66 protein-coding genes (1 of these 66 cut by a window edge) are annotated in these 54,558 nt (G+C 59.7%); 5 read left to right on the plus strand and 61 right to left on the minus strand.

The annotated features are described in order from the left end of the window. The 44 genes from recA to M5B44_RS02690 all read right to left on the minus strand — a co-directional run. A protein-coding gene (gene recA / locus M5B44_RS02475; protein WP_085712898.1) for a recombinase RecA crosses the window boundary here: on the minus strand, positions 1–406 show its 5' portion. Its footprint begins 653 nt before the window's first position; 406 of the gene's 1,059 nt are visible here — the first part of the coding sequence; the start codon lies at positions 404–406; the stop codon falls past the left edge of the window. Positions 407–489: 83 nt separating this feature from the next. Next, complete coding sequence (locus tag M5B44_RS02480) at positions 490–990, minus strand: CinA family protein (RefSeq protein ID WP_085712897.1); 501 nt, start codon at positions 988–990, stop codon at positions 490–492. A gap of 68 nt (positions 991–1,058) precedes the next feature. After that, positions 1,059–1,577, minus strand: a complete 519-nt coding sequence (locus tag M5B44_RS02485; protein WP_248738135.1) for a lysis system i-spanin subunit Rz — start codon at positions 1,575–1,577, stop codon at positions 1,059–1,061. Next, the gene (locus tag M5B44_RS02490; RefSeq protein WP_248738136.1) at positions 1,556–2,122 is read right to left on the minus strand and encodes a glycoside hydrolase family 19 protein; all 567 of its coding nucleotides are present in this window, start codon (positions 2,120–2,122) and stop codon (positions 1,556–1,558) included. The genes M5B44_RS02485 and M5B44_RS02490 overlap by 22 nt, the downstream gene beginning before the upstream one ends. A gap of 34 nt (positions 2,123–2,156) precedes the next feature. After that, positions 2,157–2,411: a hypothetical protein gene (locus M5B44_RS02495; protein ID WP_085729862.1), complete on the minus strand. Its 255-nt coding sequence runs from the start codon at positions 2,409–2,411 to the stop codon at positions 2,157–2,159. Next, positions 2,411–3,568: a hypothetical protein gene (locus M5B44_RS02500; protein WP_134825687.1), complete on the minus strand. Its 1,158-nt coding sequence runs from the start codon at positions 3,566–3,568 to the stop codon at positions 2,411–2,413. The genes M5B44_RS02495 and M5B44_RS02500 overlap by 1 nt, the downstream gene beginning before the upstream one ends. 18 nt (positions 3,569–3,586) lie before the next feature. Continuing rightward, a complete protein-coding gene (locus M5B44_RS02505) occupies positions 3,587–4,033 on the minus strand; it encodes a phage tail assembly chaperone (protein ID WP_248738137.1) in 447 nt (148 codons plus the stop codon). Next, positions 4,034–4,921, minus strand: coding sequence for a phage tail protein (locus tag M5B44_RS02510; protein WP_134825685.1), 888 nt, complete (start codon positions 4,919–4,921; stop codon positions 4,034–4,036). 41 nt (positions 4,922–4,962) lie between these two features. Then, positions 4,963–5,430, minus strand: a complete 468-nt coding sequence (locus M5B44_RS02515) for a phage tail assembly chaperone (RefSeq protein ID WP_248738138.1) — start codon at positions 5,428–5,430, stop codon at positions 4,963–4,965. After that, a complete protein-coding gene (locus tag M5B44_RS02520; RefSeq protein ID WP_248738139.1) occupies positions 5,430–6,353 on the minus strand; it encodes a hypothetical protein in 924 nt (307 codons plus the stop codon). The genes M5B44_RS02515 and M5B44_RS02520 overlap by 1 nt, the downstream gene beginning before the upstream one ends. Before the next feature lie 81 nt (positions 6,354–6,434). Continuing rightward, complete coding sequence (locus M5B44_RS02525) at positions 6,435–7,016, minus strand: tail fiber assembly protein (protein ID WP_248738140.1); 582 nt, start codon at positions 7,014–7,016, stop codon at positions 6,435–6,437. A 7-nt stretch (positions 7,017–7,023) separates the two neighbouring features. Next, positions 7,024–8,064 (minus strand): phage tail protein, encoded by a 1,041-nt coding sequence (locus tag M5B44_RS02530; protein WP_248738141.1) that lies wholly within the window; start codon positions 8,062–8,064, stop codon positions 7,024–7,026. A 127-nt stretch (positions 8,065–8,191) separates the two neighbouring features. Then, positions 8,192–8,707, minus strand: coding sequence for a phage tail protein (locus M5B44_RS02535; RefSeq protein WP_248738142.1), 516 nt, complete (start codon positions 8,705–8,707; stop codon positions 8,192–8,194). Next, complete coding sequence (locus tag M5B44_RS02540; RefSeq protein ID WP_248738143.1) at positions 8,704–9,855, minus strand: phage tail protein; 1,152 nt, start codon at positions 9,853–9,855, stop codon at positions 8,704–8,706. Before M5B44_RS02540 ends, M5B44_RS02535 begins: the two co-directional genes overlap by 4 nt. A gap of 11 nt (positions 9,856–9,866) precedes the next feature. After that, entirely contained in the window at positions 9,867–10,466 is a 600-nt protein-coding gene (locus M5B44_RS02545; protein WP_248738144.1) for a YmfQ family protein, read from the minus strand. After that, positions 10,454–11,497: a baseplate J/gp47 family protein gene (locus M5B44_RS02550; RefSeq protein ID WP_248738145.1), complete on the minus strand. Its 1,044-nt coding sequence runs from the start codon at positions 11,495–11,497 to the stop codon at positions 10,454–10,456. Before M5B44_RS02550 ends, M5B44_RS02545 begins: the two co-directional genes overlap by 13 nt. Further along, positions 11,487–11,885, minus strand: a complete 399-nt coding sequence (locus tag M5B44_RS02555) for a phage GP46 family protein (RefSeq protein WP_096819584.1) — start codon at positions 11,883–11,885, stop codon at positions 11,487–11,489. The genes M5B44_RS02550 and M5B44_RS02555 overlap by 11 nt, the downstream gene beginning before the upstream one ends. Beyond that, positions 11,885–12,394 (minus strand): phage baseplate assembly protein V, encoded by a 510-nt coding sequence (locus M5B44_RS02560; protein ID WP_248738146.1) that lies wholly within the window; start codon positions 12,392–12,394, stop codon positions 11,885–11,887. The genes M5B44_RS02555 and M5B44_RS02560 overlap by 1 nt, the downstream gene beginning before the upstream one ends. A gap of 29 nt (positions 12,395–12,423) precedes the next feature. Then, positions 12,424–13,467: a phage baseplate assembly protein gene (locus M5B44_RS02565; protein ID WP_134825675.1), complete on the minus strand. Its 1,044-nt coding sequence runs from the start codon at positions 13,465–13,467 to the stop codon at positions 12,424–12,426. A gap of 3 nt (positions 13,468–13,470) precedes the next feature. After that, the gene (locus M5B44_RS02570; RefSeq protein WP_248738147.1) at positions 13,471–14,706 is read right to left on the minus strand and encodes a DNA circularization protein; all 1,236 of its coding nucleotides are present in this window, start codon (positions 14,704–14,706) and stop codon (positions 13,471–13,473) included. Continuing rightward, entirely contained in the window at positions 14,693–16,381 is a 1,689-nt protein-coding gene (locus tag M5B44_RS02575) for a phage tail protein (protein WP_248738148.1), read from the minus strand. The genes M5B44_RS02570 and M5B44_RS02575 overlap by 14 nt, the downstream gene beginning before the upstream one ends. A 130-nt stretch (positions 16,382–16,511) precedes the next feature. After that, positions 16,512–16,808, minus strand: a complete 297-nt coding sequence (locus tag M5B44_RS02580) for a phage tail assembly protein (RefSeq protein WP_248738149.1) — start codon at positions 16,806–16,808, stop codon at positions 16,512–16,514. Beyond that, positions 16,805–17,152, minus strand: a complete 348-nt coding sequence (locus tag M5B44_RS02585; protein ID WP_007908779.1) for a phage tail tube protein — start codon at positions 17,150–17,152, stop codon at positions 16,805–16,807. Before M5B44_RS02585 ends, M5B44_RS02580 begins: the two co-directional genes overlap by 4 nt. 67 nt (positions 17,153–17,219) lie before the next feature. Beyond that, a complete protein-coding gene (locus M5B44_RS02590) occupies positions 17,220–18,716 on the minus strand; it encodes a phage tail sheath subtilisin-like domain-containing protein (protein WP_248738150.1) in 1,497 nt (498 codons plus the stop codon). Beyond that, the gene (locus M5B44_RS02595; protein ID WP_007954893.1) at positions 18,716–18,895 is read right to left on the minus strand and encodes a DUF2635 domain-containing protein; all 180 of its coding nucleotides are present in this window, start codon (positions 18,893–18,895) and stop codon (positions 18,716–18,718) included. Before M5B44_RS02595 ends, M5B44_RS02590 begins: the two co-directional genes overlap by 1 nt. After that, positions 18,892–19,476, minus strand: coding sequence for a hypothetical protein (locus tag M5B44_RS02600; protein WP_248738151.1), 585 nt, complete (start codon positions 19,474–19,476; stop codon positions 18,892–18,894). The genes M5B44_RS02595 and M5B44_RS02600 overlap by 4 nt, the downstream gene beginning before the upstream one ends. Before the next feature lie 62 nt (positions 19,477–19,538). Then, entirely contained in the window at positions 19,539–20,567 is a 1,029-nt protein-coding gene (locus M5B44_RS02605; protein WP_248738152.1) for a phage late control D family protein, read from the minus strand. Positions 20,568–20,576: 9 nt separating this feature from the next. After that, complete coding sequence (locus M5B44_RS02610; protein ID WP_085712874.1) at positions 20,577–20,789, minus strand: tail protein X; 213 nt, start codon at positions 20,787–20,789, stop codon at positions 20,577–20,579. Further along, positions 20,782–21,165: a phage tail protein gene (locus M5B44_RS02615; RefSeq protein WP_248738153.1), complete on the minus strand. Its 384-nt coding sequence runs from the start codon at positions 21,163–21,165 to the stop codon at positions 20,782–20,784. Before M5B44_RS02615 ends, M5B44_RS02610 begins: the two co-directional genes overlap by 8 nt. After that, complete coding sequence (locus M5B44_RS02620; RefSeq protein WP_248738154.1) at positions 21,162–23,351, minus strand: phage tail tape measure protein; 2,190 nt, start codon at positions 23,349–23,351, stop codon at positions 21,162–21,164. The genes M5B44_RS02615 and M5B44_RS02620 overlap by 4 nt, the downstream gene beginning before the upstream one ends. Before the next feature lie 128 nt (positions 23,352–23,479). Then, on the minus strand, positions 23,480–24,061 hold the full coding sequence (locus tag M5B44_RS02625; RefSeq protein WP_248738155.1) for a phage tail assembly protein: 582 nt from the start codon (positions 24,059–24,061) through the stop codon (positions 23,480–23,482). A gap of 153 nt (positions 24,062–24,214) precedes the next feature. Then, a complete protein-coding gene (locus tag M5B44_RS02630) occupies positions 24,215–24,721 on the minus strand; it encodes a phage major tail tube protein (RefSeq protein ID WP_248738156.1) in 507 nt (168 codons plus the stop codon). Then, a complete protein-coding gene (locus M5B44_RS02635) occupies positions 24,721–25,887 on the minus strand; it encodes a phage tail protein (RefSeq protein ID WP_248738157.1) in 1,167 nt (388 codons plus the stop codon). Before M5B44_RS02635 ends, M5B44_RS02630 begins: the two co-directional genes overlap by 1 nt. Before the next feature lie 2 nt (positions 25,888–25,889). Then, positions 25,890–26,075: a hypothetical protein gene (locus M5B44_RS02640; RefSeq protein WP_039771239.1), complete on the minus strand. Its 186-nt coding sequence runs from the start codon at positions 26,073–26,075 to the stop codon at positions 25,890–25,892. Positions 26,076–26,175: 100 nt separating this feature from the next. Beyond that, the gene (locus M5B44_RS02645; RefSeq protein WP_248738158.1) at positions 26,176–26,619 is read right to left on the minus strand and encodes a phage tail assembly chaperone; all 444 of its coding nucleotides are present in this window, start codon (positions 26,617–26,619) and stop codon (positions 26,176–26,178) included. A 2-nt stretch (positions 26,620–26,621) separates the two neighbouring features. Beyond that, the gene (locus tag M5B44_RS02650) at positions 26,622–28,160 is read right to left on the minus strand and encodes a phage tail protein (protein ID WP_248738159.1); all 1,539 of its coding nucleotides are present in this window, start codon (positions 28,158–28,160) and stop codon (positions 26,622–26,624) included. Continuing rightward, entirely contained in the window at positions 28,161–28,796 is a 636-nt protein-coding gene (locus M5B44_RS02655) for a phage tail protein I (RefSeq protein WP_248738160.1), read from the minus strand. Further along, entirely contained in the window at positions 28,793–29,788 is a 996-nt protein-coding gene (locus M5B44_RS02660; protein WP_248738161.1) for a baseplate J/gp47 family protein, read from the minus strand. The genes M5B44_RS02655 and M5B44_RS02660 overlap by 4 nt, the downstream gene beginning before the upstream one ends. Further along, complete coding sequence (locus tag M5B44_RS02665; protein WP_085712866.1) at positions 29,785–30,117, minus strand: phage baseplate protein; 333 nt, start codon at positions 30,115–30,117, stop codon at positions 29,785–29,787. The genes M5B44_RS02660 and M5B44_RS02665 overlap by 4 nt, the downstream gene beginning before the upstream one ends. 14 nt (positions 30,118–30,131) lie before the next feature. Then, positions 30,132–30,740 (minus strand): phage baseplate assembly protein V, encoded by a 609-nt coding sequence (locus tag M5B44_RS02670; RefSeq protein WP_248738162.1) that lies wholly within the window; start codon positions 30,738–30,740, stop codon positions 30,132–30,134. 3 nt (positions 30,741–30,743) lie between these two features. Further along, entirely contained in the window at positions 30,744–31,265 is a 522-nt protein-coding gene (locus M5B44_RS02675; RefSeq protein WP_248738163.1) for a hypothetical protein, read from the minus strand. Between the two features lie 72 nt (positions 31,266–31,337). Continuing rightward, positions 31,338–31,676 (minus strand): phage holin family protein, encoded by a 339-nt coding sequence (locus M5B44_RS02680; RefSeq protein WP_248738164.1) that lies wholly within the window; start codon positions 31,674–31,676, stop codon positions 31,338–31,340. A 94-nt stretch (positions 31,677–31,770) separates the two neighbouring features. Beyond that, complete coding sequence (locus M5B44_RS02685; protein WP_248738165.1) at positions 31,771–32,352, minus strand: DUF642 domain-containing protein; 582 nt, start codon at positions 32,350–32,352, stop codon at positions 31,771–31,773. After that, positions 32,349–32,495, minus strand: a complete 147-nt coding sequence (locus tag M5B44_RS02690) for a Com family DNA-binding transcriptional regulator (RefSeq protein ID WP_248738405.1) — start codon at positions 32,493–32,495, stop codon at positions 32,349–32,351. Before M5B44_RS02690 ends, M5B44_RS02685 begins: the two co-directional genes overlap by 4 nt. Here M5B44_RS02690 and M5B44_RS02695 point away from each other — a divergent pair. Beyond that, a complete protein-coding gene (locus tag M5B44_RS02695) occupies positions 32,439–32,642 on the plus strand; it encodes a hypothetical protein (RefSeq protein ID WP_248738415.1) in 204 nt (67 codons plus the stop codon). The genes M5B44_RS02690 and M5B44_RS02695 overlap by 57 nt on opposite strands. A 46-nt stretch (positions 32,643–32,688) precedes the next feature. On the opposite strand, the gene M5B44_RS02700 is transcribed toward M5B44_RS02695, so the two are convergent. From M5B44_RS02700 to M5B44_RS02715, 4 genes are all read right to left on the minus strand, one after another. Then, positions 32,689–33,117 (minus strand): tail fiber assembly protein, encoded by a 429-nt coding sequence (locus M5B44_RS02700; protein WP_248738166.1) that lies wholly within the window; start codon positions 33,115–33,117, stop codon positions 32,689–32,691. Between the two features lie 126 nt (positions 33,118–33,243). Further along, positions 33,244–33,660 carry a tail fiber assembly protein gene (locus M5B44_RS02705; protein WP_134825655.1) on the minus strand — a complete coding sequence of 139 codons (417 nt, stop codon included), beginning with the start codon at positions 33,658–33,660 and terminating at the stop codon, positions 33,244–33,246. 178 nt (positions 33,661–33,838) lie between these two features. Continuing rightward, positions 33,839–34,027, minus strand: coding sequence for a hypothetical protein (locus tag M5B44_RS02710; protein WP_134825654.1), 189 nt, complete (start codon positions 34,025–34,027; stop codon positions 33,839–33,841). A 148-nt stretch (positions 34,028–34,175) separates the two neighbouring features. Next, complete coding sequence (locus M5B44_RS02715; RefSeq protein WP_085712860.1) at positions 34,176–34,910, minus strand: helix-turn-helix transcriptional regulator; 735 nt, start codon at positions 34,908–34,910, stop codon at positions 34,176–34,178. 1,558 nt (positions 34,911–36,468) lie between these two features. Here M5B44_RS02715 and M5B44_RS02720 point away from each other — a divergent pair. The 3 genes from M5B44_RS02720 to fdxA all read left to right on the plus strand — a co-directional run bounded on the left by M5B44_RS02720 (position 36,469) and on the right by fdxA (position 40,706). After that, the gene (locus tag M5B44_RS02720; RefSeq protein WP_248738167.1) at positions 36,469–37,461 is read left to right on the plus strand and encodes a hypothetical protein; all 993 of its coding nucleotides are present in this window, start codon (positions 36,469–36,471) and stop codon (positions 37,459–37,461) included. Positions 37,462–37,648: 187 nt separating this feature from the next. Next, positions 37,649–40,219 carry a DNA mismatch repair protein MutS gene (gene mutS / locus M5B44_RS02725; RefSeq protein ID WP_248738406.1) on the plus strand — a complete coding sequence of 857 codons (2,571 nt, stop codon included), beginning with the start codon at positions 37,649–37,651 and terminating at the stop codon, positions 40,217–40,219. Positions 40,220–40,382: 163 nt separating this feature from the next. Next, positions 40,383–40,706 (plus strand): ferredoxin FdxA, encoded by a 324-nt coding sequence (gene fdxA / locus M5B44_RS02730; protein WP_007908827.1) that lies wholly within the window; start codon positions 40,383–40,385, stop codon positions 40,704–40,706. Positions 40,707–41,217: 511 nt separating this feature from the next. On the opposite strand, the gene rpoS is transcribed toward fdxA, so the two are convergent. The 8 genes from rpoS to M5B44_RS02770 all read right to left on the minus strand — a co-directional run bounded on the left by rpoS (position 41,218) and on the right by M5B44_RS02770 (position 48,424). Beyond that, positions 41,218–42,225, minus strand: coding sequence for an RNA polymerase sigma factor RpoS (gene rpoS, locus M5B44_RS02735; RefSeq protein ID WP_007954831.1), 1,008 nt, complete (start codon positions 42,223–42,225; stop codon positions 41,218–41,220). 106 nt (positions 42,226–42,331) lie between these two features. Further along, complete coding sequence (locus M5B44_RS02740) at positions 42,332–43,213, minus strand: peptidoglycan DD-metalloendopeptidase family protein (protein ID WP_248738168.1); 882 nt, start codon at positions 43,211–43,213, stop codon at positions 42,332–42,334. A gap of 211 nt (positions 43,214–43,424) precedes the next feature. Continuing rightward, positions 43,425–44,060 carry a protein-L-isoaspartate(D-aspartate) O-methyltransferase gene (locus M5B44_RS02745; RefSeq protein ID WP_169432601.1) on the minus strand — a complete coding sequence of 212 codons (636 nt, stop codon included), beginning with the start codon at positions 44,058–44,060 and terminating at the stop codon, positions 43,425–43,427. Between the two features lie 41 nt (positions 44,061–44,101). Then, on the minus strand, positions 44,102–44,851 hold the full coding sequence (gene surE / locus M5B44_RS02750; RefSeq protein ID WP_085712856.1) for a 5'/3'-nucleotidase SurE: 750 nt from the start codon (positions 44,849–44,851) through the stop codon (positions 44,102–44,104). Continuing rightward, positions 44,839–45,897 carry a tRNA pseudouridine(13) synthase TruD gene (gene truD / locus M5B44_RS02755; protein ID WP_248738169.1) on the minus strand — a complete coding sequence of 353 codons (1,059 nt, stop codon included), beginning with the start codon at positions 45,895–45,897 and terminating at the stop codon, positions 44,839–44,841. Before truD ends, surE begins: the two co-directional genes overlap by 13 nt. Beyond that, positions 45,894–46,367, minus strand: coding sequence for a 2-C-methyl-D-erythritol 2,4-cyclodiphosphate synthase (ispF, locus tag M5B44_RS02760; protein ID WP_042606995.1), 474 nt, complete (start codon positions 46,365–46,367; stop codon positions 45,894–45,896). Before ispF ends, truD begins: the two co-directional genes overlap by 4 nt. Positions 46,368–46,410: 43 nt before the next feature. Continuing rightward, a complete protein-coding gene (gene fghA, locus M5B44_RS02765) occupies positions 46,411–47,256 on the minus strand; it encodes an S-formylglutathione hydrolase (protein ID WP_248738170.1) in 846 nt (281 codons plus the stop codon). Between the two features lie 55 nt (positions 47,257–47,311). Then, positions 47,312–48,424 (minus strand): S-(hydroxymethyl)glutathione dehydrogenase/class III alcohol dehydrogenase, encoded by a 1,113-nt coding sequence (locus tag M5B44_RS02770; RefSeq protein ID WP_007954819.1) that lies wholly within the window; start codon positions 48,422–48,424, stop codon positions 47,312–47,314. A 116-nt stretch (positions 48,425–48,540) separates the two neighbouring features. Between M5B44_RS02770 and M5B44_RS02775 the strand changes: the two genes are divergently transcribed. Continuing rightward, a complete protein-coding gene (locus M5B44_RS02775; protein WP_085712852.1) occupies positions 48,541–49,437 on the plus strand; it encodes a LysR substrate-binding domain-containing protein in 897 nt (298 codons plus the stop codon). Here the strand turns inward: M5B44_RS02775 and ispD are convergent. From ispD to M5B44_RS02800, 5 genes are all read right to left on the minus strand, one after another. After that, positions 49,434–50,141 carry a 2-C-methyl-D-erythritol 4-phosphate cytidylyltransferase gene (ispD, locus tag M5B44_RS02780; RefSeq protein ID WP_248738171.1) on the minus strand — a complete coding sequence of 236 codons (708 nt, stop codon included), beginning with the start codon at positions 50,139–50,141 and terminating at the stop codon, positions 49,434–49,436. The two genes, M5B44_RS02775 and ispD, sit on opposite strands and share 4 nt — an antisense overlap. Further along, the gene (gene ftsB, locus M5B44_RS02785) at positions 50,138–50,416 is read right to left on the minus strand and encodes a cell division protein FtsB (protein ID WP_003222158.1); all 279 of its coding nucleotides are present in this window, start codon (positions 50,414–50,416) and stop codon (positions 50,138–50,140) included. Before ftsB ends, ispD begins: the two co-directional genes overlap by 4 nt. 171 nt (positions 50,417–50,587) lie before the next feature. Then, on the minus strand, positions 50,588–51,877 hold the full coding sequence (gene eno, locus M5B44_RS02790; RefSeq protein ID WP_007954808.1) for a phosphopyruvate hydratase: 1,290 nt from the start codon (positions 51,875–51,877) through the stop codon (positions 50,588–50,590). A 156-nt stretch (positions 51,878–52,033) separates the two neighbouring features. After that, complete coding sequence (gene kdsA, locus M5B44_RS02795; protein ID WP_007954807.1) at positions 52,034–52,879, minus strand: 3-deoxy-8-phosphooctulonate synthase; 846 nt, start codon at positions 52,877–52,879, stop codon at positions 52,034–52,036. A gap of 4 nt (positions 52,880–52,883) precedes the next feature. Further along, complete coding sequence (locus M5B44_RS02800; protein ID WP_011332696.1) at positions 52,884–54,515, minus strand: CTP synthase; 1,632 nt, start codon at positions 54,513–54,515, stop codon at positions 52,884–52,886. Between the last annotated feature and the right edge of the window lie 43 nt (positions 54,516–54,558).

A 54,558-nucleotide genomic window follows, 5' to 3' on the forward strand; every position in this document is an offset into this window, starting at 1 on the left:
CGTTGGAGCGCACCAGCATGTCGGTGATTTCCAGGGCCTGCTCGCCGGTGTCCGGCTGGGAAACCAGCAGGTCGTCGACGTTGACGCCCAGTTTGCCGGCGTACTCAGGGTCGAGGGCGTGTTCGGCGTCGACGAATGCGCAGGTCGCGCCGGCCTTCTGGGCCTGGGCGATCACGGACAGCGTCAGTGTGGTTTTACCGGAAGATTCAGGACCGTAGATTTCAACAATACGGCCTTTTGGCAGGCCGCCGATGCCGAGCGCGATGTCCAGACCCAGAGAGCCGGTGGAAATGGCCGGGATCGCCTGACGGTCCTGATCGCCCATACGCATCACGGCACCCTTGCCGAATTGACGTTCGATCTGACCCAGGGCCGCAGCCAAGGCTTTCTTCTTGTTGTCGTCCATTAAAGTCCTCACGTAATCAATAAGGCCTGACGGCCAACACCTGTATAAGTAGCCAGTATTATTCCACAGCGTTCGCGGATCGCCTACCCCTGATTTTCGATTTCTCGTGCCGCTAGTCGCAGGAGCCCCTCTAGCGCGGCCTTCACCGTTTGTCGGCGGACTTCGTCGCGGTTGCCGGGGAAGTGCTGCACCTCGCTGGAAACCGCGTCGCCGACACCCCAGGCCAGCCACACCGTGCCCACCGGCTTGTTCGGCGAGCCGCCGTCCGGCCCGGCGATACCGCTGACCGCCACGGCGAACCGCGCACGGCTGTGTTTCTGCGCACCGCGCACCATCGCCTCGACCACCTCGCGACTGACTGCGCCCACCGTCCCGAACAGTTCGGCGGGCACGTTCAGTTGCTGGGTTTTCTGGCGGTTGGAGTAGGTCACATAACCGGCCTCGAACCAGGCGGAGCTCCCCGGGATCCGGGTAATCGCTTCAGCGATGCCGCCACCGGTGCAGGACTCGGCAGTGGTGACGTGGGCATTGAGCAACTGCAGGCGTCGGCCAAGTTCGGCCGCCAGTTGGGTGAGGTCTTTCACGGCACTCTCCGGATCGGATGGAATGCCTACCACCGTACACGAGCCGGTTGCGCTTTCAATACACAGACTCATTCAAAATGTGCGGGCGCCAGCGCTCTGATATAGGCCTGACACGCCTGCAGGGCAATCAGTCCGCGATCGCCTTCACCGGTGATGGCGATAATTCGTTGAGCATGCGCCGGGTCAAGTCGGGCGCGTACGGTTGCATGATCCACGCCGCCGGTGCCGGAGGCGGCTGGCACACCGCAGCCTTGGGCAGCGTCGCCTGCGTCGATGAGGACTGACAGGCGCAGATCAGCAGTGGCAAGGCGATCGCGCAGGCGATCCTGATCACGTTGGGCATCACTGAGTGCTCGATAGTGGGTTTGTTCACTGGCCGCGAGCCGTTGCTCCAGGGCCAGACGCTTGTCCTGCTCGGCCTGCTGCGCCGAGGCAGCAGCCTGAGTCAGTTGGTTGAGGGTTTCGGCATGCTGTCGGGCCTGCTCGGCCAGTTGGCGACCGTAGCGCCAGTCCTGGAATTGCCATGCCAGCGCGGCAGCCCCCAGAACCAGCAATACAACACCGGTTACACGCCAGGAGATGGACATAGCACCGCCCTCGCCCGAGCCCAGAGATCCAGGCGATCCTGCAAGCCGTTCAACCCGCCGTTGATTCGACGGGTGATGGTGTTGAACTGATCGCGGTCCGCCAGTTCGTTCAAACCGTTCTGTTCCCAGAACCACGCGGCGGACTCCGCCGCCCACTGCGGTTGCTCGAGCAATTCAGGCAACGACAGCAGACGCTCATCGCCAAACAGCCCAAGACTGCACTGGCGATAGTTGGTGCAGCCGGTGATTTGAATAAGTCCGCGACCGCGATACTTCTGCCCGTCGCCATCGGCTTCCGGCGTGTTGCCCAGGCGCAGGGCCAGCGTCCCCGTGTCGTACTTGCTCAGATACTGGTTGTCGCCCAGTTCGCGCACGTAGCGCAACTGCCCGGATTCATGGCCGACCTGGGCGAGAAACGCAGCAACGCGCTTGGGCGTATCGATGCGATGACGCGCCATGGCGTCGTTGAGCGGTGAAACAAAAACGCCCGCTTGGGAGCGGGCGTTGGGCATGATGTTGCTGAGGTTGTTTTCAGTGATTTGCATAATGCTTGATCCTCCCTGGATTGCGCCGATTGAATCACGGCTGGCGACCGAATCCGGTCAGCCATTTCTTTGCCAGGGTTTTCAGGGCGCCATCAGGGGCACTGTCTTCTTGCGACGAAAACACCCAGCCGAGGGTGCCGAAGTTCGCCGACCAGTCGATTTGTGGTGCTGGAGTGATCTCGGTGATATCGACCCAGAGCAGATCCGGGTGAAACATCTCGACCATGTTTCCGTCGGTCGAGAACAGTTCGACCACCGTGTCGTTGACGATGCGTGCGTAGGTTTTCATCAGGCGTACTCGTAAATGATCACGACGCCGGGCGCGCCGGCTGAACCGGATCGTCCCGGCTGGTTCGGGGCATTGGCAACTCCGCCGCCGCCAGCACCGTAACCGGTTCCGACGCTTGTCGGGCCGCCGAAACTGTTGCCCGTTCCTCCTGCGCCCAGCGGCGAACTGGCACCATGTCCAGCGAGCGTAGGGCCTGCAACCGAGATGCCCGGCGCACCAGACGTGCCGGCACAGTTGACGATGTTCCCTCCGGAAGCGACGGCGCCTGGTGTACCGCCGAAATACAGGCCATTACCCCCCGGTGAAACCAGATCGATCCAGGGCGACGCACCACCTCCCGGAGCACTGACCAGCGAGCCGAAGGAACTTGTCCCGCCGCTTGCTCCACTGCTCGCAATGGCACCTGCCGCTCCAGAGATCCCTACGGTGATCACTTGGCTGATGCCGATCGTTTTCGCATCCAGCCATGCCTCGGCATAACTTCCAGAAGCGCCGCCACCGGAAACACCATACTGAGTGGAAGTCGCCGGACTGACGCCCGCGCTTCCACCGCCACCGCCAACGACCTTGACCAGCACATTTTTCATTCCCGCCGTCGGTACATAGACACCGGATGCAGTGAAGGTTTTTACATTCAACAAGCGGCCACTGGTTGCGTTGCCACCGCTGGCATATACCAGCAACCAGCTGTCCCGCGCTGCGCTGTACATCACCGAACACATGCTGCCACCAACAATCTCCGCAGGTCGCAACGCACTCAACGCCAGACTCAATAGCGGTTTGGGCAGAAGACCATTCGGCGCAAAAGTGCTCGCTCCGGTATTGGCATTGCCTGCCGTGAAGCGCAGCGTCAGCCCGTCCTTCAACGCACTGATGGCCGGCACATAATTGGCCATGTAAAGGTTGGCAGCGCCAATATCCGCTGCGTGTTTATCTTCACCGCTCTGGCTGATTTTCCTGATCGCCAGCAACAACTGCGTCGCATCGTTTTCGCTGGGTTCGAGTCCGGCAGACTTGACGACATTCAGCAGCTCATCGGTGATGCCATTGCCCCAGGTCGCGGGGATCAGCGATCCCGGCAACCCGCCGACCACGTCTTCATTGACGAACTTGCCGTTCACCAGCCCGATGCCGGGAACGCTTTTCGGATAGTCCATTTCAGTTTCCCTGATCCATTAGAGTGCCGTTGCCAACCAGCGCGGCGCCACCGGACGATGCTCGCTGAACGGGAAAAACGAAGCCTGTGGCCAGTCCCGCAGCGCGCGCCGAAATGTTTGCAGTTCGGCATATTGCTCGGTGGTCAGTGTGGTGCCGCCGCCATCCTCCAGCTCATCGCGGTCGCGGGCCACCAGACCATCGGTGGCTGCCAGTTGTGCGGTGCGCCAGCGGCGTTCGATGTCAGCGGCTTCGTCTGCCGTCGGCGGTGGTGGATCAACCAGGATCGGAAAACCGTTATCGGCCCGCACGCCAATCACCTTCGCAGTGACCGCCAACTCTTGCAGGAGCGAAGTCCAGTAGGCCTGAGGAATTTCGATGACATCGTCGGGAATGTCCGACGAGTTGATACCCGGTACATAGGCGCCCCGGGTACTGGCGCTGAACAACACGTTGAAGGGGTTCATTCAATAGCCCTTTGCAAAATAGCTCACGGAACAATTGGCGGCGAGGCTGCCGGCCGCATCACGGATTCTCAGCGTGCAGCCCTGTTGGTTGACTGCAATCAACGCGAGCATCGCTGCATCACCTCCGGCGTGAGTGGCCACGAGCGAAAAGAATCCCCTGGGAAACGAGATCGGAAACGTCACCACGACATTCCCGCTGGCATTCGACATACCTGAGCCCCACTGATCGATATTCCCACTGAGGTGCTTTTGATAACCGGGATTGGCCACCAGGCCGGAAAACAGTGGGGCATATTTCAGACTGGCCGTACCGTGTACCGTCCAGATACCGTTCTCTTTGACAACGTTGGCACTCTCGCCACTGTTCATCACAATCGAACTCAGATAAGCGCCTTGCGGGCTTATCTGCGTACTGCCCATGCAGGCAATGGTGATCGCTGCGTTGCTGCGACAGTGAAAGCCGATCGTCGCGCCGTTGGGCACACTGAGGATGTCCGGCAAGGTCACGGTGTATGACGAATTGCCACCCAGGCCGATTGAACATCCGACATCCGCAGCCGTCAGTTGCGTGGCCGCAGACACACCGCGCGCGCTGGCATAGTTGCCAAGTGCTCGCTGAACAAACTCGGACGTCGCCGCCGAACGACTGACATCGAATGGCGCAGCGGTCTGGAACAGTTGAGAACCGCGAAGAGCACCCAACAATTGAGTATTTGACGCCTCACTCGGCGTCAGGCCGCCCGCACGCACAACACCAAGAATTTCCTGCGTGACACCATTGCCCCAGCTCGCCGGGATCAATGAACCCGGCGAGCCTTTGAGCGGGTCTTCATCGACAAACTGTCCGTTCACCAGACCTGCGCTGGGAACACTCTTGGGATAGTCCAAGGCTTATCTCCTTATCTGAAAACATGGGTAGCGTGACGGCTTCAGCCAATTGGGTTGGCCAGCCACTGCGGCGCTGATGGCCGAGAAACGGATGACGGGAATGCGCCGGAATCGGGCCAGTCGCGCAATGCCTGGCGGTACTCGAGCAGCTCCAGGTATTGCTGGGCCTTGAGCGTTGTCCCACGCCCCAGCTCCTGCTCATCGCGATGGCGGGTGACCCGCCATTCGGTGGCCGCAAGTGCGGATTGGCGCCAGGCGCGCGCAGCCGTCAAAGACTCGTTGTCCTCGACCGTTGCAGCCTGAGCGATTTCAGGACCTGGCGGTTCGCGCAGAGGCTCGACAGCGGGCATCAACTCAGACATCGGCGCGTCGATTTCAACATCAGCACCTTCGGGCACCTGCACCATCGCCGCGACGAACGCCGGCGCAAACAGTTGCTCGATCGCGTAGTCACCGGTGTCGATCACTTCGACCGCGACACCGTTTTCAATACGTGCATAACGGGCCATCACTCGTACTCCCAGATTTCACAGAAGGCATTGCCGCCGGCGCCGCTTACGATTGACGCAGTAGCGTGAATCGAGCAGGAGCCACTGCCGCCCGAGCCTCGAACACCTGCATTGCCAACGGTGTTTGACCCGCTGAAAGAGCCGCCGCCGTCGAACGGACTCGGAGCTCCGCAACCCGACAGCACCCCCCAATTGGCGTTGCTCATTCCAAAACCTCCGGTGATACCGCGAGCGCTGCAGAGATTGCCGCCAGTCAGCAACCCACCTACCCCGCCCTGAATGAATCCTGACGAAGTGCCTGTGACCACGATCCCCAGTTTCTGCCCGCCACCGCCTCCCGAAACACTCATGTAGCTACCAAAGGAGGCTCCGCCGCCCGCAAGGCCCGTGGTGTTGCTGACGGCGCCTCCGGCGCCCAGCGAAACCGGTACGCCGGCGAGCATTTGTGCGGTGACGTCATACAGGCTTTCCGCATACGCACCAGACCCGCCGCCACCGCCGAGGATCTGGGTACCCGCCGGAACAGGTTCGCAGCCGCCACCCGAACCACCCGCCCCGACCAACCGCACGCGTATCCGCTTGGCCCTCGGGTTCGGCTTGTAAACCGTGATCCCGACCGTCTCGATCTGCCGGACCGCCAGCAGTCGCCCGACCGCATCGGTGATGCCGTAACCGGCCAGGGTGGTCGGGGTGTTCTTCAGTTTGGTGAAGTCGACCAGCGCACCGATGGCCGTGGCCAGTTGATTGGTTTTGCTCTCGTCCGGCGTCAGCCCGGCCGCCTTGATGGCGTTGAGAATTTCTTGCGTGACACTGTTGCCCCAGGCGGCGGGGATCAACGACCCGGGCGTGCCGGCAACGGGGTTTTCATCGATAAAACCACCGTCGACCAGGCCGACGCCGGGGATGCTTTTTGGATAGTCCACGTCAGCACTTCCGAGGTTCTACAGGCAGCCGGATGCCGGCAGCAATCGTCCGCCTGTGAGATTGATAAGGGATAGGTTCAATCAGGCAGCAGGCGAAACAGTCGCTTTGGCCGGTGCTACAGGCCAGTCGATGGTCAACGGATAATCCGTTTGCAACTCAATCTGCGCCAGCTTCACGGTGTAGCGTTTCCACGCCTGCAGAGCGGTCAACTGTTCGTTGGAAGCCTCGCCCAACTCATAGGCGTATTGCAGCGGTGCGACACGAATGACCACTTCACGCAGGCGATTGTCACGCTCGACGTCAGCCTCGGCGACTTTACCCGCGCGCTCCGCCGCGACATCCAGGACCCAGTCATCGGTGCCCCAGACATAAAACTCGCTCGGGCGCGGTTTGAGCGTCAGGTACTCGGGCAACGGGCCCAGTTCGTTCCAGTAGAAAAAGTTGCCGTTGTCTTTGCGATAGACCGGTCGGTTGCGCAAATCGATCAGTTGCAACGCCGCTCCGTCACGCCACACCCAGACATGACCCGACTCGGCCGGTGGCAGCACCTCGGGCAATTCGATAGCGTTGCCCGGAAGAACGACACCCATGCCCGGGATGACCGGCAACTCGACCGGGCCGTTCAACTCCTGCGTTCTTTCATTCACATAGTAATAAGCCATATGCACCTCAAATAAGTTTCAATCGACCGGGGTACGCAACGTTTCTGGGACGGGTCATCCCCCAATAGCCACTCACCAGATTTTCCGCCGTCGTAGCACCGGTCCAATAAACCAGACCCGCGAACGTTGTCGGATCGGTTCCGACCGTCGAAAGGTCGCCGATCCCGTGAACGGCCGGCGCGTATCCGTTATCACCGGTTATGTTGGTGCCGTTTTGCCAGGAGCCGGCCACTCGCCCGGTATCAATGTTGCGTTGTTCATCAAGCACCCGGATGAATTCGCCCCGAACCTCCGGCCCGCGGAATGTCTTGATGCCGTCACCACTGCTCCAGCCGCCAGCACGACTGGCTTCGGCACGCAGCATTCCGGATTGAACAGCGTGATCCCACAACCAGGGCCATTCGGCGCGCAGGAATTCCCGACCGTTCAACGCGCCATAACCGCCGGGGTTCAAGGTGGTCGAACTTTCGAACACAATCCGCCCCAAAGGCGTCGTATCGAAGCGCCCGACCGGCCACCAGTTGCCCGAACCGTCGCTGCGCAGATGCCACCAGTCACCCGCCCCCACCAGCACCAGAAACGGATAACCGCTGGCGGACAAATGCGTGTGAAACCTTATGCGGTCGTTGCCGGCGGCCTGAACCACCAATCGGTTGGCACTGTTGTCGGTACGACGGACGATCACATCCCGTACTCCCGCCAGCGCACTCACTGCCGGCAAGGTAATGGTGGTATCAGCCGCATTGGCGCTGATCAGTACGAGCCCAAGCTCATCAGCGATCAACGCTTTCGAGGCAGACACCTCCGTCACCCGCGAGGTCATGGGACTGGCCAGGCTCAGAAGCTTCTTGAAAGCCGAGAGCAACTGATCGTTGATGCCTTCGGCCGGCGTCATGCCGGCCGCTTTGATCACACCCAGCAACTCTTCGGTGACACTGTTGCCCCACACCGCCGGAATCAGCGAGCCCGGCGTTCCCGCCACCGGGTTTTCATCGACGAAGCGGCCATCGACCAGGCCGATGCTGGGGACACTTTTTGGGTAATCCATGGGTACTCGTTCCTCTGTAATGACAAATGAAACGTGGCGGCGCGAAGACTTTCGCAACGGCGCAAACATTTCAGTTTCTGAAAATAAAAAGCCCACATGAAGTGGGCTTGGGTAAGGCGGACTGCGATTACGGGGCTGGAGGCGCCACTAGTTCACGAATGGCTTGCAGCGCCTCATCGGCGGCAGCGCGAGCCTGATCCATCTGGCTTTTGCTAGCGTACGCACGTATCTGGGTCTTGGCTTTCAGGCGCACGGTTCGCAGGGTCAGCAGGTTTTCGCTCAGCTGGGCAGCCTTGTCGAGGATCTGCTCGGCCGCCTGCTTCGCCGACCGGCCTTTGGCGACCCAGGCAGCAACGGACAGCGGTACTTCCTTTTTCGGGTAGCCGGCATCCTGATAGACCTGAGCGTCAATAGCTGCCTGGGCGTACTCCAATGCCTTGAGCGGATCACCTGCCAACACGCTGCGCGCACTGTCGGCGACAGCATCGACTCGGGAACAAAGGCTCTCGGCCTCTTGTTGTTCGAGTGCAGCCAGTTTCAAAGGGTTCGACACCCACTGTTGACCGTCCCACTCGTGGTCGGGCGCAGGTTGTGGCGTACGCAACTCGTCACCGAACTGATGAAGGTCCTGAATCACTTTCATCGGAGCAACTCCCACACAATATGAACATTGACGGCATTGCTGAAATTGACCCCGATACCCGAGGTGTAATCGGTGACAGGATGATTTTTGATGCCGATGCCATGCAACGCCTCGTCTTTCAATGCGCTCGTGGAGCCAAGGCCATGCTGAGACTGGAACGTCTGCCATAACGAGCGGAGTTGCGAATGATCAAAGCTGGCAGACAATGTCGATACCGTGACATCCCCTACCTCATTGTTGGTGGTAATGACGGTTGGATATTTGCCGGTCCATCCTGCCGGATTGCCCGAGATCGCCTGCGTGCCAGGCGAAAGAAAGGTGTAACTGGACCCCACCCAGCCGACCTCCGAGAACCCTACGTTCGTTACCAACGTGGCTGACGGCGTTGGATTGCCGACCGTCAGTCGTGCCGCTCGTGCATGCGGATCCAGAGGCAGATAAATCACGCCGGTCCCATTGACCGTCTGGCTCCAGGTGAGCCGTGCCCGGTTATAGATCGTCAGAACCGAAGGCAAGGTTCCAACGGTTCCGGTCAGAATCCAGGCAACGCACATATCCAGACTGGTAGACGGAAAACCGCCGCCTCCCACCCCATCTGCGGTGCCTTTGAGAGAGGCAGGCACTGCGTCAGTCGGCGTACCACGCTGCACATAAAACGTCAGTGCACCGGCGATCACCTGAGCACGCAAAAAATACCCCGTGTTAGGTAAAAGATCTGCACTGGTCCAGCTTTGCGTGGTGAAAGTACGCGACCTGCCCAACTGACCGTCCACAACCTCCTGGCCCAGGCTGACCGGCACACCGGGGGGAACCGTGACCTTGCCGCCACTGGTAGCCGCCGCGCTGCCGGTCACGGAAAGTCGACCCTCTGCACTGGCGATCGTCGGCAACGGCAACGAGCCAATCGGCAGTGCCGAATCCAGCGTCCAGCCCTTGCTCGAAACGCTGCGAATCGCCTGCAACAACTGATCGTATTTCTTTTCGTCCGGAGTCAGGTCCCCGGCCGTGATCACGTTAAGAATTTCCTGCGTGACACCGTTGCCCCAGTTCGCCGGGATCAACGATCCCGGTGTCCCGGTCAGCGGGTTTTCATCGATAAATTTCCCATCCACCAGACCGGCGCTGGGCACACTCTTCGGATAATCCATTACGTTATTCCCTAGTCATAATTGATGTGCACCCTGGTGTGCGCCGGTGCCGCCCGGTGAATCAGGCATTCAAGCGCCGAGCCCGGATTCACGCCGAAGCGTTCGCCCCAGTAACTCGCGCCGAAACGCCGTCCGAGCAGCAGGCGGCCACCGGTGTTGAGCGTCCACATGAACTGCGCTTCCCAGGTGCCCCAATGCGCCGCACCGAAACGCGAACGGCCCATGCGCGGGGCTTCGAATTCGGTGATGGTGGCGTTCGGGTAACCCTGGCTTCTGGCGATTTCCAGGTAGTAGCCGACGGCCTGGCTGCCGACCGCCAGCAAGCGGCGGCGCACGGCGAGGCGGCGGTCGTCGAACAGCGGCGTGGCGCCGAGGCACGGATCGGGCAGGTTCATCACCTGTTCCCAGTCCGGCACCAGTTCGCTGACGCCGGCCGGGTCCATCTCGTTGAGCAGGTCGGCGGCGCGGGCATCGAGACGCGCCAGTTCGGCGGCGACGCCTTGCAGCACCTCTTCCAGCTCCGGCACCCGCTCCGGGTCCCATGCCGGGCCGCTGGGCAGCAAGGCGCGCAGTTGCGCCTGGTATTGCGCGGCGGTTCTTATGGCAGCCATACGCAACCCCCGAAGGTCAGCAGTTCGCTGTCACCGGCGGCTACGTTCGCCACAGGGGCCGAAAGGACGTGGTCGGTTTCACCCGCCGCACTGCTGATCGCTTCGCGGATATGGCTGATCAGCAGGTCTTCACCCAAGTCGGCTTCGCGGTTGTGCAGATCGCGCAACTGGGTTTCGACGGCGGCACGTACGGCGGTGGTGTCGGGTGTCAGCTTCAACTGATAGGTCACCGCTTTCTGTTCCGGTGCCCGCACATGCACTTCGGCGGTCACCGGACGCAAGGGTTCGATGTAGGCCTGCACCTCGGCCAATTGGTCGGCCGTGGGCACGGGTTGCGGATCGTCGTCACGCATGATGTAGACGCCGACCGTGCCCGGTCCGAGAAAACCGCCACGGCACCAGGCGCGGGTTACGCCCGGCACTTCCAGCGCCCAGGTTTCGTAGTCACTGGCCGAGCCGCCATGGGGAATGACGCGATAGGAACGAATCACTCGCGAGCGTAACGATTCCAGGCTTTCCCGTGCCACACCGCCATTGAGTCCCGGCGCCAGCACCACAAAGCTGTTGCCGACAACGCCGGCAATCGGCTGCACCGGAGTCAGCGCCAGTCCGGCATCGGCGTTGCCGAGGCTGCCGGCATCCAGCGCCGCGATGGTGGTGGTGTTACTGCCATTGAAGGTGGTGCGCGCGGTGGTGACTTTGTAGGTACGGCCATCGCTCGATTGCAGCAGCGTATCAACGTCCAGCACCGCGCCCGCGGTTGCGGTAAAACTGACGCTGCCGGTGGCGACTTGCGCCGGTTTGCGCGGCTGGTTAAGGCGCAGCGCGGCGATGCGCTCCAGAGTCGACTCGTCGGCGGTGTCGGGCAGGATCTGCTCGGCAATCCAGTCAAGGTAGCCATACAGACCGTAGGCGGCACCACCGACGGTGCGGGCCAGGACTTGCGCATCGGACTGGCGCAGCGAATCGCCGGCCAGGTCGCTTTGGGTGCGCTTGATCAGCACCGGCAGCGAAGGGGTTTCAAACGGCATAGATCACCTGCCAACTGTTATCGGGGTTGATGTCCAGGCGTTCGCCGTCGGCCAGGGTCAGGACCGTACGCAGGTTCAGGCGCTGGGCGTCGAGGCGTTCGCTGATGATGTCGATGGCGCTGCAATGGCCGTCGTCGATCAGCCATTGCAGGGCTTCGCGGGCATAGAACTCGGCGTCCATCTGGGTCTGCCGGGTCAGCTTGACCCGACGCAGCAGCCACAGCCGCGAGCCGATGCGATCGTCGGCCACGGTGGGAAAGGTGTCGCCCCACCAGCCGTAACGCTCCTCGTCGTCGAGGGCATCGTCGTCGGCCGCACGGCGCCAGGAGAACAGGCTGATCAGCACTGAACGGGTCAGCGCGGCGTGAAGGTTCTGACTGAAAAGCATCACTGACCTCCCGCCGGCACGCCGGTCTGGCCGCTGCCGCCCTGCACGCCGCCATGCACGTGCTTGATCTGGCTGATGCCAGCGGCCACCTGATCGCCTTTGGAAACGATCTTGCCGGTCTGGTTGATCACCGGCGTCTCGAAGTTCACGGCAGTGCTGGCGCGGATGTTGAGCGTGGCGGTTTCGATATCGATGATCCGCCCGCGCTTGAAGTGGATCTTGTCGCCTTCGTCGGTGTAGATCGCCACTTCGCCGGCCGCCAGCGATTGCAGGCGGTAACGGCGGTCAGCGACCACCAGGGCGATGGCGTGGGAACGGTCACCGCCGAGGAACGTGACGACACCCTCGGCGCCGGCCAGCGGATGGCTGGTGAAGCCGTAGGGTTCGAAGTGCTCCATGTCGTCGTTCACTTCACCGGCGGTAAGGCGCATTTGCAGCGATTGCAGCTTGGAGGCCGAACTGGCGAGCACGACAGTGCCGCGCGCCAGCAGGCGTGTCAGTAGGCTCATAGGGTTTTCCTTGGAGGGCGGTGTCGGGCTCAGGTCTTTTTCGGGGGAGTCGGGTTCGCGTCGAAGGTATGCGGCGGCGCCACTTGCAGGGTGGTCACCGAACCTTGCGCCGACAGCGAGTACGTCACCTTGGAAATCAGCATGTCTTCATCGAAGCCAAGCACCGGATCCTTGACCCGCACCAGGGTGTTGTGACGCCACAGGTCACCGTTGGACTGACGCCAGCCCTGTACCTGATAAGTCGTGGTCAGCGCCCGGCCCATGCGTGTGGCGCTCTCCCATTGCGCCCGTTGCTGGGCCAGTTCGAACGTCAGTTGCGAGCCTTCGTTGATGATCGTGGTACGCCGGCGCTTGAAACTCAGGTCGGCCGCCGTCGATTCCACTTCGCTGGCCGCCGCCCCGCTCTTCTTGTCGTTGCCCTTCTGCTGGCCGATCACCCGGTATTCGGAAAACACCTGGCTGAAATCCATCGGCGCATTGGCCGAGAGAATGTTCTTGCCCAGCTCCAGTGCATCGCTGGCGCGGCCGCCGCTGCCCGGTCTGGCGAGTACCAGCCGGCCTTCGGCGTCATCGGTGGAAAACACCCGGTACAGCGAGAGCAGACGGTCGATCGACTGAAACGCCGTTTCACCCGGCACAATCGTGTGTTTGCTCAGGCGTGCGGTCTCGGGAATTTCGTTGACCACCATCAACGCGTACTCCATGGCCAGGGCCTGGACGATGCTCAGCAGCGACTGATCCTGCCATTGGCCGGGGTTGTTTCGCGCTGCGCAATCCACCAGATCCTGGGTCTTGGAGCTGCCTTCGATGCTCAGGCTGATCTGCCGCCCGTCATAACTGATCGGGGCCTTGAAGACATAACCGGTGAGCACCAGATCCTGGCCGATCCGCACTTCGCACGGGTCGCCGGCCTTGATCCGCTGATCCACGGTCTGCCCCGGCCATTGCCAGGTGATATCGAGTTTGAAGGTGCGGAACTGGCGCTCCAGGTCCGCGGTGATCTCCACGCTTTTCCAGCCACCGAATTCCAGGTTGCCGACGGTGAGCGTGACGCGGTTGTCAGTCTCGCTCATGGCTCACTCCCTGGAAACCTTGACTTCGTTGGGTGGGAAGCTCGGGTGAGACAGCCCGTTGCGCTGAATGACCTCGGTCACCCGAGTGGCGTCGCCAAACTGCTTGTAGGCCACGACCAGCGCCGGAAAGGTTTCCTGGAAAGTCTTGCTGACCAGTCGCACACCGGACGACGCCACAGCCTTGAAGTGCCCATTCAGCGCCTCCTTCAGATCGCCGATGGCCTGGTAGTGCGCGGGATCGGCCTTGTCCTGAGCCATTTGCAGCACTTCGTTCAACGCTTTTTGCAGCGTTTGCAGATCATCCGTGACCGGCACTTCCTGACGGCTGACCGGCTGTTTCGACTGCTGGTCCAGCGAAGGTGTCGACGACAGTTTCACCGGTGTCGACGCCACCGGCATCGAGGCCACCCACTGCGCCACTTTCACGATCAGGGTGTCCTGCACCAGGTTGGCCATCGCTTGCGCGGCGGCGTTGGTGTCCTTGCCGGTGGTGATTTTCGGCGCATCGGCCTTGCGGATGGCTTCGATCTGTTGGGACACGTCGGCAATCACGCCACGGTAGCCCTCCTTCGCGAATGCCTTCAGCTCCTTGATATCGCCGAGCAAGCCCTTGAACTCCGCCGCCACTTCCTTGGGCAGTTCCTTGACGGCCCTGACCAGTTCGGTGATCTGCTTGTATTGCGCGATCAGCGGTTTGAGTTGCTCCTTGATCACGTCATACACGCCAGTGAGGCTGTTGCGCAGATTGGTGATGCCGATCCGCGCCGCCTTGATCAGGGTCATCGCCTGTTCGAAGCGCGCCACCGCCGAGCCGAGCAAACCGTCAGCCTTGGCCAGCAGCACTTTCTGCGTGCTGACCGTCGCCGTCGGAAACGGCAGCGGTCGGTCCGGGTAGAACTTCAGGCTGAAGGTCACCATCCCGCCGTCCTGACGGGTGTGCGTCATGTCGCACTCGCCGACCTTGACCTGCAAACGTCCCAGCCACGGATGCACCAGTTCGCCGCTGCCCTGCTCCAGGGCCTGGAGCAGCTTGTCGCGCTGCTCCAGGCAATCAGCACCAATGATGAACGCCGTCAGGTCGTGGGTCTTGGCTTGCTGGCCGAGATCCTCGAAAAACGGCAGGTCGCGTTGCGGGTATTCATGCAACTGCCCCTTGCGACCGACCGGGGTTTTCGCCTGGTCGATCCAGAAGCCGACACCACGAAAGGATGCCGGCAACAAACGGTCACGCCAGTTCATTGGAACCTCCTGCCGATAGCGAGCGATAGCCGATGCGCGAACTGAGCGCCAGCCCCGGTTGATTGGTTTGCGGTTGATCGGTGCGCAGCCCCGCCGGCGCGTTTTCGAAGCGCACCGTCAGGCCGCCTTCGAGTTGCGTGCGGTTGTTGGCGGCGCTTTGCTGGATCAGGCTGTTGGAGGTTTGCGACAGTGAGCCGCCCTGCAGAGCAGGTTTATCCTGCGCAATGCCGGAGCCCGACAAGCCATTCGACGCTGACTCGCTGTTGCCGCCAAAGAACGCCGGCGCCAGCTCACCCTTGCCTTCGGCATTGGTTTTTTTCTGAGCTTCGGACAGGCCTTCGATCTTGCCGGTAATCTTGGTGATAAACCCGCCGAAGCTGCCGCCAAGCATTTCCCTGATCGGCGCCATGTACGACTCGATCTTGTCCGCAAACTCACGGATACGATCGGTCAGCGGGGCCCACTTCAAATCAAACATTTCCAGCGGTGAACCCATGAACGGCAGGCCGAAAATGGCGCCCAGCGCCATCATCACCGCACGAATGGATTCTGTTTTCTCGGCAAAGAACGCAGGCACCTGGCCCCAGAGTTCGTTGATCCTGTCCATCGGAATGTAGTCGTTGAAGATCCCGCGCAACGTCTCCTTGAGTGGCACAACCAGCGCTGCCAGCAAGTCCCAGATGGCTGCGAACAATCCGGTGACAGGTCCCCAGTTGTTCACTATCAGGCCCAGTGGCGTCCAGCCGAACCCCTCCTTCAGGGCCGCGAAGGTCGAGGCCACGTTTTCCTTGATGCGCCCGAAAATTGCCGCAAATATCGGGCTGATTGTCCCCCAGTTGTTGAGGATCATCCCTAGAGGAGTCCAGGCAAACATCGATTTGTAGAACTCGATCACGGGCACTGCCACGGCCTTGAGACCTTGCCAGAATCCCCTGAAGAACTCGGTGACCGGCCCCCAGTTACTGATCAACATCCCCAAAGGCGTGTAACTGAACATCGTCTTGAAAAACTCGGCCATCGGCATAACCACCGGGGCGATTTTCTGCCAGAGCCCGATAAAAAACGTCGAGACCGGTTTCCAGTAAGCCACGATCAGACCGGCGGCCAAGGCGATGCCGGTGGCAATCAGCATGACCGGATTGGCCTTCATCACCATGCTCATCACGTCGAAGACCTGAGTCGCACCGGCCACGGCGGTCTGCATCGTCGAGAACGCGATAGCTCCCGCCGCGAGGCCCTGCACCAGCTCGGGATTGTCATTGAGCAAGTTGCCCACCCCGGTCATCAACGGCTCAAGTCCGACGACCACCGCGCCCACCGCCGGCACCAGGGCGGCATTCACCGCCGTGGAAACCTTCTCCATCGACGCGCTGAACACGTTCATGCTCTGCGCAGCGGCTTTCGGTGCGGCGGGCAGATCCACGGTTTTCGCCGTCTCGCTGACTTCGCTCAGCTTGCCCTGAAAGGCAGCGGCGGATTTGATGCCGTCCACGAACGGCGTAATCACGCTGCCGCCCTTGAACAGACCGCTGATGTCCAGTTTGCCGAGGCCGGTCTGTTCGAGGTTTTTCTTGAAACTCTCGACCTTTACTCGCAGGGCGCCGAGTTTGGGCGACAGTTCATCGATGCCTGTCAGCAGCACCGAGGTTTTCTCTTTCTTTTCTTCGTCTGCCATCACTGCACCTGCTGCATCGCATTGATCCGTTGCGCGTGCTCCAGCGATTCGCGAAGCACATCCAGTGGCCTGGCCATCATCTGTTCGGGGTCTACCTTCCAGAACCAGGCCAGGTCATAGGCGACCGAAATCAGGTCGGTGATGGCTCCGACGCCGCACTCATGAAAAAACTCGCAACGGCCCAGCTCAGCGCATTCAGGTCAGCCAGGTCCAGCTGGTTGACCGACGACGGCGGAATGCCGGCGCACACGGCGATGTATTTGGCCGCCACGTCCATGTCGAGGCTGACTTCTTCGCTCTTGTCGATCTTGTACGGCAGCGCCTTGATCGCTCGCACCTCCTGCACCGTCGGACGGCGCAGGAAGAGTTCGGTCAGGGGCTCGCCGTGAGCTTCGATCGCAACTTGAAGCTTCACGGCGCCGCTCATTGCCAGGTCCCCTTGATGCCTTCGAATTTCAGTTCGATGGTGGCGTCATCGCCCTTGGAGACTGGCTCTTCGACCAGGTAGGCACCGGCCAGTACGTAGACTTTGCCGTTGCTGAATTCGCAAGTGACGGTGATGTCGGTGCCTTCGATCAGCTTCTTCAGCGGGAAGTCGGCGGTGTGCAGCGCGGTCACCTTGAACGATGGCGCGATGTCGGTTTCCTTGTAGAAGCCCGGTACGACGGTTTCGCGTTTGACGGCCATCAGCGGGGCTTCGCAGCCGCCATTGATGGTCAGTTGTGCGCCGTCGACCTTGACGTAGCAGGTGCCTGCAATCAGTTGACCCATGGTGTTACTCCCTTCAAATAAAAAGCCCACGCGAGGTGGGCTGAAATCACAGTCTCAAACGGGCCGATCAGGCGACGTCGTCGTACTGCAGACGGAACTGGTTGAGCAGTGCGAACACGCGCAGACCGTTGATGTAATCAGGCGGGAACAGCACATTCACGCGGCTCGGGTCCTGCACGTCGCGCTCGACGATCAGGTGCTCGGCGAACAGCTCGGCGTTTTCCACGTGGCCTTCCAGTTCGAGCTTGGCGTACTGGGCGATCAGCTCACCGCGAATGGTCGCCGGAGTGACGATCGGCTGACCGGCGCCGAAACGGGTGCCGTCGGAGGCCAGTTTGTGGCGACCGTATTTGCTGGTGATCACGCTTTGCAGACGACGCACGATGAACGCCGACTGGTGCATGGTTTCGCTGTCCAGGTACGAGTTGTCGGCCTGGCCATAAGCGTTCTTCTGGTAGGTGGTGATCGAGCGCTGGATGCGCACGTAGCCGCCTTCGTAGTACGCGGTGGCGATGCCGTAGTTGAGCAGCGACTGACGCTCGGTCAGGGTGAAGCGCTCGCTGGCCGGAGCCGGATCGACGCCTGGCAGGCTGCCGCTCTGGGTCGGACGGCTGGCGTCGGCGGAGATGAACACCGAAGTACGTGCAGCCAGTGCAGCGGCTTGTACCCATACCGGTTGCGGAACGCCCGGCTCCAGCGCCTGAATGGTCATGTGCTGGTCATTGCGCGCCTGACCGGCTGCCACCAGAGTGCCGACGGTGCCGCGTTTGGCGCTGTAGACGTGACCGAACAGTTGCTTGGCCCACGACCAGCGACCGGTGCTGTCGTCCATCACCGCTTGCCAGGTGTTCAGGGTGGCCAGGTCGGACCATGGCAGCGCGATGAATTCGAACGGCTCGTCACCCAGTGCGGCAACGGCAGCCACTTGATCCGGAACACCGACGCCGCCGGTCATGGCGGTGATGGCGGTGGTCAGGCCGGCCGGGGTTTCTTCGCCGTTGCTCTTGCCCAGGCGATTGAATTGCAGGCTGATGTCGTTGCCGCTCTCGCCAGTCCATTTGGCGTTCAGGGTGACCACACCTTCGGCGGCCGCAGCGCTCACCGGCAGATCGGCGGTGGCGTTGATTTTCTGTGCCAGGGCGGTGGCCGCCTGGGCAGCGGTGGCACCGTTGACCACGGTGGCCTGTACACGGACGCCGCCGACATACAGGTTGAGCACGCCAGCCTGAGTTGCGGTGCCAGTCAGGGTCAACACGCCTTTGGCGATAGCGCCGGTGGCGTTGTGCAGCGGCAGGCACCAGATCTCACCGATCGGGTCGGCCTTGCGGAAGGTCTCGTACATCGAGGCCAGCATCGAGCCCTGGCCGCCAATGCTCTTGGCCAGTGCCACGCTGGAAACCAGCACCAGTTTGCCGACTTCGCTCGGGGCGATATTGTCGTTGACCTGCGCCACGATCAGGCGGCGCATGGACGAGGACGCGCTATTGGCGGCCGAGTTGTCCATTTCGGCATAGAACAGCGGTACACGAATGTCCGCAGGAATGTTGCTGAATCCGATCGCCATTATTTGGCTCCCTTTTGTTTAGCTGTTGCGGTTTTGAGGGTGATATCGCCGTCGGCCAGACGCCGGCGCCACCAGGCGCTGTCCAGCACTTCACGGCCTTCCAGTGGCAGCAGGTCGCCTGCTTCCGGGTCCGGCACGGCACGGCCGGCGGCCGGCACTACGGTGATGCGGTTGCTCATGGGGTTACGTCTCCAGAGAAAGTCATTTCCACGCGCCCGTCAGGGCCCGGGTGTTTCAGGTTGGGGTCGGCCGGGTCGATCGCATCGACCCGCACGGTGACCCCGGTAAAGGACGACAAACCGTCCAGTTCACGTTCGTGCCAACTCTCCGCAGGCTGACTTGGCAGATTGCGGCCCAGCTGGAACTCGGCAAAAAAGCGCAGCCGGTAGAACGCGCGGCTGCTGTTGATCGAGACCGTTTCGCCGCCGTCATAAACGATGGCGCTGTAGTCGGAACCGGGTTTGAAACCCACCAGCGCACGCCAGATTTCGGCGCGCAGGTCGTGCAACAGATCCAGCGCTTTTGTGGCATCCGTGGCGTCGAGCACCAGGATGATTTCGAAGCGGTCGCGGATCGGCTGGCTGGCGGAGTTTTGTGCGGTGCTGGCGCTGGCCAGATCGGCCAGCGGTAAAACGTGGGCCGACGGGGTCGGCAGATTCGGGTTGCCTTGCAGCAGCGCCAGGTCGACACCTGTCGCGATATGGCCGGCAAGGCTTGGGCATTGCGCACGCAGCTGCGTGAGGATCGGGGAGATCTTCATGGGGAGCGTTCCAGGTTTTGTGAGTGACCACCGTGAGGGGTGTGGTGGTGAGATCGGGTGGATCAGTCCTTGGCTTTTGCCTCGGGATCCCGGCCGTTTGCTTCGATCAGGCAGCGATAGCTTTCTTCGGGCTTGCCGCTGGCAGTCACCTTTTCAATCGACCAGCGACCGCGCATGAAGTCCGGCCAGGTGTCATCGAGCACCAGCAGGCCCTCGGCAACCAGCAGCGGATCGCCCGGGCAGGTGACCTTCAGCTTGTATTTCTCGCGCAGCATCTTGCGCACTTCGGCTTCGCCGATGGCTTTGGCTTCTTCCACACTGGCCTGTTTCTGACGAACGACCTTGTAGGGCGCCGAGCCGGTTTTCACCTCCACCTGCTTGCCGGCATTGGCGTCCCAACAGCAGACTTTGCAACCCTGATTCTGGGTGCGGGCGGTCTCTTCCAGCGTGGCGCTGATAAAGGCGTGATCGCCCGGCCGATTGTTGTGGGTCACCGACAGCCTCACATCCGGTATCACCTGACCCGACAGGTTTTTGAGCTGCGCCGGTTTCGCCAGTACGTAGAGGTCGTTGAACGGTTTGGCCACCGCGTCGTACTTTTTCGCCAGTCGTGTGATGAAGCCCATGTCGGTTTCGTTCGACTGGTCGACATGAGCGATCCTGATCAGCGCCAGTTCGGGATCGACGCGCGGCGAGAAACCGTGCGGCTCGACCAGTTTGCGAAACAGCCCGCCAAGCGTCGTGGGGCCATGACTGGCCGTGCGCCGTTCCTTGAATCCGGTTTCGTCCTTGCCGCTGAAAGGCGCGGCTGTCGCGACCAGCGTCAGGCGCAGAGGGAACAGCGTCGGTGTCAGTCGAGTGACCTTGAACTGGCCCTTTTCGACCAGTCCGGTTTCCAGATACCCCACCCGCAGGCCGATGGTCCCGCCCAGGGTCGGCAAGCCTTCAAGGCCTTCCAGGTCGAGTACCAGCGTCAGTTGATCGGACTCCATCCCCGCGGCATCGATGTGCTCCCAACTGATCAGGCGCTGGTTCAGCAGGTCCTTGTTGGCGCCGTAGATTTCGATCGCCGGCGTAAATCCCTGTGCCATGCAGCCTCCTTAATCCCAGGCCAGAACCGGTTTGATCGCGGCCGGTCTGCTATCGAGTTCCGGGAGTGTCACCCAGACACCCGCCGACAGAATCGGGCCGTGTTCGGCCAGGGTCGGGTTGAGTGTCCACAGGGCTTCTTCGGCGCTGTCATCGCTGCGACCGGTTTCGCGGTAGAGCAACAGATTCACCGAATCGCCGGCCACGCTTCGTACCTTACGCATTGTTGAACTCCGACAATCCGATGACCCACTTGATCACCATCGCGGTGCCGTCATCGATGACCTCGCTCTGGTTTTCGTCGATGCTGTTGATCCGCCACAAACCCCAGTTGCGGCCAATGCCGTCAATCAACGGCAGTGGTGCTCTCAGTGCTTGCAGCGCACGCAGCTCATCGAGCCGCTCCATCGCCACGGCGTACATCGAGGTGCCGGAAATGGTCAGGGTTTCAGGCTTCTGTCCTGTCTGATGGGATCTGGGTTTGCTGTTGAGGATCTGCAGCTCGGTCCAGCCACCCTCGGATTTTCGCGACAGCGTGCTGTACGCAAAATCCCGGGACAGTCCGAAGATGAAACTGCCCAGGGCCATTTGTTGTTTCATGTGGCGCCTCCATCGGTCAGGGCTGCGTCGCGGCGGGTGGCGAGCGGGTTGTTGGTCAACAGCGGCAGGAACTGGCCGTGGAACTGCCCGCTCAGTTGTTGCCCGATGATCGTGCGAATCTGCTCGGCAGTGTCCGGTGCCGGACAGGTGACCTGGATCAGTGGGGAGAAGGTGACTTGCTGGTTTTGACTTTGGGTGGGAGCGTTGACCAGGTTTTTCGCGACATCTCCCGGCGCAGCGAGTTTGTCGGCGGGCGGGCTGGCGAATGCTTCTCCCGCCAATGAGCCGAAATATCCACCCGCAATACTCCCGATGGCCGTACCGATACCTGGAAGAATAAACGAGCCGACCAGAGCGCCAATGGCTGTCCCCGCCAGCTCACCCGTTGCGCTTCCCACCGCTTTTTCATCACCGTCACGCAAGCCTTTGAGACCTGTGTAAGCGGCGTGCGCCACCATCAACGGGACAGCGACCTTACCCGCCAAAGGTGCCGCCCGAGAAAGCATCGGCATAATCCTGGCTCCGACGCTCCGCACTGCAGGCAAGACCCTGGCAGACGCACGTTTGATCGAAGGCATGACCTTCATCGCTGCACCGCGCAGTCGACTGCCCAGGCTTTGACGAACAGCGGGAGTGCGGGGCTTGGCACCTTTCGCAGAGGCTTTGGCCTGCTTGCCCTGACCCGACTTGCGAGCCGATCGTTTCTTTTTGCGGCCGCCACCGTTGTCATCGTCACCGGTGAGCATATCGCCGACTTCGGACGGTAAACGTGCCGCGGCCAGGCGCAGAAGTCTCGTGGAGACCGCATCAAGCACCGCAGACACGCCGGTTTTCAGAGCGCCCGCCACGAACGGCGTGGCAGCCACACCAAGCAATGTCAGTGCAGCGGTGACGAACGGGAAAGTTTCGGCGGCTGCGCTCAGTCCATTGACCACCGCAGTGAGCCCGATGGCGAAGCCGTCCGTCACCGGGGCCAATGCATTGCCGACTGCCGTGGACAGCCGGTTGAGACTCGCATCCAGCGCATTCCAGCGTCCCTGCGATGTATTGCCATAAGCCTCAGCGGTTTTTCCCGCCGAGTCTGCATACAGGGACTTGTCAGCAACCAGCTTGAACGCCGTTTGAACATCCTCAGGTTTCTTCAACAACTCGAGGATTGCATCGTTGTTGCCAAACAGCGTTTTAGTCAGCGAAGCCTGTTTCTCTTCAGGCTGTTGCTTGAGTTGTTCCAGAACCAGCTTGATCGTTTCGGGTGCATTGTCACTCATCCCGCGCGCGAGCGACTCCGGGTTCAGACCTATGTCGGCCCAGGCCGAACGCTGCGCCGACGATGCGGACTCTCCCTTGCCCAGAACCGTCGTGAAATTCTTCAGCGCCCCTGCGGCATCTGTCTTGCTGGCGCCGCTGTTGAGGAACGCCGCCGCAAGCGCAGCCACTTGCTCGGGTGTCATCCCGACAGCCTTGGCGCCCTCACCGGCGCTTTGAACGACGGAGCCGATGTCCGCAGCTTTGACGTTCAGGCCACTGTTGCCAAGGTAGTTGGTCGCGTCTGCCAGATTCTGGCTCTGCACCCGATCAAGCTTCAGTGTGGCGCGCCAGCCCGACAACATTTCTCCAGCCGCCTTGACATCGATCTTGAAGGCCGAGGCATTGATGGCGGCATCACGGGAGAAGTCCTGTAACGCCTCCGTTTTCTGCTCGCCCTTCAGACCATCACTGATGCCGGACCGCAGCCCGGCGAGTTGCACTTGCAACAGATCCGCGCCGGTAGCCCCGCTGGGGGCAACCCGTTTATCACTGGCGATTTCCAGGTTCTTTTCCGAAAGAGCCTGAAGCGATTTCGTGCTCAGGTGCAGCACCTGATTCAATTCAACCAGCGCCGTCTCGTTGGCCATCGCCGATTGCAGTCTTTTCGGTGGCGGGCGCTGCTCGATTTCCGCCTTGAGTTTTGACTTCGGCTCACTATTGGCGGCTGGCGGTGCCGTGACGACCTTGAACAACGACTGCTGGCTGACCAGCAGTTCCCGCAGCTTGATCTGCTCCTGCGTGAGCAAGCGAATATCCACGCTGGCCAGCGCCATAGTCAGATTCAAGTCCTGCAGCCCAAAGCCATCGGCCACCGCCGACCCGGCTGCTGCGTTGCCACTCTCATTGGCGTATGTGAGCGCAAATTTGCTCTCTGCCATGCCGCTCTACTCCTGTTTCACGCCAAGGCGAGTGATCGCTATGTCGTAGCGGCGCAACGCCTTTTCGGCGTCCCACTCCAGAATTTCCGCCTCACTTACCGGGTAAATGAGCGGCACGATATCGAGGATTACTTCGATGTCGCGTTCTGAAAGAAGGCCGCCGGCTGGTTTAAAAAATCGTCGATGCGCACCTGCAATTGCGTCCAGTCCGGGACACTCATCAGGGCCAGATCGGGGATCATCAGGCCGGTGCAATGGGCGGTGATGAACTCGGCGCGTTCCTTGGCCGTTTTCAGTTTCTTCATCACTTTGGTGGCCCGCAGCGCCGGCATTTCCAGGCTCAGCGAGGTCACGGTGCGGCCGGTGACGGCGAGCGGTTGCAGCAGTTGCACCTGGTCGGGATCGTCGGACTTTTCCGCGTCTTCGACCTGGTCGAGAAAGTACGACGCCGGACGGGTCGACATCTCGTGCACGTATTGCGCGATCGTCACGTAGTCCGGACGCTTGAGCTGGTCGAGCTCCTTGACCGACATCCCGGTGGCCAGCAACGCCAGTTCGAAGAACTGATCGTCTTCGTCGTCGCCGGCGCGCTCCAGCGCTTCTTTCTGGGCAGCGTAGAACAGGGGCTTGAGCTCGATCGATTCGATCTGCGAGCCGTCGTCACCGGTGATCGGCGACAGCAGGTCATGCTTGGGTGGCATCCACGACATGAAAGGAATTCCTTGGTGATTCTTGAGTACAACCTGTGGGAGCCAGCCTGCTGGCGATGGCGGCGGGTCAGTCAACATTGAATTTGAATGTGATGGCCTCATCGCGAGCAGGCTCGCTCCCACAGGGTGGGTTGTTGCCTTTCTGGCCGAGCCTTACGGCATCAGCACCGCACGACGGGCATCACCGAGGATGTCGACGCCGTTGAGCACGAACTTCTGGGTGCGCACGTCGATGTCGATCACCGGCACGCCATTTTCCAGACGGTTGTAGGTACGGCAGGAGAGCTCCAGGTTGGTCTTGGGTTTTTCACCCATCTTCACCGCGGTTTCCTCCAGGGATTTCAGCTTGCCGCCGACGGTGTGGTAGGTGAACCAGGTGTTGCCGTCCTGGTCCTGACCGGCTTCACGCACGTTCAGCAGGATGTCGTCGCCCAGCTTCACACCCAGTGCAAGCATGACCTCGGCGCCCATGCCTTGCAGGGTCAACTTGGCGTTGAGCGCTTTGCCGCCCTTGACCATTTCTTCAACGATGAAGCGGCCGCCACGCATTTCTTCTACATCGAATTCGATTTTCGGCGGAGTGAACTCTTCCACGGTCGCCGACAGCGGCAGGCCTTGCAGGGTGGCCGCGATGGCCTGGCGATTACGGTTGGTAAACATTAGAGAACGTCCTCCAGGAACTGCTCGATGATTTCATCGCGGGCGTTGAGTTGATAAACCATGTGTTCGTTCGGCGCGTAGCGGCCGTAGTCGATGACCACGTACCAGGTGCCGTTCTTGTACTTCTCGACGCTGTTGAGTTCCGGGTGCAGGTAGACGCTGCCACCAGGAATGGTTTCGTCGGCGACCAGGGTCTGCAGCCAGTCGTTGATGCGTTTGACTTCCTGATCCATGAACGACTTGGTCAGGTTCTTGGCCATGGCTTTCTGGCCGGCCTTCACCAGCTTGCGGCTGATGGCGTCTTCAAGACCGACGTAGCTGATGAACTTGCCGGTGATCGAGCGGTTGCCCAGCAGCGAAAAGCCGCCCAGCACGGTGCGGGCGTAGTAGCTGACGCCGTAGCGGTTGAGCAGATCGCCTTCGGTGGAGGTGTCGAGGATGTTGTACTCAACAACCCGGGACACGTCTTCGGCGTAGGTCACCTGGTTGCCCGGGCTTTCCCATTGCTTGACCTTGGCCAGTGCGGCAATCGCCAGACTGGATGGTGCGAGGAAGACGTTTTTCTTCGCGGCTTTCGAATACACGGCAGGCATGTTGTGCACCACCAGGCAACGGTCGAAGCCAAGGTCGGCGCCGCCCAGTTCCTGGCTGTAGGTCACCTGGTCGGCGACCGAGGCGTCCTTGCCGTCCAGCACCACACGGGCCTTGATGCGCTTGCCGAACGAGGCGAACTCGCTGGCTACTGCTTTAGTGCCGGTGAAGCCTGGCGCGCCGATGATGGTCAGGTCTTCCGGGACGCTGCCCAGTGCGGCCAGACCAAGCTTGCGACCGGTCACTGGCTCGATGCCGCCGATCACTGCGTTGACGGTGTCGGCCGGGGTCGCGCCCGCTTCGACGATCACCACGTACACCGGCACCTTGACCACTTTGAGGATCTGGTAAACCGCGTGGTACAGGGTGCCCTCTTCCGCGCCGGTCGGATCGAGCAGCGCGTGGGTGGTGAAGCTGTTGATGCGAAACGGTGCGTTGCGCGGAATCAGCGGATCGGCTTTCGGCGCGGTGCCGACCAGACCGATGACGTTGTCACCCAGGCCACCCATGGCCTCGGGGGATTCGGTGGCATTGACGGTAATGCCGTTGTGCTCGAAGTTCAGAACCTCAGCCATATTCAGTCAGCCTTCTTGGCAGCGGCCTTCACGGCCTTGGTGGTAGGTGTTTTCAGCTCCAGTCGACCGGCGCTGTGCAGGGCACTGGCCTCGACATCGAGCAGATCGAGTTCCTGGCCGACGCTCGACCAGTGCCCACCGCCGGTGGGGAATGGAACGAGCACGGTGTAGGTTTGGCGGGTTGCCATTTTTCGTTTCTCCATAAACGGGAAAGCCCCTCAAAGGGAGGGGCTTGGCGGGTGTTGAGTGTTTTTGCGGATAAGAAAACGCCCCGAGGTGCGGGGCGTTTTATTGCTTACTTTCAATGAGCCACGATGGCATCTGAGGTCGATGCTCGACCAGAGGGAAATTTCTAACCTGAGGCCAGTGACGCAACGCTTGTCGATAAGCTTGCAACTCAGCGTACTGAGTCACCGTAAACGTAGTCACAGCACTGCTTTCTAACTCGTCTCGATGCCTTGAAACAAGACCGTCAGTCGAGGACAGTTCGGCGTTGCGCCAACCGAGTTCCAACGACTTCAAAAACTCGGTGTCGAGAGGAGGTGGGTCAACCAGCATTGGCTTTCCGTCGACTCCGGCCCCGATCTTTTTAGGGGTTTTCGCAAGTTCATCAAGCAGTAGCTCCCAATCACGAAGTGGAATGGGCACCACATCCTCGGGAATCCCGGTTTGATGGATACTCGGGAGATAGGCACCACACGTACTTGGGCTGAAAAAAATAACGTCAGTCATGCTTAAATCCCTATCGCTCGCCAGTAGAGTTTCCAACCGGGATAAGCCGCATTACTTCCACTTTGGAGAAGAAGAGTACATCCGGCTTTCTCATCGGAGGTAAAAATCAGACAATTCATCAGTGCCAGGGTACCCGCATGAGTACAGGTGATTGAGCGCATCCCGGATGTGAATGCTATCGGATAGCTGACATAGACTTTACCCGCCGCATCCGTCATGCCTTGCCCCCATTGTTCGATCATTCCACTGGGGTGTTTCATATATCCGGTTGTTCCACTATTAGTGGAAAACATCGGCGAATATTTCAGCGCAGCATCACCGGAATCCAGACTCCAGCCGGGCCCCAGCAACAGGCGTCGGAAAACCGCAAAGTTGCCGGGTTGAAGCACAACGCTCGTCAGACTGGTGGTGTTTACAGCGCTTATGCTTTCCGAGGGTCGGGTCTGGACTGTCAATCCCGCCGTGGTTGTCAGATGAACCAAGCCACCAGGCGGAACGGTGTTCCAGTCAGGAAGCGTTGCCGTCAAACCGGGCTCAGTGAAGATCGACAGTTTCCCGACGTCGGCAACTGTCAACTGGGTGTTCGTGGCATAGTTCGTCTGGCCGGCATAACTGCCAAGCGCGCTCCGAACAAACCTGGTCGTTGCCAGAGTGTCGTCATTACTGAGAACGTTAGCCGTTGGTGCTGTCGGGGTGCCAGAAAACGCAGGTGAACTGAGCGGGGCAAAACCGAAGGTGATGTTTTGAAACACCAAAGCGGTCGTGCCGAGCAGTACCGGACCATCGGTAACCAGTTGCCAGATCGTGTCAGCCTGAGTTGTGCCTTGCTCAACGGATACGTTAAGACCAGACGTTACTTTCAAGTTTGAGTCAGCATCTTTTGCACGAACCCAAACATCGTTCGCAACAACGTACAACCCATTGTCTTTCGATAACGTCTGGTTCTTCACCAGCACCCGGTCACCTACAACGACCGCAACACCATCAATGGTTTGTGCCGCCTTCAATGCAATATTGCCGGTAGTTGCCACTCGTACGGACTGCTTGGCATCAAGTTTGGCAAGCTCATCCGCCACGTATCCAGTCACCCACGCACGAGTGGCCTTGACCACCGTGTCGTCGATCAGCAGCGTCACCAGCGAGGCATTGCTGGTCTCGAAAATCGAGCGGATGTAGAACTCTTTGCCCGAGCCGGACGTGGCCAGCACCGGTTTGAACGACTCCGGGTATTTGACGATGGCGTAGAGAATGCCGGTGTCGGTCCACAGGCCGGCTTCACGCACATACCAGCCGCCGACGTCCGGCGGAATGGTGACTTCGGCGAGCAGCCAGCTCGGGTTTTTCTCGTCCTGGAACAATGCATTGAGCGGTCCGCGCCAGACTTCGCGTTTCAGCGCGGTAGCTGTCGCGGCCGGGTTGTAGACCGCGCCGCCGCCGTCGCCGACGGAAATCTGCGTCAGCTTGATCGGTACGCCCGCCGCCTTGCAGGCGGTTTCGTAGGCAATCCCTGCGTTGGTGAGCAGGGTGTAATAGTCAGCCATTCAGGCCCCCTGAGGATAAATAGTGGATGTTTCGACGGTGTAGAGACCGGCCGCCATGAAGGCCTCGCCGGAGGTTTCGAGGCCTTCGAGGAACACCGGATAAACCGTGGTCAGTTCGCCGCAGAAGGTCGCGGCACCAATCACATGAGAGCCGAAGGCGCTGAGGCCGACCGACACCGACAGCACGTCCCGTTCGCTCTTGGCATCGGCCAGGCGTCGGTCCAGACGGGCGTCGATTTGTTCGCTGTAGGGTTGTTCGCTGAAGGCCCGCACGGAAAAGCTGTATGGCACACCCGGCGGCGTCTGTTCGTACCAGGCGCGAATTTCCGGCCTCAGTTGCAACCCCTTGGCGGCGTTCTCCAGCGCCTTGCGGGTGCCGGCCTGGCGCGCCGTGGGCCAGGCCAGTTCGACGGTCAGGCGCTTTTCCGCTTCCGGTGCGTCGGTGCTCCATTCGGCCACGCCGCGATCCGCTGCGAGATACGGCAGGAACGCAACCGGTGTTGCGCTCGGGTTCATCAATTCGGGAAACGGCGGCACGATGCGGTCAAGCAAGGTGCCGAAGCCGATGTCGAGCGCCCGTTCCAGCGCCGAGCTGTTGGCCGGCAGCAGGGTCGGACGCGGTGTCTGGTCCGTCATAGGGTCTGCACCTCGACTTCGACCGCCGTGCAGTACGGCGCTTGAAACGCGGTGCACACGATGGGTGTCAGCGGTTCAAGAATCTGCAACTGCACGGCGCCGGCGCTGTGCAGCGTGTAGTCGATCCAGCTCGGGTCGACCCGGCCTTCCAGGCGATGACAACTGTCGGCGTAGGCTTGCAGATGCTGCTCGGCAGCGACTTTGGTCAGGCCCGAATCCGGGCCGGAATTGATCTTCGCCACGACGCGGATCCTGTAGCGCTGAATCTCGGCGCCCTTGACCGTGACCTTGTCGGTTTCCGGGCAGACATCGGGCCGGGCGAAGTGTTGGCGCACGCCGTCGAGCAGCGCGGCGGACGGTGTGCCGTCGGCATCGCGGGACAGCACAGTCACCTGCACTTCTCCGGGGGCCGTGCGACGGCCATTGCCATCCTTGACCTGTGCGGCGAGGCCGTCCGGGGCGAAGGTGTAGGTGACGTCGACGACGCCGGCATCGCTGGATTCGACTTTCACCGCCGGCCGTTCACCGAGGGTGAAGACTTCGCGGCGATACTGCATTCGCGAACCGGCCGCCGGCGCATGGGGCGCCAGGTAATAGCGCAACCGGGCGTCATCGTCGCTTTCGTAAATCGCCGGCACCGGCGGAAATGCCGCCGGGTCGCCCGGGTCGAGCAGCTGCCGCTCCAGGCCCATGTCCGCCAGCCGTGCATCGAGATTGCTGCCGGTCGCCCACCACGCCAGCATCTGCTTGATGCGGGCGTTGTATTTGCGTTCGTGGGTCTGCAGGCGAACGCAAAACGCTTCGAGCGCCATCGTCAGCAGTTCGCTTTCGTTGTCCAGGCTGGTCTTGAGTTTCGCAGCACTCTGCGGCGAACGGGTACCGACGTATTCCAGGACGAAGGTCTTGAACTCGGCGAGCAGATCCTCGAAGGCCTCGACCTTGATCAGTGAAGGTTCGGCCAGTTGGTTCTGGCCAGGGATCAACATGCTCATGTCACAACCTCGAAAGTCTGTTGGCGGTTTTTCCAGGTGCCGGCAAAACGCAGCAGCAGACCGGCGCCCTGTCGGGTGGCGACGATCACGCCCGGCTGGAAATCGCCGATGCCGTTCTGCGGGTTGTAGAACGCCTGCGCGGCGTGGCTCTGGGCCAGAAGCAGAACGTCATCGCCGAGGTTTTGCCCCAGCAGCGTGGGGATCAACGAACCATAAAGGGGCCTTTTTTGCCGGGTGCCCAGCGGCGTGGTCAGGGCTCGTGTCGCGCGCTGCACGAATTGCAGCCAGTCGTCGACCGTGGCCCCGGTGTCTCTATCGATTCCGATCATGGGAGGCTCTTGATTCAGGGACTGATGACGCGACCCTGGTGATCCACCAGCGGGCCGCTGAAGTGCACGCCCGAGGCGTCGATGGTCAGGCCGGTGGCTCCCAGTTGCAGGTTGATCGCTTGCGGCGTCATCGCCAGCCGCGCCGGGCCGATGCTCAGCTCAAGCGCTTCGCGAGAGCCGGTGAATGCGGCCGGGCCGTTTTGCCAGTGCAGGGTGTGCGTGGCGTCGTCGTAGCCGCTTTCGCTGCCATCGACATGCACCCGTCGCGTCAGCGTGGGGACGGTCGCAACGGGTGGAAATTGATCGCTGTTCAGACCGAACAACGCCACGCTTTGTGCGCCACTCTCTCCGCTGCCGTAGTTAAGCAACAAACACTGTTCGCCCACGCTGGGTATCCGCGACTCGCTCTGGGCGCCGGCGCTCGGGTTGAAGAATTTGATGGCCGGCGTGAGCAGTCCACCGTGACTGACACGGCAGGTGTTGCTGGCAGCATCGACCTCCTGGCATATGCCGATGCGGCAGAAACTCTCCGAGCGTCGGTGCAGGTCTTCGATCTCCGCTTCCATCTCGGCCAGGCGCTCGATGATCGGGCCCAGTTGCATACGCAGTAATGCGTCGAACATCGGTCAGGCCTCCAGCGAGGTGTATTGGTCGGGGTCGTCGATGTCGCTGACTTCCCAAGTGCGGGCGAATTTCGAGGTGCCGAGCGGATCGTCGAGCAAGGTCGGGCCGAGGTAGAGGGTCTGGTTGAATGTCAGGGTCCAGGCCTTGTTGGGCTGATCGGCGCGAATCGCCAGTGACGGCAAACCATCAATATTCACAGGCAGATCACACTGATCGCCGGGCAAGCCCCAGCGGTTGTCGGTGATCAGGTTTTTCAGGGCGGCGATCAGATCGCACGCGGCAAACGCCGTGGCAGAAATGGCCGGAATGACTTGAAGAGACAGCGTCAATGCGTGGGCAATACGCCCGTTGGCGGCGCGCTCTCCCGGTGCATTACGTTCGATGTCGATCAGCACCCAGGCCTTGTCGCCGGGGACCGTGAAGTCATCGTGAGTGCCGACCTGCACATTCAGGCCGGCGTTATTGCGCAAGGCTGTCGCCATTGCCGTGAACAGCTGCGATGGCTGTAAAACCAGTGCAGGCATGCATGACCTCCTTTTCGATTATCCACGCGCAGCCCCGCCGCACGTGTGCAGCGAGACAGGGAAGTGAAAGGGTTATTGCGGGTCGCGCGGAGGAACTTCGCTGACGCCGATGCGCTTGGCGGCCCAGCGCTCGTACAGACCGATGGCCACGTCGGCACCGGCCATTGCGGTCAGGCAACCGAAGGCACCGGCGGCCCAGATCGACATGCCGGCGGCGTACAGCAGCATGATCGCCGAAACGCCGCAGATCATGCAGGCGCCGGAGCGCAGGGCGAGGCGTCGCAGCAAGGGCCAGCCGCGAGCGCCCTCCTTGTCGGCGCGCCACATTTCGCCGGAGACCCCGCCCGCCACAGCAAGGAGGATGACCAGCCAGATTGGCATGTCCAGCAACGCTTGTTGCTCGTTTGTCATGTCACGCCTCCAGGGAAGATTGATGTGTGATGTGTTTTAGTTTCAAACGCTGTCTCTGAAAGCGGGCACTGCAGGAGTGCCCGCCGGTAATGCCTTAAAGAGGTACTACGCTGACCTTGTCGATGAACGCGAAATGAGCGTTCGGATTCTGCTCGTTCCAGAAGCTCAGGGTCGTTTGCGAAGTAGTGGCGGTGAAGTCCAGGGTTCTGGTTTCCCATACGGTTGCATCACCTGTCGCCACAGGGGTGTCGAAGCTGGTGGTTTTTCCGGCCACCTTGACGTTGATGACACCGTTGCCGGTGCGATTCACATACTTCGAGTTACCGGCGCTGAAGCTCAGGCGATACTTCGCGCCAACGACGGTATTGATGTTCTGCTGAATCCCGCCGCCGTTTTCGTATACATAGTTGGCAAGATCTACGGCCATGGCGCCATCGGCGGCAACCGAACTGCCGATGGCCGCGCGGACGTTCATGTACTCCACACCGGACAGGAACGTTGTCCAGCCGTTGATGAAGTCGGCCTGAGCGGGTGTATTCAAAATGCAGTCGTTGCTGCAACCAGGGGTTTCAAAGCTTCCATTGACGACCAGTTCGGCTGCGAACGCAGAACCGCTGGCAGCCAGCAGCGTCAGGGACAACAGCATCGAACCCAGATGAGTTTTGATCGATTTCATTTTTTACCTATAGCGTCGGATAGTCTTGTGCACGCGATCGTGCTCATGTCGCTCACAGGCGATCGCTCGGGGCTCGTGGCCTTCACATGATTCAATGTTCCGCAGCGGGAACACTTGATCTGGAGCTCGGTGTACTCACCCACCCGGGCGAGCAGTCTTTTGCAATGCCCGCAGCGGCAGTCTTTCAACATCTGCAAATCCTTTTGATTCTCCGCCTGACTGTGTTTATGCCGTGGCGCTTCGTTGAAGCGGCGCGCATCCGGCAGGCATTCCAAAAAGCCCGGCACTGAGGCCGGGCTTTTCAGTAATACAAACCAGAACAATCGGATCGTCGAATCAAACCAGCGAAAAAGGCTCCGTCGGCCAGATCATGGTGTACGGGTAACCCGGCTGACTCTTGTATTCGCACACGGCGACGACGTATTGCTGGAATGCCCGTAATGCCGCTTCTTCCTCTGGTGTTGCGATCCCCAGATCTTTCTTGTAATCCAGCGGATTGAACGTCAGCCAGCCTTTGGCATTCGACAGCTTCTCAGTCGCGAGGAACTTGACTTCACTGGCCACCTCTTCGTAGGTGGGTGCATGCAACTCCCATTGATTGTTGACCAATCTGGCATTCCACCCCACCGCAACTTCCGCGTTTCCAGTGACATCCACCCATTGCCCCCACAATCCGTCAGGAAGACTGACCGGCTTTCCTTCGTCGGTATCCAGCACCCGATAAACCTTGAAATTGGGCATCGTGATGAAGACGTATCGATTCATGCTTATCATCCTTTTTGATTGCCGGTTCCCGGCATTTCTGTTCCCGCCAGACCAGCAATCAGAAAGCCCGGCGGTGCACCGGGCCATTGAGTGATGCGGTCTGCGTGCAGCGGCATGAATCGGTGTTTATGGAACTTCAGGCCAAGTGATTGTCAGCGGGTAGCCTGGCTGCTTGTTGACGTTGCTCATATCAATGAAAAACTGCTTGTAGGCTTGCAGCCCCGCGATATCGGCTGGAGTCGCCAGACCCAGTTCAACCTTTTGTTCCAGCGCGGTAGCCAGCAGAGTGGCGTTGACTCGATCAAACCGGCGCGATCGTTCGGCGCGCAGTTGATTGGACAATTGCGATGGCTGGCCCCACATATCGCTGTCGGTGAAGGTCCAGACGCCGTTGGTTTTCACTGCGTTCCAGGAATAATCGATCTTGGGCAATGCGGTGACATCCACCCAGACCTGAGTCGCCGGGAAATCGTCGGTGATCGGATTGTTGGTTTCGAAAATGTTGTCGACCTTGCCATCCACAACACGTACGTACTTCTTCATGGTCATCATCCTTTTTGATTGCCGGCATTCCGGCCTTTCTCTTTCTGCCCAGACAGGCATTCCAAAAAGCCCGGCAAAACGCCGGGCTTTTCAGTAATGCACTCCTTTGCCTTCCTTCCATCCCTGTGTACGTGAAGGAAGCTGACTTTTCGGCGCTACTGGCGCGGTACGAGTCCGTTCAAATTGTTTTTCCGACCGCGGTCCCTGCCCGCCGGATAACTGCTTCTGGTGCTTTACGCTGCACACCCGGGTCAGTTGCCAACCCTCTGAACCGTTGAGGCCGGTTCATCGCTGCCTGTTCTTGTGGAACTAAAGAGCTGTTGTTGCCAGCCGCTTTGTCGAGCGGCTTGGTGGCAAGAATATGCATGTATGCATATCCAGTCAATGCGTAAATGCATTTATTTATGTATGAGAAATGCGCGGATGCATGGAAGCCCTGCCAATCAAGGGTTGTCCGGTTTTCTACAGGCGAAAAAAAACCCGCCGTGGGCGGGTTTTATCTGAGAGAGGGATCGTTACCGGGCGTACATGCCCCACCAGAAGACGTGACCGAGGATGACGATCTGCTCTTCCTGCATGTCCTGGAAGCTGTAGTCCTCGTCCGGATGCTCGTCGCGATTGAAGCTGCGCAAGCGTATACCGGTGGGCAGGCGATAGAGCTGTTTCACCCGCAACTGACCGTTGTGGTTGATCGCGTAAAGGTCGCCATCGATGATGTCGCCGATACCGCACTTGCCCGCGTTCACACCGACGGTGGCGCCGTCACGCAGCACTGGCAACATGCTGTTGCCCCGTACGGTCACGCATTTGGCCTGGTCGAACTGCACGCCGTTATGGCGCAGGCTGCGCTTGCCGAAGCGCAGGCTAGAGCGTTCGCTCTCTTCGATGACGAATCTTCCTGATCCAGCAGCCAATTCAACCTCGCGAAGGAAGGGCACCGACACCTCGTCGTCATCGACGGGCGTGTCATCGTCCCACAGGCTTATGTCCTTGAGTTCGGAATGCAACTCCTCGCGCCCGCCGCCCGCGACCGGCGCAACATCCGCGCGCCCGCGCAACTGATCGGTACTCACGGCGAAGTACTCGGCAATCTTCGAGATGTGTTTATCCGAAGGATCGACGATCTTCCCGCTGAGAATCCGCGAGAGAGTGGATTGAGGCACGCCGGTGCGACGGTGGAGCTCCGTGGGGGAGATCCCGTGCTGATCGAGCAGTGCTCTTAAGACGGAGGATACGTTGCGTTTTTGCATAACGCGCATAGTGCTTGAAGTTTTTCGGGAAGACAAATGCTGATTTGCATAAATCGTGCATAGTCGAGCTTTTTGCGCCATATAGCTGTCACCCGGACGCGATGCCTGCGTCCGACAGACTGCCCATGGTAACCTTGCGCCCATCGCGGAAATTTCCCCCACTCTAAGAACGCGACCAACTACAGCAACGTAAAAGATGAACGCCTTATCAATCTGTTGGCCCGCTACAAGCCATTGAAAGCCGTCGATCTCACACCGATGACCGAAGAAAAATACGGATACGCTACTGTCGCGAAGGCTTGTCCGCTGCCTGCATACGATTTGCAATGATCGGACAAAAGCCTGACCCATTGACCAATGGCCGAGTTCGAACAGCTTATCAACAAAAGATGCCTCCCCCTCAGGACTCTGCGGCCATCACCTTTGTCGTTTCACCGGCCTTTGGCCCGGCGAACTATGCGCATTGGCAGTGGAAGATATCGACCTGGCAGCGAGCCAGCTCAATATAACCAGAGCCACCCCGGCAAACGGTACGATCAAAGAGCCTAAGACCGGAAAGCCTCGGGCCGTAATGGATGCCGCCAGCCATCAAAGCCTGCAAAAAATTGATGGCGCTGGTAGCCGTTCACGCGCCTCGTGAAGTCGAGGTGTATATGAACCGCTACGAAAGTCGCACGGAACCAGTCACCCCGTTACTATCACCGATGACGCAGGCACGGAAGAAAGTCATCAACCACTGGTTTATCCCCACGTCCAGGAACACGATGTGGGCTGCCATTCAAATACGATCGAGCACTCGCCCCCGACGCCCATACCAAACACGCCACACATTTGCGTGTTGGCGCTTAGCAGCGCATGGCAACCTTGCTTTCATCACCAAACAGATGGGCCACAAGGATTTACGATGCTTGTCGAGGTCTACGCTAAATGAATGGACGACGAATCGTCAGGAGAGTTGAAGCGCATCTGGCAAAATATCGAGCATTCCTTGGGATAACAGCAAACGAAAAATTTTAGAAATTTTGGTTCAGCTCACCCCTCTACAGGCCCGGGCTTCTCTTCGAGAAGCCCGGGCCTGTAGAGGGGTGAGCTATAACCGTTTTTACGCTTAATACCAGAATCATTATAAGATCACGCGTCAAGGAGATTTTCAAGCCATTTTCAAAAAAATCAGAAGCCCTAACACATTGAATGTACGGTTTTTTATGCACAGCAATGGATTTGACACAATTTTCGCCTTTACTAGCTCACCATTTCGCTTCAAGATTCGCTCAGCAAGACTGATACCAGACCTCGATCCTGCCCTAGCGACGCCAGATCAGACGAAAGGCCTTGTACCAGAGCTTGGATACACTATATTTAGACCACCTCGCGTAAGCACTTGGGTATAGCGAGGTACCAAACGAAACAACATGCTCTCTTATGGAGGTTATATATGAAAGATTTCGCTGCTAATGTTTACATGGACGAGCGTCCTGACATCTGATTTATATCCATCTGTAAAAGAGCAGGCATTTTGCCTGCTTTTTTTTTCCTAAATTTCGGCAAGTGATGAGAAATGGAAAGTTCAAATAATGTTTCCGGCATTGCCGGCGCCGCACTCCAAGATCATATGGTGCAATCTCTTGTAGCCATTTCCCCTACCATTGCAAATCTCATCTTTATAATGGGGCTAATACTCTTTGGCTCTTTTCTTGGGGGCTACGCAAAGTGGTCCCGGGTTGCCGAGGAAAAGGACAGCATTCCTATAAAAAATATTCTATTCGGTGCGGCTGCCTCTTTCATGTGCGTGCCATTTTTTTCATCGGTTATACATATAGATTACCAATCAATCATCCTTCCAATCGAAGCTGGCAAAACCGCCATATTTGTTCAACAAGCTCTTCTACTTGTATCTGTTTCAGGAATTGCCTCCTACTTAGGCTATGCCCTTCTCGACGGAATTGCGGATAAAGTCTTACATCAAGAAATAAAGAAAGAGTCCGAAGAGCGAAAAAAGCAGGACGAGAACATTCTCACTCAAAACAAAACGTTACGAGCGGAAGTCCTTTATCTTGAGGCTGTAACGAACACCGAATCCGCAGAGAAAACGGGTTCAAAGAACCTCCTAGAAGATGCACTACGCTCTATTAACGAAGCGTTAAACATATACAGCGAGAACAAGGACTCCGCAGAATATGCCAAGGCGAAAGTTTTCAAGGGTTATATACTCAAACGACTTGGAAGAATTCAGGAAGCCCTAGAAATCATCAATGAGCAGCTAGAGTCAGGACGGGTTACCCCTATCACCCTTTACAACAAAGCCTGCTACCTTTACATGCTGCGCAAAGAGAACAACGACAACCTTGACCAGATCAAGGGGCTAATACGCCAAGCTATCACGCTCGAAACGACTGACAAAGCTTTCAATCAGCAGCAGCTTCGGATAAAAAACAAAATCAAAGATAATAAGGAAAGCGATTTGAGAGACCTCTTTAATGAAAGCGAGCGTGAAGAAATTGGCAACCTGGAATGCGGTAAGCCCTCGGTGATCGACAACCAATCACGATGATCCTTGGATTATTCCGCTAGTAAAACCAGCCAGGCTACCGACGGTAGTCCTTAGCTGGCATCTTCTGTCCGTCCCCTATGGTAACCTCGCTCCATCGCGCAAGAAGGCGGCTTATTGCTTTTGCATTTGCCCCTTTTTTGCCCCACATCTTTAAACGAATACTGCTAAGCCACTGATGAATAAAGCAATTTCAGACCTGTCCTCCCACACCCCGATGATGCAGCAGTACTGGCGCCTGAAGAATCAGCACCCGGACCAGCTGATGTTCTACCGCATGGGCGACTTCTACGAGATCTTCTACGAAGACGCGAAGAAGGCGGCCAAGTTGCTGGACATCACCCTGACCGCTCGCGGGCAGTCGGCTGGGCAGGCGATTCCGATGTGCGGGATTCCGTATCACGCGGCGGAAGGCTATCTGGCGAAACTGGTCAAGCTCGGCGAGTCGGTCGTGATCTGCGAGCAGGTCGGTGACCCGGCCACCAGCAAGGGCCCGGTCGAGCGTCAGGTGGTGCGGATCATCACCCCTGGCACGGTCAGCGATGAGGCACTGCTCGATGAACGTCGCGACAACCTGATTGCGGCGGTGCTGGGGGATGAGCGTCTGTTCGGTCTGGCGGTGCTGGACATCACCAGCGGCAACTTCACCGTGCTCGAGATCAAGGGCTGGGAGAACCTGTTGGCGGAGCTGGAGCGGGTCAACCCGGTCGAGTTGCTGATCCCGGATGACTGGCCAAAAGACCTGCCGGCGGAAAAACGCCGTGGCGTTCGTCGCCGTGCGCCGTGGGATTTCGAGCGCGACTCGGCGCTGAAAAGTCTTTGCCAGCAGTTTTCGACCCAGGACCTCAAAGGCTTCGGCTGCGAAACGTTGACCCTGGCCATCGGCGCTGCCGGTTGCCTGCTGGCCTACGCCAAGGAAACCCAGCGTACCGCCCTGCCCCACCTGCGCAGCCTGCGTCACGAGCGGCTGGACGATACCGTGGTGCTGGACGGCGCCAGCCGCCGCAACCTGGAACTCGACACCAACCTGGCCGGCGGCCGCGACAACACCCTGCAATCGGTAGTCGACCGTTGCCAGACCGCCATGGGCAGCCGTTTGCTGACCCGCTGGCTCAATCGCCCGTTGCGCGACCTGACCGTGCTGCTGGCTCGCCAGAGCTCGATCACTTGCCTGCTCGACCGCTATCGCTTTGAAAGCCTGCAACCACAGCTCAAGGAAATCGGCGACATCGAGCGGATTCTGGCGCGGATCGGTCTGCGCAATGCCCGTCCTCGGGACCTCGCCCGCCTGCGTGACGCACTCGGCGCCCTGCCTGCACTGCAAGTGGCGATGACCGACCTGGAAGCGCCGCATCTGCAACGTCTGGCGACCACCACCAGCACTTATCCGGAACTGGCGGCGCTGCTGGAAAAAGCCATTATCGACAACCCGCCGGCAGTGATCCGTGACGGCGGCGTGCTGAAAACCGGTTACGACAGCGAGCTCGACGAGCTGCAATCGTTGAGCGAAAACGCCGGCCAGTTCCTGATCGATCTGGAAGCCCGGGAGAAGGCCCGCACCGGCCTGGCCAACCTGAAAGTCGGCTACAACCGTATCCACGGCTACTTCATCGAACTGCCTAGCAAGCAGGCCGAATCGGCACCGGCAGACTACATTCGCCGTCAGACCCTCAAGGGTGCCGAGCGCTTCATCACGCCTGAGCTGAAAGAGTTCGAAGACAAGGCGCTGTCGGCCAAGAGCCGTGCCCTGGCTCGCGAGAAGATGCTTTACGAAGCGCTGCTGGAAGATCTGATCAGCCAGTTGCCGCCGCTGCAGGATACCGCTGGCGCACTGGCTGAACTGGATGTGCTGAGCAACCTCGCCGAGCGTGCTCTGAATCTCGATCTGAATTGCCCGACCTTCGTCAGCGAACCGTGCATGCGCATTACCCAGGGTCGTCACCCGGTGGTCGAGCAAGTATTGACCACACCGTTCGTGGCCAACGACCTGAGCCTGGACGACAACACCCGGATGCTGGTGATCACCGGCCCGAACATGGGCGGTAAATCCACCTATATGCGCCAGACAGCATTGATCGTGCTGCTGGCTCACATCGGCAGCTTCGTGCCGGCGGCCAGTTGTGAACTGTCGCTGGTGGACCGGATCTTCACCCGTATCGGTTCCAGCGACGACCTGGCCGGCGGGCGTTCGACCTTCATGGTGGAAATGAGCGAAACCGCCAACATCCTGCACAACGCCACCGAGCGCAGCCTGGTGTTGATGGACGAAGTCGGTCGCGGCACCAGCACCTTCGACGGTTTGTCGCTGGCATGGGCGGCCGCTGAGCGACTGGCACATTTGCGTGCCTATACTCTATTTGCAACGCACTATTTCGAACTGACCGTGTTGCCGGAAGCCGAGCCTCTGGTGGCCAACGTGCACCTCAACGCTACCGAGCACAACGAACGCATTGTGTTCCTGCACCATGTGTTGCCGGGGCCGGCCAGCCAAAGCTATGGCCTGGCCGTGGCGCAACTGGCCGGTGTACCGAGCGAAGTGATCGTGCGAGCCCGCGAGCACTTGAGCCGACTGGAAGACACCGCACTGCCGCATGAGGCGCCAAAGCCGGCCGTCAAAGGCAAGTCGGCCGCCCCGCAACAGAGCGACATGTTCGCCAGCCTGCCGCACCCGGTACTGGACGAACTGGCCAAACTGGATCTCGATGACGTGACGCCGCGACGGGCACTCGAAATGTTATATGCACTTAAGAACCGGATCTAAGCACCGAAGAACCGGATATAACGCAAACGGCTTCAAGCTGTTAGAATCTCGCGCGGTTCGGGATGCTGCTGGCTATTAGCCTGGCTGGCAGACATCGCTCCCGAACCTGGCGACCCCAACCGTGAAGGGGCAACGCTGCCGCCGCCTGAGGAGAAAATTAGAAATGACCTTCGTCGTCACCGACAACTGCATCAAGTGCAAGTACACCGACTGCGTAGAAGTCTGTCCGGTGGACTGCTTTTACGAAGGCCCGAACTTCCTGGTGATTCACCCGGATGAGTGCATCGACTGCGCCCTGTGCGAACCGGAATGCCCGGCCGTCGCGATTTTCTCCGAGGACGAAGTCCCGGAAGAAATGCAGGAGTTCATTCAGCTGAACGTTGAGCTGGCCGAGATCTGGCCAAACATCACCGAGAAGAAAGAATCGCTGCCGGACGCCGAAGAGTGGGATGGCGTCAAAGGCAAGATCAAAGACCTCGAACGCTGATCTGTCCCGCGTTTGAAGAAAAGGCCCCTTGCGGGCCTTTTTGTTTTTTGGGGTTTTGCTTTTCTTCAGGCAAAAAAAGGGGCGGTTTGACCCGCCCACATTTTTTCCCTATTCCCTGTGTTCCTTTTCATCGTCCTGATGAATCGCGTCCTGCGATGTCCATTCCCTTCCTCCTTGAAGGGCGTGTCTATCCGTCGACACAACCCAGATACTAAAGAGTTCCCCGTTTCGGGCAACCGGCCCGTTTCGGTAAAACCTCCTGTCATAAGCATTTAATATTTATAAATATTCATATAAATCATAGTCTTACCAGTGACTCTACAGCCCAATGGATGTCTTCCGCAGTGTAAAAATAACTAACACTTACGAAAGAGTAAGCCAGGGCTTACACCGCGAGACTACAAACCCGGGAAATGATGTCCGCCCGTCGGGTTCCGAACAGCTTGCCAGCGCCGGACAACAAAAAGCCCCGAACCAGTCGGGGCTTTTTGCGGGCGGTCATGCAGGACGCTTACTGAAACAGCGACTCGCTCGACAGGCCGTTTTTCTCGAGAATCTCACGCAGGCGCTTGAGGCCTTCCACCTGGATCTGTCTCACCCGCTCCCGGGTCAGGCCGATCTCCAGGCCAACATCTTCCAGCGTGCTGCTCTCGTGACCGCGCAGGCCGAAGCGGCGGACCACCACTTCGCGTTGCTTGTCGGTCAGCTCCGAGAGCCATTGATCGATGCTCTGCGACAGATCGTCGTCCTGCAGCAGTTCGCATGGATCGGTAGGACGGTCATCCGTGAGGGTGTCCAGCAGGGTTTTATCCGAATCCGGACCCAGCGAGACGTCGACCGAAGAAACCCGCTCGTTCAGGCCCAGCATGCGCTTGACCTCGCCCACCGGTTTTTCCAGCAGGTTGGCGATTTCTTCGGGTGAAGGTTCGTGATCGAGCTTTTGCGTCAGCTCCCGTGCGGCCCGCAGGTACACGTTGAGCTCCTTGACCACATGGATCGGCAGACGGATGGTCCGGGTCTGATTCATGATCGCGCGCTCGATGGTCTGACGGATCCACCAGGTCGCGTAGGTCGAGAAGCGGAAGCCGCGCTCGGGATCGAACTTTTCCACCGCGCGGATCAGCCCGAGGTTGCCCTCTTCGATCAGATCCAGCAGCGACAGCCCCCGATTGACGTAACGCCGGGCGATTTTGACCACCAGCCGCAGGTTACTTTCAATCATGCGCTTGCGCCCGGCGGGGTCGCCACTTTGCGACAGACGCGCAAAATGAACTTCTTCCTCCGGGGAGAGCAATGGGGAAAAGCCGATTTCGTTGAGGTACAGCTGCGTGGCATCGAGTGCCCGGGTGTAGTCGATGTACTTGTGTTGCTTAAGTGAAGCGGAGTGTTTGGATTTGGCACGAACGGAAGGTGGAGCAGCCCCTTCATCATTCGACATCGAATCCGAATCGATGCCGGTCTCCATCAGGAGAACCTCATCGTCGATGTCAAACTCCGGCACTTCTTTACTGAGAGCCATTGTTATAGTCCTTTGGTGAGTTCGACCCCAAGCTCAAGCGACGCCTTTATCCTTGGCAACGCTGGAGCCTGTCCCCTCTACGCGACGGAACAGGCTGGTCTGCAAATCAACGTCTTGGCAGGAACTGCAGCGGATCTACAGGTTTACCTTGTCGGCGAATCTCAAAATGCAGTTTCACCCGGTCTGTACCCGTTGACCCCATTTCGGCAATTGTCTGTCCGACTTTGACCTGCTGCCCCTCCCGTACCAACAGCCGACGGTTGTGTCCGTAAGCACTGACGTAGGTTTCGCTGTGTTTGATGATGACCAATTCGCCGTAGCCCCTTAAGCCACTCCCGGCGTAAACCACCGTCCCATCAGACGCAGCTAAAACAGGCTGTCCCAAATCCCCGGCGATATCAATTCCTTTATTCAAACTACCGTTTGAAGAGAATTTTCCAATCAGAATGCCATTAGATGGCCATCCCCAGCTGGTCGGGGCCGGGCCGGGTGGAGGCAATGGAGCCGGTGCCGGCTTGTTGGCGACGGACGGTACAACGGTCGTGGCAGCCGCCCCGGAACCCGTGGTTGTGGTGGTCGTCGTGCCATTCGCCTGGCGCCGGATTATCGTGGTTTTACTCGACGAGGACGGCGCAGAACCGCTGTTGCTCACCACCGCTGTCGACGTTGAACCCGGGCGTCCATCGAAGCGAATCGTCTGACCCGGGTGGATCGTGTACGGCGTAGGAATATTGTTCCGGGCAGCGAGGGCTTTGTAGTCCCAGCCGTAGCGAAACGCGATGGAAAACATCGTGTCACCCGGACGGACTACATACTGTCCGGTCGTCACTGTAGGACGCTGGGCGACCGCATTGTTGCGATCGACCACCCGAACGTTGTTCGATTTGGTGCTGGAGCAACCGACCAGCAAGGTGCTCAAGACAAGGCCAGTCACCAGGCGCTGAAAGCTCGTGTTACCCATACGCTGCGCAATGACTGTGAGACTCACCCGCCGCTCCCTTTGTGGTGGCTGAAAAATGTGGAATGCCGATTTCGGCGTGTAGCTTCGCAAGTATAACGGGCGAATCCGGCTTTACCTTTAATGAAGCGTTATCGCTCGGCGCACACGTTTGCTCATGGACGATGAATTCTGTTTAAACAATCGGTGCCGCTGTAAGACAGGTGCACACGCAAGGAATTCAGCGCCGAAAAACAAATGCTCAGGCCAACGGCCCGTTGAGCAATGGCACGAAACGCACCGCCCCGAGAACGTGTCGGGAGAAGCCGTTTTCTTCGCGCACGATCAACATCAATTGCTGAACTTCGCCTGAGCCGACCGGGATGACCATCCGCCCGCCCGGTGCCAGCTGATCGAGCAGCGCCTGGGGAACATCGGTCGCCACGGCCGTGACGATGATGCCGTTGTACGGCGCCAGCGCCGGCCAGCCTTCCCAGCCATCGCCCCAGCGGAACACCACGTTGCGCAGGTTGAGCTCGACCAGGCGTTCCTTGGCCCGGTCCTGCAGCACCTTGATCCGCTCGACGGAGAACACCCGCTCGACCAGTTGCGACAACACCGCCGTCTGGTAACCGGAACCGGTGCCGATCTCCAGCACCTTGTCCAGCGGCCCCGCCTCGAGCAGCAACTCGCTCATGCGCGCGACCATATAAGGCTGGGAGATGGTCTGGTTGTGGCCGATCGGCAGCGCGGTGTCTTCATAGGCACGGTGCGCCAGCGCTTCGTCGACGAAGAGATGGCGCGGGGTGCGGCGGATCACTTCCAGCACGTTCGCGTTGGACAGCCCTTCTTCATACAGACGCTGAATCAGGCGTTCGCGGGTGCGCTGGGAGGTCATCCCGATGCCGCTGCGCAACCGGTCGTCTTGTTCACGAGCCATCAGTTGAGCCCCTCCAGCCAGCCGTCGAGACTTCTGAAAGCATCATTGAAGGTGCGATCGAGCTGCAACGGAGTGATGGAAACGTAGCCCTGCATCACCGCATGGAAATCAGTGCCCGGCCCGCCGTCCTCGGCATCGCCGGCGGCAGCAATCCAGTAACCGGCCTTGCCACGGGGATCGACCACTTTCATCGGCGCTGCCGCACGGGCACGATGGCCCAGGCGCGTCAGCTGAATGCCGCGAATGTGATCGAGAGGCAGATTGGGGATGTTCACATTCAGTACCGTGCGCGGTGGCAGATCGAGCCCGGCGTGGGCCTCGACCAGTTTGCGCGCAAAGTAGGCAGCGGTGGGCAGATTGTCCACCTGCCGGGAAGCCAGCGAGAAGGCAAACGATGGGCGCTCGAGAAAACGGCCTTCGAGGGCCGCCGCCACTGTTCCGGAATACAACACATCGTCGCCCAGATTGGCGCCGAGGTTGATGCCCGAAACCACCATGTCCGGTTCGCGCTCCAGCAAACCGTTGAGCCCCAGGTGCACGCAGTCGGTCGGCGTACCGTTGAGACTGATGAAACCGTTGGCCAGGTATTGCGGGTGCAGCGGACGATCCAGTGTCAGCGAACTGCTGGCACCGCTCTTGTCCTGTTCCGGGGCGATAACCACGCATTCGGTGTAATCCGCCAGCGCAGCATAAAGCGCGGCAAGACCGGGCGCAGTCACCCCATCGTCGTTAGAAATCAGAATACGCATGGGCTGTCCGTCTGCCCCACCGGCACCAGATCAACGAGTTCGCGCACCAATACGGTGGCGAAGCATCCGGCCGGGAGGACGAATTCCAGTTGCAGAATGTCAGGCTCGGGATAATGCCACGTCAACCCGCCAATGGGCAGCCGCAGGATACGACGTTCGTGGCTCATACCGGCATTAATCAACCAATCGCGCAGATCCGCCTCGCGTGCGGCGATTGCCTGCTCCAGATCATGGACAGCGCCGGCGGCCGGTGAGTCACCTTCGCCCCACTGCGGGCCGGTCGGATGCAGATCGAGAATTGCCAGGCGCGGGTCGCTGCACTCGGCAACACCCGCCGGGAAAAAGCTGCGGCTGTCGGTGAATGCCAGCAGATCGCCGACCTGGGCGCGCTGCCAGGTGCCATCGGCAACACGCGCCGCCAACACCTGATTGAATAGATAGCTGCGTGCAGTCGACAGCAGCCGCGAACGCACATTGCGTTGTTCTGGCAGAGCCTTGCGCGCCGCCCATGAACGGGCATCGACGACGTTGCCACCATCATGACCGAAGCGCTGGGCACCGAAGTAGTTCGGGATGCCTTGTTTGGCAATCTGTTGCAGGCGCTCGTCGATGGCGGCTTTGTCGCCATTGAATTGAGTCAGGCGCAAGGTGAAACCGTTGGCCGAATGCGCGCCGCGTTGCAGCTTGCGCTTGTGGCGGGTGGTCTTGAGGATCTTCAGCGTGTCGTTTTCCGCCGCCGACAGATCCGGATCGGCCTTGCCCGGCAATTGCACGCTGAACCACTGGCGGGTCAGCGCCTGACGGTCTTTCAGGCCGGCGTAGCTGACCGTGCGCAATGGCACACCGGCCGCCTTGGCGATGCGTCGTGCCGCTTCTTCGGTGTTCAGACCGCGCTTTTCCACCCAGATCCACAGGTGCTCGCCATCACCGCTGAACGGAATGTCGAGGACTTCATCGACCTGGAAATCTTCGGCGATGGCTTTCAGTACCGCGGTGCCGAGGGCGTCGCCATAGGCCCGCGGGCCGAGCAGTTGCAGTTCGTTCATGCGCGCAGCAACAAGGCAACGGAATGCACCGCAATGCCTTCTTCGCGACCGACGAAGCCGAGCTTCTCGGTGGTGGTGGCTTTCACGTTCACTTGATCCAGTTCTACTTGCAGATCCGCGGCAATCAGCGCGCGCATCGATTCGATATGGGGGGCCATTTTCGGGGCCTGGGCAACGATGGTGTTGTCAACGTTGCCGATTTTCCAGCCTTTGGCGTGGATCAGGCTGACCACATGACGCAACAGCACGCGGCTGTCGGCGCCCTTGAATTGTGGGTCGGTGTCCGGGAAATGCTTGCCGATATCACCCAGCGCCGCAGCGCCGAGCAAGGCATCGCTCAAGGCATGCAGCAGGACGTCACCGTCGGAGTGAGCGAGCAGCCCGAAGCCGTGTGCGATTCGCACGCCGCCCAGAGTAATGAAATCGCCTTCAGCGAAACGGTGCACATCATAGCCGTGGCCAATACGCATAAAAAAACGCCCCGAATTTTGTCAGGGCGTGATTCTACCTGCATTAGGCCTTGAGGGCGCGTGCGTGATGCTGCAAGTGGTCGTCAATGAAGCTGGCGATGAAGAAATAGCTGTGGTCGTAGCCCGGTTGCAGACGCAACGTCAGCGGATGACCCGCCTGTTTTGCCGCTTGTTGCAGGGCTTCGGGTTTGAGCTGCGTGGCGAGGAAATCGTCGCGGTCACCCTGATCGACCAGCAATGGCAGTTTCTCGTCGGCCTCGGCGATCAGCGCACAGGCATCCCACTCGCGCCATTTCGAACGGTCTTCGCCCAGATAGCGGCTGAACGCTTTCTGACCCCATGGGCAATCCATCGGATTGTTGATCGGCGAGAACGCCGACACCGACAGATAGCGCCCCGGATTGCGCAACGCACAGACCAGTGCACCGTGACCGCCCATGGAGTGGCCGCTGATGCTGCGCTTGTCCGACGCCGGGAAATGCGCTTCAACCAGTGAAGGCAATTCCTGCACGACGTAGTCATGCATCCGATAGTGCCGCGACCACGGTTCCTGGGTGGCATTCAGGTAGAACCCGGCACCGAGGCCGAAATCCCACGCGCCATCAGGGTCACCCGGTACATCGGCACCACGGGGGCTAGTGTCCGGCGCCACGATGATCAACCCCAGTTCAGCCGCCATGCGCATGGCGCCGGCCTTCTGCATGAAGTTCTCGTCCGTGCAGGTCAGGCCCGACAGCCAGTACAGCACCGGCAACTTGCCGCCCTGCTCTGCCTGTGGCGGCAGATACACGGCGAACACCATGTCGCAGCCCAGCACTTCGGAGCGATGGCGATAACGCTTGTGCCAACCGCCAAAACTCTTCTGACAGGAGATATTTTCCAGACTCATGTAGGACTCCTACGCAACCACGGCTGCGCATTGGCAGCCGTAGCATCGCGATTGATCAGAAATGAATGACGGTACGGATGCTCTTGCCTTCGTGCATCAGGTCGAAGGCCTTGTTGATGTCTTCCAGGCCCATGGTGTGGGTGATGAAGGTGTCCAGCGGGATTTCGCCGCTCTGAGCCATGTCGACATAGCTTGGCAATTCGGTACGACCACGCACGCCACCGAACGCCGAACCGCGCCAGACGCGACCGGTCACCAGCTGGAACGGACGGGTGGCGATTTCCTGGCCGGCACCGGCCACGCCGATGATCACCGACTCGCCCCAGCCTTTATGGCAGCACTCGAGGGCTGCGCGCATCAGTTGCACGTTGCCGATGCATTCGAAGGAGAAATCGACGCCGCCGTCGGTCATGTCGACGATCACTTCCTGGATCGGACGATCGAAGTCTTTCGGGTTCACGCAGTCGGTGGCGCCCAGTTGCTTGGCGATTTCGAACTTGGCCGGGTTGATGTCGATAGCAATGATGCGCGAAGCCTTGGCCTTCACCGCGCCAATCACCGCCGACAGACCGATGCCGCCAAGACCGAAGATGGCCACGGTGTCACCCGGCTTGACCTTGGCGGTGTTGATCACCGCACCGATCCCGGTGGTCACGCCGCAACCGAGCAGGCAGACCTTTTCCAGCGGTGCATCCTTGGAGATCTTGGCCACGGAGATTTCCGGCAGCACGGTGTACTCGGAGAAGGTCGAGGTACCCATGTAGTGGAAAATCGTTTGGCCCTTGTAGGAAAAACGCGAAGTGCCGTCCGGCATCAGGCCCTTGCCTTGAGTGGCGCGAATCGCCTGGCACAGGTTGGTCTTGCCCGACTTGCAGAATTTGCACTGGCCGCATTCCGGGGTGTACAGCGGGATCACGTGATCGCCGACGGCCACCGAGGTCACGCCTTCGCCGATCGCTTCAACGATCGCGCCGCCTTCGTGACCGAGGATCGACGGGAAGATACCTTCCGGGTCAGCGCCGGACAGGGTGTAGGCGTCAGTGTGGCAAACCCCGGAAGCCACCACGCGCAGCAACACTTCACCGGCCTTGGGCATGGCGACATCGACTTCTACGATTTCCAGCGGCTTCTTGGCCTCGAAGGCAACGGCGGCGCGCGACTTGATCATGCTGACTCTCCAGTGAATCCATTGAATAAAAAAACAGACTGGCAGTGTAGTCCAGCGCCGATTGATGAATAATCCGGACAAAAGCAAAACATTATTGCCATACAGGGATAATCCCTATGTCCGAAAACCGCTGGGAAGGCATCGACGAGTTCGTTGCCGTTGCCGAATGCAGCCAGTTCACGGCTGCTGCCGAACGCCTGGGCGTCTCCTCCTCGCACATCAGCCGCCAAATCGTACGGCTGGAAGAGCGCTTGCAGACGCGCCTGCTCTACCGCAGCACCCGGCGCGTCACGCTGACAGAAGCCGGCCAGACCTTCCTGCAACATTGCCAGCGTCTGCAGGATGGTCGCGAAGAAGCGTTGCGTGCAGTCGGCGATCTGACCAGCGAGCCCAAAGGCATGCTGCGCATGACCTGCGCCGTGGCTTATGGCGAGCGCTTCATCGTGCCGCTGGTGACCCGGTTCATGGGGCACTACCCGCAACTGCGCATCGATATCGAACTGACCAACCGGCAACTCGATCTGGTGCATGAAGGCCTGGATCTGGCCATCCGCCTCGGGCGTCTTCAGGATTCCCGGCTGGTGGCGACTCGTCTGGCCCCACGGCGCATGTACCTCTGCGCATCGCCGTCCTACCTCGAACGGTACGGTCGGCCACACAGTTTGTCGGAACTGAGCCGGCACAATTGCCTGATCGGCAGCTCGGATATCTGGCAGCTTGAACAGAACGGACGGGAATTTTCCCAGCGGGTACAGGGAAACTGGCGCTGCAACAGTGGGCAAGCGGTGCTGGATGCGGCGCTGCAAGGGGTCGGCTTGTGTCAGCTGCCGGACTATTACGTGCTGGAGCATTTGCACAGCGGTGCGTTGATCTCTTTGCTGGAAGCGCATCAACCGCCAAATACGGCGGTGTGGGCGCTGTATCCACAGCAAAGGCACCTTTCGCCGAAGGTGCGCAAACTGGTGGATTTTCTCAAGGAAGGTCTGGCCGAACGGCCGGAGTACCGGATTTAACGACGGTTGGCCCAGCGCTGGCGCAACCATTCGAGGTCTTCCGGGCGAGTGACTTTCAGGTTATCCGCGCGACCTTCGATCAGACGCGGCGCCAGGCCGGCCCACTCCATCGCCGAGGCTTCATCGGTGATCAGCGCGTCGGCCACCAGACTGTCCGCCAGCGCGCGGTGCAGTGCACCGAGGCGGAACATCTGCGGTGTGTAGGCCTGCCAGATCACGCTGCGATCCACGGTTTCGACCACACGACCGTGCCTGTCGACCCGCTTGAGTGTGTCGCGCGCCGGCACGGCCAGCAGGCCGCCCACTGAATCGTCGGCAAGTTCTGAAAGTAATTTATCGAGATCGTCACGGCTCAGATTGGGCCGTGCAGCATCGTGCACCAGCACCCAATCCTCATCGTCGGCACCTTGCGCGTGCAAATGCAGCAAGGCGTTGAGCACCGAACCGGAACGCTCGGCTCCACCCTCGACCCGTTGAATTCGCGGATCACTGGCGCTGGCCAGGGTCGGCCAATAAGGATCATCAGAGGCAAGACTGACCACCAGGCCCTTGAGGCTCGGATGATCGAGGAAACAGCCGAGGCTGTGTTCAAGAATTGTGCGCCCGCCCAGTTGCAGATATTGCTTGGGACGGTCCGCGGCCATACGGGCACCAACGCCCGCGGCAGGAATCACGGCCCAGAAGGCCGGCAGGGAATCGATCATTGGGCCAACTGGTAAAGGGTTTCGCCGTCCTTGACCATGCCCAGTTCGTGACGAGCCCGCTCTTCAACGGTCTCCATGCCTTTCTTCAACTCGCTGACTTCAGCGTCCATCACCCGGTTGCGCTCCAGCAAGGCTTCGTTCTCGGCGTGCTGATCAGCAATCTGCTGATTCAGTTCGGCAACTTGCGCCAGACTGCCATTGCCCACCCACAGGCGGTACTGCAGACCGGCCAGCAGTAAGAGCAAGACGAGAAACAACCAGTAAGGACTGCGCATCGAATATCAGGTATCCAGTGAAAAAAGACAGCCACGCAAAAACTTTGAAGCATCTGATAGCACGAAGCCTGGAATATCCAGGCTTGTGCATATAAGGCATCAGATTAGTGGCAAATCCATCGCTGTCACGACTTTTCCGACACAATCCGGTGTCTTTTTACCATCTACAACTTAACCGCGAAACTCGGAGCGACCGTTGTACTTGGCTTTGCCATTCAACTGCTCTTCGATACGCAGCAGTTGGTTGTACTTGGAAACGCGATCGGAACGGCACAGCGAGCCGGTCTTGATCTGGCCAGCCGAAGTACCTACGGCCAGGTCGGCAATGGTCGAATCTTCGGTTTCGCCCGAACGGTGCGAGATCACGGCGGTGTAACCGGCAGCCTTGGCCATCTGGATGGCTTCCAGGGTTTCGGTCAGGGTGCCGATCTGGTTGAACTTGATCAGGATCGAGTTGGCGATCTTTTTATCGATGCCTTCTTTCAGGATCTTGGTGTTGGTCACGAACAGGTCGTCGCCTACCAGTTGGGTCTTCTCGCCGATCTTGTCGGTGAGGATCTTCCAGCCAGCCCAGTCGGACTCGTCCAGACCGTCTTCGATCGAGATGATCGGGTAACGCTCGGTCAGGCCTTTCAGGTAGTCGGCGAAACCTTCAGCGGTGAACACCTGGCCTTCGCCGGACAGGTTGTACTTGCCGTCTTCGAAGAATTCGCTGGCCGCGCAGTCCAGAGCCAGGGTCACGTCGGTGCCCAGTTTGTAACCGGCGTTGGCGACTGCTTCGGAGATCACTTTCAGTGCGTCTTCGTTGGACGCGAGGTTCGGCGCGAAACCGCCTTCGTCACCGACGGCAGTGCTCAGGCCACGGGCCTTCAGAACAGCTTTCAGGTGATGGAAAATCTCGGTGCCCATGCGCAGACCTTCCGAGAAAGACTTGGCGCCAACCGGCTGAACCATGAATTCCTGGATGTCGACGTTGTTGTCGGCGTGTTCGCCACCGTTGATGATGTTCATCATCGGAACCGGCATCGAGTACACACCCGGAGTACCGTTCAGGTTGGCGATGTGTGCGTACAGCGGCAGGTCCTGATCCTGTGCAGCCGCCTTGGCCGCAGCCAGGGAGACGGCGAGGATGGCGTTGGCGCCCAGGGTCGCTTTGTTTTCGGTACCGTCGAGCTTGATCATCGCGTGATCCAGGGCTTTCTGGTCGCTCGGGTCGGTGCCCAGCAGCAGATCGCGGATCGGACCGTTGATGTTGGCTACCGCCTTGAGCACGCCCTTGCCCAGGTAACGGCTCTTGTCGCCATCACGCAGCTCGAGCGCTTCACGCGAGCCAGTGGATGCACCGGACGGCGCGCAAGCGCTGCCGATGATGCCGTTGTCGAGAAGCACGTCCGCTTCCACGGTGGGATTGCCACGGGAGTCGAGAACTTCACGACCTTTGATGTCGACGATTTTTGCCATTGTTGTAAACACTCCAAAGTTGACGAAAACGACGCAGCTAGAGGAAATCTTTTGACCGTCGGCAAGTGGTGTACAGCGGGCAGCTTGCAGACGACAACGCTCATACCCGAGGGCATGAGCGACAAATCGTGCGGTACTTTACCGGAGAATTGAGGTTTACGCGGTTTCTACCGTCGGAAAACTCTTCACCAGTTCGTCCAGGGCTTTGAGCTGGGCCAGGAATGGCTCCAGTTTGTCCAGACGCAAGGCGCAAGGGCCGTCGCATTTGGCGTTGTCCGGATCCGGATGCGCTTCGAGGAACAGACCCGCCAGCGACTGGCTCATGCCAGCCTTGGCCAGGTCGGTGACCTGGGCACGGCGACCGCCGGCGGAGTCGGAACGACCGCCAGGCATTTGCAGCGAATGGGTCACGTCGAAGAATACCGGGTACTCGAACTGCTTCATGATGCCGAAGCCGAGCATGTCCACCACGAGGTTGTTGTAGCCGAAGCTCGAACCGCGCTCGCAGAGGATCAATTGATCGTTACCCGCTTCCACGCACTTGTTCAGGATGTGTTTCATTTCCTGAGGCGCGAGGAACTGGGCTTTCTTGATGTTGATCACAGCGTTGGTCTTGGCCATCGCGACGACCAGATCGGTCTGGCGCGACAGGAAGGCCGGCAGCTGGATGATGTCGCAGACCTCAGCGACGACCGCGGCCTGGTCAGGCTCGTGGACGTCGGTGATGATCGGCACGCCGAAGGCTTGTTTGATGTCCTGGAAGATGCGCATGCCCTCTTCCAGGCCAGGACCGCGATAGGAGGTCACAGAAGAACGGTTGGCCTTGTCGAAGCTGGCCTTGAACACGTAAGGGATACCGAGTTTTTCGGTGACCTTCACGTACTCTTCGCAAACCTGCATGGCCATGTCACGGCTTTCCAGCACGTTCATGCCGCCGAACAGCACCATGGGTTTGTCGTTGGCAATCTCGATGTCGCCGACGCGGATGATCTTCTGTGCCATCGGGTTACGCCTTCTTCTGGTGTTGAGCCAACGCTGCTTTCACGAAACCGCTGAACAGCGGGTGACCGTCACGCGGAGTCGAGGTGAATTCCGGGTGGAACTGGCAAGCGACGAACCATGGATGATCCGGTGCTTCGACCACTTCGACCAGCGCTGCATCGGAAGAACGACCGGAAATCTTCAGGCCGGCTTCGATGATCTGCGGCAGCAGGTTGTTGTTCACTTCGTAACGGTGACGGTGACGCTCGACAATCACATCCTTGCCGTAGCAGTCGTGCACCTTGGAGCCGGCTTCGAGCAGGCATTCCTGAGCGCCGAGGCGCATGGTGCCGCCCAGGTCGGACGCTTCGGTACGTACTTCAACGGCGCCGGTGGCGTCTTCCCACTCGGTGATCAGACCGACAACCGGATGGCCGCTGGCACGATCGAACTCGGTGGAGTTGGCGTCTTTCCAGCCCAGCACGTTACGGGCGAACTCGATGACCGCCACTTGCATGCCCAGGCAGATACCCAGGTAAGGAACCTTGTTTTCGCGAGCGTATTGAACGGCAGTGATCTTGCCTTCCACGCCACGCAGACCGAAGCCGCCCGGTACGAGGATCGCGTCAACACCTTCCAGCAGCGCGGTGCCCTGGTTCTCGATGTCTTCGGAATCGATGTAGCGCAGGTTGACCTTTGTGCGGTTGGTGATGCCGGCGTGACTCATCGCTTCGATCAGCGACTTGTAGGCGTCCAGCAGCTCCATGTACTTGCCGACCATCGCGATGGTGACTTCGTGCTCTGGATTGAGCTTGGCATCAACGACCTTTTCCCACTCGGACAGGTCGGCGCCATTGCATTGCAGGCCGAAACGCTCGACGACGAAATCGTCCAGACCCTGGGCGTGCAGCACGGCCGGGATCTTGTAGATGGTGTCGACGTCTTCCAGGGAGATCACCGCACGCTCTTCAACGTTGGTGAACAGCGCGATCTTGCGACGCGACGACACATCCACCGGATGGTCGGAGCGGCAGATCAGCACGTCTGGCTGCAGGCCGATCGAACGCAGCTCTTTTACGGAGTGCTGAGTCGGTTTGGTCTTGGTTTCGCCAGCGGTGGCGATGTACGGAACCAGGGTCAGGTGCATCAGCATCGCGCGCTTGGAACCGACTTCCACACGCAGCTGGCGGATGGCTTCGAGGAACGGTTGCGATTCGATGTCGCCAACGGTACCGCCGATTTCCACCAGGGCCACGTCGGCATCGCCGGCACCCTTGATGATGCGACGCTTGATTTCGTCGGTGATGTGCGGAATCACCTGGATGGTTGCACCCAGGTAGTCACCACGGCGCTCTTTGCGCAGCACGTGCTCGTAGACACGGCCGGTGGTGAAGTTGTTGTTCTGGGTCATGGTCGTGCGGATGAACCGCTCGTAGTGGCCCAGGTCCAGGTCGGTCTCGGCGCCGTCGTGGGTGACGAACACTTCACCGTGCTGGAACGGGCTCATGGTGCCCGGGTCGACGTTGATGTACGGATCCAGCTTCAGCATGGTGACCTTAAGCCCCCGCGCCTCCAGGATGGCCGCCAATGAAGCCGATGCAATGCCTTTCCCCAAAGAAGAAACAACACCGCCCGTGACGAATATGTAGCGCGTCATGAAAAACCCTAGAAGTCTGCGTTAAAGCGGTCCGAGCCGCCGG

The organism is Pseudomonas sp. MWU12-2029, from assembly GCF_023242425.1.
GTDB lineage: Bacteria > Pseudomonadota > Gammaproteobacteria > Pseudomonadales > Pseudomonadaceae > Aquipseudomonas > Aquipseudomonas kribbensis.

Bases quoted from the DNA above. Each gene is read 5' to 3' on its own strand.
- M5B44_RS02485 (WP_248738135.1), bottom strand. From the start codon at position 1,577: ATGTCCATCTCCTGGCGTGTAACCGGTGTTGTATTGCTGGTTCTGGGG.
- M5B44_RS02490 (WP_248738136.1), bottom strand. From the start codon at position 2,122: ATGCAAATCACTGAAAACAACCTCAGCAACATCATGCCCAACGCCCGC.
- M5B44_RS02495 (WP_085729862.1), bottom strand. From the start codon at position 2,411: ATGAAAACCTACGCACGCATCGTCAACGACACGGTGGTCGAACTGTTC.
- M5B44_RS02500 (WP_134825687.1), bottom strand. From the start codon at position 3,568: ATGGACTATCCGAAAAGCGTTCCCGGCATCGGGCTGGTGAACGGCAAG.
- M5B44_RS02505 (WP_248738137.1), bottom strand. From the start codon at position 4,033: ATGAACCCCTTCAACGTGTTGTTCAGCGCCAGTACCCGGGGCGCCTAT.
- M5B44_RS02515 (WP_248738138.1), bottom strand. From the start codon at position 5,430: ATGGCCCGTTATGCACGTATTGAAAACGGTGTCGCGGTCGAAGTGATC.
- M5B44_RS02525 (WP_248738140.1), bottom strand. From the start codon at position 7,016: ATGGCTTATTACTATGTGAATGAAAGAACGCAGGAGTTGAACGGCCCG.
- M5B44_RS02530 (WP_248738141.1), bottom strand. From the start codon at position 8,064: ATGGATTACCCAAAAAGTGTCCCCAGCATCGGCCTGGTCGATGGCCGC.
- M5B44_RS02535 (WP_248738142.1), bottom strand. From the start codon at position 8,707: ATGAAAGTGATTCAGGACCTTCATCAGTTCGGTGACGAGTTGCGTACG.
- M5B44_RS02540 (WP_248738143.1), bottom strand. From the start codon at position 9,855: ATGGATTATCCGAAGAGTGTGCCCAGCGCCGGTCTGGTGGATGGGAAA.
- M5B44_RS02545 (WP_248738144.1), bottom strand. From the start codon at position 10,466: ATGGCTGCCATAAGAACCGCCGCGCAATACCAGGCGCAACTGCGCGCC.
- M5B44_RS02550 (WP_248738145.1), bottom strand. From the start codon at position 11,497: ATGCCGTTTGAAACCCCTTCGCTGCCGGTGCTGATCAAGCGCACCCAA.
- M5B44_RS02555 (WP_096819584.1), bottom strand. From the start codon at position 11,885: ATGCTTTTCAGTCAGAACCTTCACGCCGCGCTGACCCGTTCAGTGCTG.
- M5B44_RS02560 (WP_248738146.1), bottom strand. From the start codon at position 12,394: ATGAGCCTACTGACACGCCTGCTGGCGCGCGGCACTGTCGTGCTCGCC.
- M5B44_RS02565 (WP_134825675.1), bottom strand. From the start codon at position 13,467: ATGAGCGAGACTGACAACCGCGTCACGCTCACCGTCGGCAACCTGGAA.
- M5B44_RS02570 (WP_248738147.1), bottom strand. From the start codon at position 14,706: ATGAACTGGCGTGACCGTTTGTTGCCGGCATCCTTTCGTGGTGTCGGC.
- M5B44_RS02575 (WP_248738148.1), bottom strand. From the start codon at position 16,381: ATGGCAGACGAAGAAAAGAAAGAGAAAACCTCGGTGCTGCTGACAGGC.
- M5B44_RS02580 (WP_248738149.1), bottom strand. From the start codon at position 16,808: ATGAGCGGCGCCGTGAAGCTTCAAGTTGCGATCGAAGCTCACGGCGAG.
- M5B44_RS02585 (WP_007908779.1), bottom strand. From the start codon at position 17,152: ATGGGTCAACTGATTGCAGGCACCTGCTACGTCAAGGTCGACGGCGCA.
- M5B44_RS02590 (WP_248738150.1), bottom strand. From the start codon at position 18,716: ATGGCGATCGGATTCAGCAACATTCCTGCGGACATTCGTGTACCGCTG.
- M5B44_RS02595 (WP_007954893.1), bottom strand. From the start codon at position 18,895: ATGAGCAACCGCATCACCGTAGTGCCGGCCGCCGGCCGTGCCGTGCCG.
- M5B44_RS02600 (WP_248738151.1), bottom strand. From the start codon at position 19,476: ATGAAGATCTCCCCGATCCTCACGCAGCTGCGTGCGCAATGCCCAAGC.
- M5B44_RS02605 (WP_248738152.1), bottom strand. From the start codon at position 20,567: ATGGCACAGGGATTTACGCCGGCGATCGAAATCTACGGCGCCAACAAG.
- M5B44_RS02610 (WP_085712874.1), bottom strand. From the start codon at position 20,789: ATGCGTAAGGTACGAAGCGTGGCCGGCGATTCGGTGAATCTGTTGCTC.
- M5B44_RS02615 (WP_248738153.1), bottom strand. From the start codon at position 21,165: ATGAAACAACAAATGGCCCTGGGCAGTTTCATCTTCGGACTGTCCCGG.
- M5B44_RS02620 (WP_248738154.1), bottom strand. From the start codon at position 23,351: ATGGCAGAGAGCAAATTTGCGCTCACATACGCCAATGAGAGTGGCAAC.
- M5B44_RS02625 (WP_248738155.1), bottom strand. From the start codon at position 24,061: ATGTCGTGGATGCCACCCAAGCATGACCTGCTGTCGCCGATCACCGGT.
- M5B44_RS02630 (WP_248738156.1), bottom strand. From the start codon at position 24,721: ATGTTTACCAACCGTAATCGCCAGGCCATCGCGGCCACCCTGCAAGGC.
- M5B44_RS02635 (WP_248738157.1), bottom strand. From the start codon at position 25,887: ATGGCTGAGGTTCTGAACTTCGAGCACAACGGCATTACCGTCAATGCC.
- M5B44_RS02640 (WP_039771239.1), bottom strand. From the start codon at position 26,075: ATGGCAACCCGCCAAACCTACACCGTGCTCGTTCCATTCCCCACCGGC.
- M5B44_RS02645 (WP_248738158.1), bottom strand. From the start codon at position 26,619: ATGACTGACGTTATTTTTTTCAGCCCAAGTACGTGTGGTGCCTATCTC.
- M5B44_RS02650 (WP_248738159.1), bottom strand. From the start codon at position 28,160: ATGGCTGACTATTACACCCTGCTCACCAACGCAGGGATTGCCTACGAA.
- M5B44_RS02655 (WP_248738160.1), bottom strand. From the start codon at position 28,796: ATGACGGACCAGACACCGCGTCCGACCCTGCTGCCGGCCAACAGCTCG.
- M5B44_RS02660 (WP_248738161.1), bottom strand. From the start codon at position 29,788: ATGAGCATGTTGATCCCTGGCCAGAACCAACTGGCCGAACCTTCACTG.
- M5B44_RS02665 (WP_085712866.1), bottom strand. From the start codon at position 30,117: ATGATCGGAATCGATAGAGACACCGGGGCCACGGTCGACGACTGGCTG.
- M5B44_RS02670 (WP_248738162.1), bottom strand. From the start codon at position 30,740: ATGTTCGACGCATTACTGCGTATGCAACTGGGCCCGATCATCGAGCGC.
- M5B44_RS02675 (WP_248738163.1), bottom strand. From the start codon at position 31,265: ATGCCTGCACTGGTTTTACAGCCATCGCAGCTGTTCACGGCAATGGCG.
- M5B44_RS02680 (WP_248738164.1), bottom strand. From the start codon at position 31,676: ATGACAAACGAGCAACAAGCGTTGCTGGACATGCCAATCTGGCTGGTC.
- M5B44_RS02685 (WP_248738165.1), bottom strand. From the start codon at position 32,352: ATGAAATCGATCAAAACTCATCTGGGTTCGATGCTGTTGTCCCTGACG.
- M5B44_RS02695 (WP_248738415.1), top strand. From the start codon at position 32,439: ATGATTCAATGTTCCGCAGCGGGAACACTTGATCTGGAGCTCGGTGTA.
- M5B44_RS02700 (WP_248738166.1), bottom strand. From the start codon at position 33,117: ATGAATCGATACGTCTTCATCACGATGCCCAATTTCAAGGTTTATCGG.
- M5B44_RS02705 (WP_134825655.1), bottom strand. From the start codon at position 33,660: ATGAAGAAGTACGTACGTGTTGTGGATGGCAAGGTCGACAACATTTTC.
- M5B44_RS02710 (WP_134825654.1), bottom strand. From the start codon at position 34,027: ATGCATATTCTTGCCACCAAGCCGCTCGACAAAGCGGCTGGCAACAAC.
- M5B44_RS02715 (WP_085712860.1), bottom strand. From the start codon at position 34,910: ATGCAAAAACGCAACGTATCCTCCGTCTTAAGAGCACTGCTCGATCAG.
- M5B44_RS02720 (WP_248738167.1), top strand. From the start codon at position 36,469: ATGGAAAGTTCAAATAATGTTTCCGGCATTGCCGGCGCCGCACTCCAA.
- fdxA (WP_007908827.1), top strand. From the start codon at position 40,383: ATGACCTTCGTCGTCACCGACAACTGCATCAAGTGCAAGTACACCGAC.
- rpoS (WP_007954831.1), bottom strand. From the start codon at position 42,225: ATGGCTCTCAGTAAAGAAGTGCCGGAGTTTGACATCGACGATGAGGTT.
- M5B44_RS02745 (WP_169432601.1), bottom strand. From the start codon at position 44,060: ATGACCTCCCAGCGCACCCGCGAACGCCTGATTCAGCGTCTGTATGAA.
- surE (WP_085712856.1), bottom strand. From the start codon at position 44,851: ATGCGTATTCTGATTTCTAACGACGATGGGGTGACTGCGCCCGGTCTT.
- truD (WP_248738169.1), bottom strand. From the start codon at position 45,897: ATGAACGAACTGCAACTGCTCGGCCCGCGGGCCTATGGCGACGCCCTC.
- ispF (WP_042606995.1), bottom strand. From the start codon at position 46,367: ATGCGTATTGGCCACGGCTATGATGTGCACCGTTTCGCTGAAGGCGAT.
- fghA (WP_248738170.1), bottom strand. From the start codon at position 47,256: ATGAGTCTGGAAAATATCTCCTGTCAGAAGAGTTTTGGCGGTTGGCAC.
- M5B44_RS02770 (WP_007954819.1), bottom strand. From the start codon at position 48,424: ATGATCAAGTCGCGCGCCGCCGTTGCCTTCGAGGCCAAGAAGCCGCTG.
- M5B44_RS02775 (WP_085712852.1), top strand. From the start codon at position 48,541: ATGTCCGAAAACCGCTGGGAAGGCATCGACGAGTTCGTTGCCGTTGCC.
- ispD (WP_248738171.1), bottom strand. From the start codon at position 50,141: ATGATCGATTCCCTGCCGGCCTTCTGGGCCGTGATTCCTGCCGCGGGC.
- ftsB (WP_003222158.1), bottom strand. From the start codon at position 50,416: ATGCGCAGTCCTTACTGGTTGTTTCTCGTCTTGCTCTTACTGCTGGCC.
- eno (WP_007954808.1), bottom strand. From the start codon at position 51,877: ATGGCAAAAATCGTCGACATCAAAGGTCGTGAAGTTCTCGACTCCCGT.
- kdsA (WP_007954807.1), bottom strand. From the start codon at position 52,879: ATGGCACAGAAGATCATCCGCGTCGGCGACATCGAGATTGCCAACGAC.
- M5B44_RS02800 (WP_011332696.1), bottom strand. From the start codon at position 54,515: ATGACGCGCTACATATTCGTCACGGGCGGTGTTGTTTCTTCTTTGGGG.